At 59.3% G+C, this 57,418-nt stretch carries 52 protein-coding genes, 1 tRNA gene and 5 pseudogenes (1 of these 58 only partly in view); 20 read left to right on the top strand and 38 right to left on the bottom strand.

The window, feature by feature from the left end; translation table 11 throughout:
- The 3 genes and pseudogenes from AC0L2R_RS07320 to AC0L2R_RS07310 form a co-directional block, all read left to right on the top strand.
- Window positions 1-460 carry the 3' portion of a hypothetical protein gene (locus AC0L2R_RS07320; protein WP_473508280.1) on the top strand. Its footprint begins 251 nt before the window's first position, so the window shows 460 of its 711 coding nt (coding positions 252-711); its start codon lies beyond the left edge, outside the window; the stop codon is at window positions 458-460.
- 440 nt (window positions 461-900) lie between these two features.
- Window positions 901-1,263: a VanZ family protein gene (locus AC0L2R_RS07315; protein ID WP_287073215.1), complete on the top strand. Its 363-nt coding sequence runs from the start codon at window positions 901-903 to the stop codon at window positions 1,261-1,263.
- 360 nt (window positions 1,264-1,623) lie between these two features.
- A pseudogene (locus AC0L2R_RS07310) lies at window positions 1,624-1,808 on the top strand (ISAs1 family transposase); the annotation flags it as partial.
- Window positions 1,809-1,923: 115 nt separating this feature from the next.
- On the opposite strand, the pseudogene AC0L2R_RS07305 reads toward AC0L2R_RS07310, so the two are convergent.
- The 15 genes and pseudogenes from AC0L2R_RS07305 to AC0L2R_RS07235 all read right to left on the bottom strand — a co-directional run.
- Window positions 1,924-2,127 (bottom strand): annotated as a pseudogene (locus AC0L2R_RS07305) (transposase); the annotation flags it as partial.
- A gap of 39 nt (window positions 2,128-2,166) precedes the next feature.
- Window positions 2,167-3,306, bottom strand: coding sequence for a glycosyltransferase family protein (locus AC0L2R_RS07300; RefSeq protein ID WP_473508279.1), 1,140 nt, complete (start codon window positions 3,304-3,306; stop codon window positions 2,167-2,169).
- 74 nt (window positions 3,307-3,380) lie between these two features.
- Window positions 3,381-4,793: a hypothetical protein gene (locus AC0L2R_RS07295; RefSeq protein ID WP_473508278.1), complete on the bottom strand. Its 1,413-nt coding sequence runs from the start codon at window positions 4,791-4,793 to the stop codon at window positions 3,381-3,383.
- 138 nt (window positions 4,794-4,931) lie between these two features.
- Window positions 4,932-6,056 (bottom strand): DegT/DnrJ/EryC1/StrS family aminotransferase, encoded by a 1,125-nt coding sequence (locus AC0L2R_RS07290; RefSeq protein ID WP_473508277.1) that lies wholly within the window; start codon window positions 6,054-6,056, stop codon window positions 4,932-4,934.
- A 5-nt stretch (window positions 6,057-6,061) separates the two neighbouring features.
- Window positions 6,062-6,553, bottom strand: a complete 492-nt coding sequence (locus tag AC0L2R_RS07285; RefSeq protein WP_473508276.1) for an acyltransferase — start codon at window positions 6,551-6,553, stop codon at window positions 6,062-6,064.
- Entirely contained in the window at window positions 6,550-7,623 is a 1,074-nt protein-coding gene (locus AC0L2R_RS07280) for a Gfo/Idh/MocA family protein (protein ID WP_473508275.1), read from the bottom strand. Before AC0L2R_RS07280 ends, AC0L2R_RS07285 begins: the two co-directional genes overlap by 4 nt.
- A gap of 67 nt (window positions 7,624-7,690) precedes the next feature.
- Window positions 7,691-8,614, bottom strand: coding sequence for a hypothetical protein (locus AC0L2R_RS07275; RefSeq protein WP_473508274.1), 924 nt, complete (start codon window positions 8,612-8,614; stop codon window positions 7,691-7,693).
- 30 nt (window positions 8,615-8,644) lie between these two features.
- Window positions 8,645-9,376 carry an FkbM family methyltransferase gene (locus AC0L2R_RS07270; protein WP_473508273.1) on the bottom strand — a complete coding sequence of 244 codons (732 nt, stop codon included), beginning with the start codon at window positions 9,374-9,376 and terminating at the stop codon, window positions 8,645-8,647.
- Complete coding sequence (locus AC0L2R_RS07265; RefSeq protein ID WP_473508272.1) at window positions 9,373-10,644, bottom strand: lipopolysaccharide biosynthesis protein; 1,272 nt, start codon at window positions 10,642-10,644, stop codon at window positions 9,373-9,375. Before AC0L2R_RS07265 ends, AC0L2R_RS07270 begins: the two co-directional genes overlap by 4 nt.
- Window positions 10,645-10,735: 91 nt before the next feature.
- A complete protein-coding gene (locus AC0L2R_RS07260; RefSeq protein WP_473508271.1) occupies window positions 10,736-11,431 on the bottom strand; it encodes an FkbM family methyltransferase in 696 nt (231 codons plus the stop codon).
- A 674-nt stretch (window positions 11,432-12,105) separates the two neighbouring features.
- On the bottom strand, window positions 12,106-13,200 hold the full coding sequence (gmd, locus tag AC0L2R_RS07255; RefSeq protein WP_473508270.1) for a GDP-mannose 4,6-dehydratase: 1,095 nt from the start codon (window positions 13,198-13,200) through the stop codon (window positions 12,106-12,108).
- Window positions 13,201-13,632: 432 nt separating this feature from the next.
- The gene (locus tag AC0L2R_RS07250) at window positions 13,633-14,952 is read right to left on the bottom strand and encodes a UDP-glucose dehydrogenase family protein (RefSeq protein ID WP_473508269.1); all 1,320 of its coding nucleotides are present in this window, start codon (window positions 14,950-14,952) and stop codon (window positions 13,633-13,635) included.
- 142 nt (window positions 14,953-15,094) lie between these two features.
- On the bottom strand, window positions 15,095-15,658 hold the full coding sequence (gene nusG / locus AC0L2R_RS07245; protein WP_473508268.1) for a transcription termination/antitermination protein NusG: 564 nt from the start codon (window positions 15,656-15,658) through the stop codon (window positions 15,095-15,097).
- 370 nt (window positions 15,659-16,028) lie between these two features.
- A complete protein-coding gene (locus AC0L2R_RS07240; RefSeq protein ID WP_473508267.1) occupies window positions 16,029-16,472 on the bottom strand; it encodes a hypothetical protein in 444 nt (147 codons plus the stop codon).
- Window positions 16,473-16,576: 104 nt separating this feature from the next.
- Window positions 16,577-18,529 carry a polysaccharide biosynthesis protein gene (locus tag AC0L2R_RS07235; protein ID WP_473508266.1) on the bottom strand — a complete coding sequence of 651 codons (1,953 nt, stop codon included), beginning with the start codon at window positions 18,527-18,529 and terminating at the stop codon, window positions 16,577-16,579.
- Between the two features lie 210 nt (window positions 18,530-18,739).
- On the opposite strand from AC0L2R_RS07235, the gene AC0L2R_RS07230 reads away from it, so the two are divergent.
- Window positions 18,740-19,948, top strand: coding sequence for a sugar transferase (locus AC0L2R_RS07230; protein WP_473508265.1), 1,209 nt, complete (start codon window positions 18,740-18,742; stop codon window positions 19,946-19,948).
- 420 nt (window positions 19,949-20,368) lie between these two features.
- On the opposite strand, the gene AC0L2R_RS07225 is transcribed toward AC0L2R_RS07230, so the two are convergent.
- The 4 genes and pseudogenes from AC0L2R_RS07225 to AC0L2R_RS07210 form a co-directional block, all read right to left on the bottom strand.
- Window positions 20,369-21,115 carry a glycosyltransferase family 2 protein gene (locus tag AC0L2R_RS07225; RefSeq protein WP_473508264.1) on the bottom strand — a complete coding sequence of 249 codons (747 nt, stop codon included), beginning with the start codon at window positions 21,113-21,115 and terminating at the stop codon, window positions 20,369-20,371.
- Between the two features lie 71 nt (window positions 21,116-21,186).
- Window positions 21,187-21,294, bottom strand: a pseudogene (locus AC0L2R_RS07220) (GDP-mannose 4,6-dehydratase); the annotation flags it as partial.
- Between the two features lie 281 nt (window positions 21,295-21,575).
- The gene (nusG, locus tag AC0L2R_RS07215) at window positions 21,576-22,133 is read right to left on the bottom strand and encodes a transcription termination/antitermination protein NusG (RefSeq protein ID WP_473508263.1); all 558 of its coding nucleotides are present in this window, start codon (window positions 22,131-22,133) and stop codon (window positions 21,576-21,578) included.
- Window positions 22,134-22,561: 428 nt separating this feature from the next.
- Window positions 22,562-23,146, bottom strand: coding sequence for a biotin transporter BioY (locus AC0L2R_RS07210; RefSeq protein WP_473508262.1), 585 nt, complete (start codon window positions 23,144-23,146; stop codon window positions 22,562-22,564).
- Window positions 23,147-23,271: 125 nt separating this feature from the next.
- Here AC0L2R_RS07210 and AC0L2R_RS07205 point away from each other — a divergent pair, with 125 nt between their 5' ends.
- Window positions 23,272-24,180, top strand: coding sequence for an MBL fold metallo-hydrolase (locus AC0L2R_RS07205; RefSeq protein WP_473508261.1), 909 nt, complete (start codon window positions 23,272-23,274; stop codon window positions 24,178-24,180).
- A 28-nt stretch (window positions 24,181-24,208) separates the two neighbouring features.
- Here the strand turns inward: AC0L2R_RS07205 and AC0L2R_RS07200 are convergent, their stop codons facing one another.
- The 5 genes from AC0L2R_RS07200 to AC0L2R_RS07180 are packed head-to-tail and all read right to left on the bottom strand — an operon-like array spanning window position 24,209 to window position 28,947.
- Window positions 24,209-25,123 carry a phosphorylase family protein gene (locus tag AC0L2R_RS07200; protein ID WP_473508260.1) on the bottom strand — a complete coding sequence of 305 codons (915 nt, stop codon included), beginning with the start codon at window positions 25,121-25,123 and terminating at the stop codon, window positions 24,209-24,211.
- A gap of 49 nt (window positions 25,124-25,172) precedes the next feature.
- Window positions 25,173-25,964: an ABC transporter permease gene (locus AC0L2R_RS07195; RefSeq protein WP_473508259.1), complete on the bottom strand. Its 792-nt coding sequence runs from the start codon at window positions 25,962-25,964 to the stop codon at window positions 25,173-25,175.
- Complete coding sequence (locus AC0L2R_RS07190; RefSeq protein WP_473508258.1) at window positions 25,957-26,844, bottom strand: ABC transporter permease; 888 nt, start codon at window positions 26,842-26,844, stop codon at window positions 25,957-25,959. Before AC0L2R_RS07190 ends, AC0L2R_RS07195 begins: the two co-directional genes overlap by 8 nt.
- The gene (locus tag AC0L2R_RS07185; protein ID WP_473508257.1) at window positions 26,841-27,878 is read right to left on the bottom strand and encodes an ABC transporter ATP-binding protein; all 1,038 of its coding nucleotides are present in this window, start codon (window positions 27,876-27,878) and stop codon (window positions 26,841-26,843) included. Before AC0L2R_RS07185 ends, AC0L2R_RS07190 begins: the two co-directional genes overlap by 4 nt.
- A 28-nt stretch (window positions 27,879-27,906) precedes the next feature.
- Window positions 27,907-28,947: an ABC transporter substrate-binding protein gene (locus AC0L2R_RS07180; protein WP_473508256.1), complete on the bottom strand. Its 1,041-nt coding sequence runs from the start codon at window positions 28,945-28,947 to the stop codon at window positions 27,907-27,909.
- Between the two features lie 146 nt (window positions 28,948-29,093).
- On the opposite strand from AC0L2R_RS07180, the gene AC0L2R_RS07175 reads away from it, so the two are divergent.
- Window positions 29,094-30,143, top strand: a complete 1,050-nt coding sequence (locus AC0L2R_RS07175; protein WP_473508255.1) for a LacI family DNA-binding transcriptional regulator — start codon at window positions 29,094-29,096, stop codon at window positions 30,141-30,143.
- Window positions 30,144-30,232: 89 nt separating this feature from the next.
- On the opposite strand, the gene AC0L2R_RS07170 is transcribed toward AC0L2R_RS07175, so the two are convergent.
- Entirely contained in the window at window positions 30,233-31,018 is a 786-nt protein-coding gene (locus AC0L2R_RS07170; RefSeq protein ID WP_473508254.1) for a DUF1499 domain-containing protein, read from the bottom strand.
- 75 nt (window positions 31,019-31,093) lie between these two features.
- Window positions 31,094-32,722, bottom strand: coding sequence for a fatty-acid--CoA ligase (locus tag AC0L2R_RS07165; protein ID WP_473508253.1), 1,629 nt, complete (start codon window positions 32,720-32,722; stop codon window positions 31,094-31,096).
- Window positions 32,723-32,918: 196 nt separating this feature from the next.
- Between AC0L2R_RS07165 and AC0L2R_RS07160 the strand changes: the two genes are divergently transcribed.
- The gene (locus tag AC0L2R_RS07160; protein ID WP_023797902.1) at window positions 32,919-33,275 is read left to right on the top strand and encodes a hypothetical protein; all 357 of its coding nucleotides are present in this window, start codon (window positions 32,919-32,921) and stop codon (window positions 33,273-33,275) included.
- A 172-nt stretch (window positions 33,276-33,447) separates the two neighbouring features.
- The gene (locus AC0L2R_RS07155) at window positions 33,448-33,837 is read left to right on the top strand and encodes a DUF427 domain-containing protein (RefSeq protein WP_473508252.1); all 390 of its coding nucleotides are present in this window, start codon (window positions 33,448-33,450) and stop codon (window positions 33,835-33,837) included.
- A gap of 81 nt (window positions 33,838-33,918) precedes the next feature.
- Here the strand turns inward: AC0L2R_RS07155 and ppdK are convergent, their stop codons facing one another.
- Complete coding sequence (gene ppdK / locus AC0L2R_RS07150) at window positions 33,919-36,597, bottom strand: pyruvate, phosphate dikinase (RefSeq protein ID WP_473508251.1); 2,679 nt, start codon at window positions 36,595-36,597, stop codon at window positions 33,919-33,921.
- Window positions 36,598-36,826: 229 nt separating this feature from the next.
- Between ppdK and AC0L2R_RS07145 the strand changes: the two are divergent.
- The 4 genes and pseudogenes from AC0L2R_RS07145 to AC0L2R_RS07130 form a co-directional block, all read left to right on the top strand.
- Window positions 36,827-36,952: pseudogene (locus tag AC0L2R_RS07145) on the top strand (VOC family protein); the annotation flags it as partial.
- A gap of 130 nt (window positions 36,953-37,082) precedes the next feature.
- Window positions 37,083-37,157: transfer RNA gene (locus tag AC0L2R_RS07140), tRNA-Gln, on the top strand.
- 205 nt (window positions 37,158-37,362) lie between these two features.
- Window positions 37,363-38,316: a hypothetical protein gene (locus AC0L2R_RS07135; protein WP_473508250.1), complete on the top strand. Its 954-nt coding sequence runs from the start codon at window positions 37,363-37,365 to the stop codon at window positions 38,314-38,316.
- 262 nt (window positions 38,317-38,578) lie between these two features.
- Window positions 38,579-38,905 (top strand): hypothetical protein, encoded by a 327-nt coding sequence (locus tag AC0L2R_RS07130; RefSeq protein WP_473508249.1) that lies wholly within the window; start codon window positions 38,579-38,581, stop codon window positions 38,903-38,905.
- Between the two features lie 95 nt (window positions 38,906-39,000).
- On the opposite strand, the gene AC0L2R_RS07125 is transcribed toward AC0L2R_RS07130, so the two are convergent.
- From AC0L2R_RS07125 to AC0L2R_RS07110, 4 genes are all read right to left on the bottom strand, one after another.
- A complete protein-coding gene (locus tag AC0L2R_RS07125) occupies window positions 39,001-39,237 on the bottom strand; it encodes a hypothetical protein (RefSeq protein ID WP_473508248.1) in 237 nt (78 codons plus the stop codon).
- An 873-nt stretch (window positions 39,238-40,110) separates the two neighbouring features.
- A complete protein-coding gene (locus AC0L2R_RS07120; protein ID WP_473508247.1) occupies window positions 40,111-40,494 on the bottom strand; it encodes a hypothetical protein in 384 nt (127 codons plus the stop codon).
- A gap of 1,318 nt (window positions 40,495-41,812) precedes the next feature.
- Window positions 41,813-43,585, bottom strand: a complete 1,773-nt coding sequence (locus tag AC0L2R_RS07115) for an SLC13 family permease (RefSeq protein ID WP_473508246.1) — start codon at window positions 43,583-43,585, stop codon at window positions 41,813-41,815.
- A gap of 164 nt (window positions 43,586-43,749) precedes the next feature.
- On the bottom strand, window positions 43,750-43,974 hold the full coding sequence (locus AC0L2R_RS07110; RefSeq protein WP_473508245.1) for a hypothetical protein: 225 nt from the start codon (window positions 43,972-43,974) through the stop codon (window positions 43,750-43,752).
- A 100-nt stretch (window positions 43,975-44,074) separates the two neighbouring features.
- Here AC0L2R_RS07110 and AC0L2R_RS07105 point away from each other — a divergent pair, with 100 nt between their 5' ends.
- A complete protein-coding gene (locus AC0L2R_RS07105) occupies window positions 44,075-44,644 on the top strand; it encodes a peroxidase-related enzyme (protein WP_128174323.1) in 570 nt (189 codons plus the stop codon).
- 2 nt (window positions 44,645-44,646) lie between these two features.
- The gene (locus tag AC0L2R_RS07100) at window positions 44,647-45,036 is read left to right on the top strand and encodes a rhodanese-like domain-containing protein (RefSeq protein ID WP_287219980.1); all 390 of its coding nucleotides are present in this window, start codon (window positions 44,647-44,649) and stop codon (window positions 45,034-45,036) included.
- A gap of 19 nt (window positions 45,037-45,055) precedes the next feature.
- Here AC0L2R_RS07100 and AC0L2R_RS07095 read toward each other — a convergent pair whose 3' ends face one another.
- The 5 genes from AC0L2R_RS07095 to AC0L2R_RS07075 all read right to left on the bottom strand — a co-directional run bounded on the left by AC0L2R_RS07095 (window position 45,056) and on the right by AC0L2R_RS07075 (window position 47,942).
- A complete protein-coding gene (locus tag AC0L2R_RS07095; RefSeq protein ID WP_473508244.1) occupies window positions 45,056-45,343 on the bottom strand; it encodes an RES family NAD+ phosphorylase in 288 nt (95 codons plus the stop codon).
- 2 nt (window positions 45,344-45,345) lie between these two features.
- A complete protein-coding gene (locus AC0L2R_RS07090) occupies window positions 45,346-45,642 on the bottom strand; it encodes an RES domain-containing protein (RefSeq protein ID WP_473508243.1) in 297 nt (98 codons plus the stop codon).
- The gene (locus AC0L2R_RS07085; protein WP_473508242.1) at window positions 45,639-46,328 is read right to left on the bottom strand and encodes a hypothetical protein; all 690 of its coding nucleotides are present in this window, start codon (window positions 46,326-46,328) and stop codon (window positions 45,639-45,641) included. Before AC0L2R_RS07085 ends, AC0L2R_RS07090 begins: the two co-directional genes overlap by 4 nt.
- A 311-nt stretch (window positions 46,329-46,639) precedes the next feature.
- The gene (locus AC0L2R_RS07080; RefSeq protein WP_023797920.1) at window positions 46,640-46,876 is read right to left on the bottom strand and encodes a hypothetical protein; all 237 of its coding nucleotides are present in this window, start codon (window positions 46,874-46,876) and stop codon (window positions 46,640-46,642) included.
- 133 nt (window positions 46,877-47,009) lie between these two features.
- Window positions 47,010-47,942: a complex I NDUFA9 subunit family protein gene (locus AC0L2R_RS07075; RefSeq protein WP_473508241.1), complete on the bottom strand. Its 933-nt coding sequence runs from the start codon at window positions 47,940-47,942 to the stop codon at window positions 47,010-47,012.
- 662 nt (window positions 47,943-48,604) lie between these two features.
- Here AC0L2R_RS07075 and leuA point away from each other — a divergent pair.
- The 4 genes from leuA (at window position 48,605) to AC0L2R_RS07055 (ending at window position 54,178) form a co-directional block, all read left to right on the top strand.
- Window positions 48,605-50,323: a 2-isopropylmalate synthase gene (gene leuA, locus AC0L2R_RS07070; protein ID WP_473508371.1), complete on the top strand. Its 1,719-nt coding sequence runs from the start codon at window positions 48,605-48,607 to the stop codon at window positions 50,321-50,323.
- 425 nt (window positions 50,324-50,748) lie between these two features.
- The gene (locus AC0L2R_RS07065) at window positions 50,749-52,521 is read left to right on the top strand and encodes a hypothetical protein (protein ID WP_473508240.1); all 1,773 of its coding nucleotides are present in this window, start codon (window positions 50,749-50,751) and stop codon (window positions 52,519-52,521) included.
- A 103-nt stretch (window positions 52,522-52,624) separates the two neighbouring features.
- The gene (locus AC0L2R_RS07060; RefSeq protein WP_473508239.1) at window positions 52,625-53,428 is read left to right on the top strand and encodes an alpha/beta fold hydrolase; all 804 of its coding nucleotides are present in this window, start codon (window positions 52,625-52,627) and stop codon (window positions 53,426-53,428) included.
- A 126-nt stretch (window positions 53,429-53,554) separates the two neighbouring features.
- Window positions 53,555-54,178: a hypothetical protein gene (locus AC0L2R_RS07055; RefSeq protein ID WP_473508238.1), complete on the top strand. Its 624-nt coding sequence runs from the start codon at window positions 53,555-53,557 to the stop codon at window positions 54,176-54,178.
- Window positions 54,179-54,288: 110 nt separating this feature from the next.
- On the opposite strand, the gene AC0L2R_RS07050 is transcribed toward AC0L2R_RS07055, so the two are convergent.
- Window positions 54,289-55,203 (bottom strand): metallophosphoesterase family protein, encoded by a 915-nt coding sequence (locus AC0L2R_RS07050; RefSeq protein WP_473508236.1) that lies wholly within the window; start codon window positions 55,201-55,203, stop codon window positions 54,289-54,291.
- Between the two features lie 53 nt (window positions 55,204-55,256).
- Between AC0L2R_RS07050 and AC0L2R_RS07045 the strand changes: the two genes are divergently transcribed.
- Window positions 55,257-55,757, top strand: a complete 501-nt coding sequence (locus AC0L2R_RS07045; RefSeq protein WP_128174317.1) for an NUDIX domain-containing protein — start codon at window positions 55,257-55,259, stop codon at window positions 55,755-55,757.
- Window position 55,758: 1 nt separating this feature from the next.
- On the opposite strand, the gene AC0L2R_RS07040 is transcribed toward AC0L2R_RS07045, so the two are convergent.
- Window positions 55,759-56,748: a glutathione S-transferase family protein gene (locus AC0L2R_RS07040; protein ID WP_473508235.1), complete on the bottom strand. Its 990-nt coding sequence runs from the start codon at window positions 56,746-56,748 to the stop codon at window positions 55,759-55,761.
- A gap of 310 nt (window positions 56,749-57,058) precedes the next feature.
- On the opposite strand from AC0L2R_RS07040, the pseudogene AC0L2R_RS07035 reads away from it, so the two are divergent.
- Window positions 57,059-57,279 (top strand): annotated as a pseudogene (locus tag AC0L2R_RS07035) (GNAT family N-acetyltransferase); the annotation flags it as partial.
- Between the last annotated feature and the right edge of the window lie 139 nt (window positions 57,280-57,418).

The raw sequence follows: 57,418 nt of genomic DNA, 5'->3' as shown, positions 1-57,418 counted from the left end.
CGGCCTGCACGACGCCATGTATGGCCAGGCACGCAACGGTGTCGTCAAGCCCGGCCTGTTCGACAAGATCTTCGACAGCACCGTGCCAAAAATGCCGGAAAGTGAACGCGCTAGGTTCATCAGGCAAAAAGAGGCGATGAGATTGGCCGGGTCGGCGCGCATGGCCGCACAGCAATATGCGCGCCGCCAGGACTATGAGCAGGCCGAATGGTCCAAGGCGCAGGCTGCGGAGCTCAATGCCATCGCACGGAGCGACCCGGACGACACCGCGACGTTCGAGGCGATCAGGCAGAGCGGGTTCGACTTCATCCGCCAAGATGGGCAGCCCGGTCGCCCGGCAGCTCGCAGAAACCGGCTGGCGCAGCAACACGGCAAAGGCGCTCGCCCACGCGATGCTCGCCAAGGACCCGAAGCGCGCTGCCGAAATGCTGGGCGCTGCGCCGGCCGCGCAGGCCGGTGACGGTGAAACCACAGGCGCTGAAGGCACTGATCTGTCGGCGCCCGCTCCGGGCGACGACCGCCTTGCTGATCTGACGCCCGACGACAGGGTTGCGCTCGCCCGGCTGGCCGGCGTCTCGGCGACGCAAAACTGATGTCGGCACCGGCGACCTGGCCAGGTACTTCTCGTTACCTGGCCTGTTGCGTTGCCGTTGGCCCGCCGGCATCTTTAATGGCTTCTTCATGTTAGTGGGCTTTTTTATGGGAACCTAAAGCCCCTCGCAGGCATGGGGTCGTTTCCAGGGCGACAAGAGCGACGGCGGCCTTTCTTACAACACAGACTTGTGGTTCTGGATTTGAAATTCCCAAGCGCTGATGCGATCATTGGCAAATCCACCTCGCCCATCCAGGCTTCTCAGATGAAGGACTGACCCTACCTTGTTGCGCCTAGATTCTTTTCCGATGCTGGCAAGGATCGTTTTTCCGATCACGTTGGCCGGCGTTCTCCTGCTCACGCTTCTGCCGGCGCGGTTCTTGCCGGATCTCGGCACGGCCGTCACGCTTTACGACGACAAGCTGCAGCACGCCATCGCCTTCGCCGTGCTGGCGGCCCTGGGAAGCCTCGGCTGGCCGGAACACAGGACAAGGCTGATTGTTCTCCTCGCCTTTACCGGCGCGGCGATCGAGGTGCTTCAGGGCGCGCAACTGATCGGGCGCGACCTGGATGGATTCGACTGGGTTGCCGACTGCGCCGGCATGGCGTTGGGACTGACAATCGCCGGGACAAGCAGGCGCGTTGGCAAGCGCGTCGGCGGATTGCCGTAGGTCGTCATCCCAAGGCGAAGCAAGGAGCGAAGCGAAGCGGCGCAGACCTTGGGATAACCGAGCTGCGGCGGATCAGAGTAAAAGCGTAGCGATCCTTCGCTCCCCCTCTGTCCTGCCGGACATCTCGCCCACTTGGGGGGCGATGCCGCTCCCGACGATGAGATCTATACGCTCACCCAGGTCGAGAAGGCCCATGGCCACATCGAGACGCGCCGCCACCTCGTCTCCCAGCGCGTCGACTGGATGAGCGGCAAGTGGCGGCGCTATCCCGATGAGCCGCGCTTCAAGGGCCTCAGCACCATCGCCATGGTCGAGACCCGTATCGAGACGGGCGCCGAGGTCAAGGTCGAGCGGCGATGCTACATACATCTCCTCTCGCATCCTCACCGCGAAAGCCTTCGCCGAGGCCGCCAGAGCCCATTGGGGCATCGAGAACGGCCTGCATTGGGTTCTCGATGTCCAATTCAAGGAGGACCAATCGCGCCTGCGCCGCGGCCACGGCACCACAAACATGGCGATGGTCCGCCACCTCGCCCTCAATCTCATCCGCGATATGTCCGGCAAACAATCTCATCAAAGGAAAGCGAAAACTCCCAACCTGGGATACCGACTACCTCACTGCAGCACTTCAAGCCCGTTAACCTGGACTCGTTGCCCTGGCGTCGGCTGGTTGGCCTTGACGGCGAGCAGGTAGTCGGCGCCGGCATCCCTGATGGTGGTAGCAATGGCGGCATTGGTGGCGATGGCGTCGATCGAGACGAGCGTGCCCTTGAGGCCGTCATTTGCCGCCAGGCGCTCGACAAGCACCGGGATCGCGGTCTGATCGGCAGGACCGCCGAGGCGGCGTTTCTGCGAACTAATCATTACTGAATCGAAATTCGCCAACACAGAACGGCCCTTTGCTCAAACAAAAGTAAGAAATTTTTCCATCTGTTTCTCCTTGCTGTATTCGGTCCGGATCATGGAATGGCTTGCCGTCGCAATATTTCGCCAGGAACCGTCGCTAAGGCTTTGCTCAATAAGCCCGACAGCGACTTTGGCGTCTGCATAGACGCTCATGGTTCGACCATCCACCATTCCAGGCGGATAGTTCCCAGCGTCGGTGATAAGTAACGCTCCCGCCCCCATCGCCTCAAAGCAACGCATGTTGCCGCGATCCCCTCCCGCCATGTCGATAGCGGCATTGATAACGATTTTGGCACGGCTGAGTTGTGCATACATCTCTCGTCCAAAGACTGGTGGATTTGCTACGCGCCGTATCGAAGTTGGCCGCCGTACTGCCGCTAGCGGTCCAAACCAACCAAGCGGCGTTTCTGCAAGTCTCGTGTAGCGCGAGTTATCGAGATGAAAGACAACTCGAAAACGGCCGCCAAGCCGTGCCACGGTATCGAGAATCTCTCGACGGCGTTGGTGATGGCGGCTAAACCCACCGAAAAACAAAACATCAATGTCGCGATCGCCCCGGCCGGCATATGCATCCAATTCAGGATCGTGCGCGGGGAAGAACTCTGCGGTACGAATTCCCATGGCCTCGTAGCCAGTACGGATGGACGGGAAGTTCGATACAACGAGATCGTAGCCGGAAAAATTAGATTTGCCGGGTGCAGCACGCCACGCAATTGTTCTCTTCACATGTCCCGGCAATCGTTTCAGGAAGTCGCTGTCAAAGCGAATTGGATCAAGATTGTAGAAGACATCGGTACAATTCGCCTCAATCTGGGCGAGCAGAATACCGGCCAGCGGTGTATCGTCGCGAAGCCCATTTTCACGCGCCCAGGCGCGCTGCAAACGCTCGTCATCTCCATTCGTGAAAAACGCTCCGGGTGCGTTCTCCAACACGGGCTTTAGTAGATGTGAGGCACCATACCGGTCGTGCAAAAAGACCTGCTTCTGCGCTTCGAATCGACCTTCCGCTCGAATGAGCGTGGCAAGCCGGGAATGATAACTCGGCGATATGCTGGAATTCTGAAAAAGGCGCATATGCTTACCCTGGGTGCCGAGGATGACGTCGCTGGACAAGAAATATTTGATAAACGTGCTCAAGCACACACTTCCCGCTTCGCGAATTGCTTGGACGCTAAGTGTTACACAGCCTGCCGAGGCACTGCGCCAAGTGGCTATCTGTGGCGAACCGGGTGATCCGACGTTGAACCCATGCGAAGCATCGGCAACCGCCTGGGGTCTCTGTGGATAGCATCTTGCCTGCGGGGTATTTTTGGCTGCGGCACACCGTAAGCGATCATCAAAGCCATCATCAGACCGCCGCCAGTGATAAGGCTGGTGAAAAGAGAAGCATTTCCCAGCGTCATGATAAACGGGATCGAGACAGTCGCCGCGAACGGGAGGCGATCGGGCGTGACAATCTTGTTTGCAAGGCTGAGCAACAAGCCGAAAACCACTCCCATAATAACAACGCCCATGAATCCATAGGCCGCTAGTCCATCTGTCGCCCAAAAGTTTGCATTGGCGTTGAACCCGTTACCCCCGACAAGCTGGGCGCCAACAACAAATCCAAGAGGCGTCTTGTAGGGATAGGGGACAATTTGGTTGATTATGTTCACATGAGACCAATAGGTTATCGGATTGCGGGCAAACACATCCGCATACACACCAGTCAACGCCCCCTGGATGCCAAGGGTCCGCATATAGATCAACGCAACCGTTTCCATTGCCATCCCGGACGGTTGATAGTCGGTAATTTTGAGAATTGCCAAGGCGGACAGCGTCAGCAAAACAAAGCCGAATGCGATGCGAAGCGTTGATATACGACCTTTATTGAGCACGAAAAGGTAAAAGCCGAACACTACAATCAGGATCACCAACATGATCTTTCCTGCGAAGGCCATGAAAACGATGATCTGCCCAGCAAGCCCAACGGCCAGCGCCCATCGCCGCGCTTGGTCGAACAGCCCAACAGCGATAAGGTACGGGTTCATCGCGTTTGACAACCACCCGGTCAGGTAAAGCGCAAGTGTGGTGGTCTCCATGCCGCCAAACCGAGCGCGCTGATCATAAAGTTCATCCAGCCCGGAGAACGACATCATTCCTCTGTACGTTACAATATAAAACGCTACGGCTGCCAAATAAAACGCAAAAAATATAAAGAAAAACGCATTTACAGAGACTTGACTAATAAGAGAATACGATTTGAATCGGACTATCCGCGGGATGTATAAAATCAGGAAGAATGACGCAGCCATCGAAATAATGAGCCACGTGGCATCGAACGTAAGGTAACCCTGCCGAGGCACAATAAGCAGGCTCGGAATAAAAATCATCATATACAGCATCCAACAGAAGAAATCTGAATATCTTCGTGCTGAAATTGGCAAAAGAAACGCGAATATGGCTATAATAAGATATGACAGCGCCTCGCCTGATGGATTACTCACATTGCTAAATCCCATATAGAAATAATTTACCGACGCCCAATCTATATAGATTTTTACAAAAACAATAGAATATACCGCTACACAAAGCAGGCATAATACCCGCTTGTAACTGATCTCTCCTCCTTTTATGTGTTCCATATACCACCTCGCCGAGCTGAATTGAGTACAGCCCTTTTAAACCGAGAGCGACTGCCGCCGCTAAAACTTGGCATCATGGCTGAACTGCTATCCCATCCGACTTTCTTGGCGTTCGACCTTCCCAACAAGGAGAAGCGGCTAGACTGCAGCTTTCAGTGCGTCGACGACGGCCTCTATCTGGTTTTCCGTCATTTCCGGGAAAATCGGCAAGGACAGGACACGAGACTGCATACGGTGCACTACCGGATAGTCCTCCTGTTTGCTGCCAAGATGAGCATAGCAAGGCAGAAAGGGCAAACCACGCAGATAATTGATTACTGTTTGAATGCCGCGCGACTTGAGGAAAGCCGCCAGTTCGTCGCGCCGATCGTGGCTTATGACATAAAGATGCCAGACCGGATTGCGGTCATTGCCGATGTGGGGAAGATCGACATCCGGGAGACCGGCAAGCCTCCTTTGATATTCCGCCGCAATAGCGCGGCGAGCATCGGTCCAGGCTTCAAGTCGCTTCAGTTTCACGGATAATACCGCGGCCTGCAATCCGTCGAGGCGGCTGTTGATACCTTCGATCTGGTGATCGCCTTTAACAAGGCCGCCATGGCGGGCGAACATTGCCATCCGATCGGCCAGGGATTTGTCCGAGGTGACGATCGCTCCGGCGTCACCCATCGCGCCGAGGTTTTTTCCAGGATAGAAGGAGAAGGTCGCCGCGACCCCGAAGGTGCCAACCTGGCTCCCCTTGAAAGTAGCCAGATGGGCTTGGGCACAATCCTCGATCACCCATAGGCCATGCCTCGCCGCAACCGCCATCACGCCATCCATGTCGGCGGGTTGCCCGTAGAGATGAACCGGGATGATGCCAACCGTGCGAGGCGTGATCTTGTCGGCCAATTTGGCGATATCGATAGTGTATGTGGCGGCATCGACGTCGCAGAAGACGACATTTGCACCTGCCTGTGTCACGGTCTCGCTGGTCGATATCCATGACATCGCAGGCACGATCACCTCGTCACCCGGCTTCAGTCCGAGCGCAACCATCGCGATATACAAAGCATCCGTTCCATTCGCGCACGAGACGCAATGCGGCACACCTATTGCCTCGGCAAACTCACGCTCAAATTGCTCGACGAATGGCCCTCGGATAAAGGCCGACTGAGAAATCACCGCGGCAATCGCTGCATCGATTTCTGGTTTGATAGTGAGGTACTGCGCGTGAAGATCGGCAAACGGCACATTTGTCGTCAACATTCCCACGGTGTCCATGACGTCTAATCCTGTTCAACAGATCTGAGAAATCGAGCCGGATTTCCGGCATATATCCCAGGCATCCCAATGTCTCGCGTGACGACGGCCCCGGCACCAATCACCACACCGGCGCAAACGGTAACCGGCAAGATCGTGGCGTTCGAACCGATCGAAACGTTGTTGCCGATGTTTGTTCTCTTCCACAGTCCCTTCCGCCCTCGCGCAGGCCCACCAATAGAGAACAGATCGTTCACGAACATCACCCCGTGCCCGACGAAACAATCCTCGCCGATTGTCACCAGTTCACAAACGAAGGCATGAGATTGTATCTTTGTGCGGGCTCCAACCAAAACGTTAGCCTGAATTTCCACGAATGGGCCCACGAAAACACCATCGCCGATGGTGCAGCCATAGAGGTTCGCCGGCTGTACGACAGTGACATGCTGGCCGAAGGTGACGTTTACGATACCGACCGACCGCAAATCAGACGGTTCGATGATTTGGGTATAGGTCACGCTGCGCTCTCTGAAGGCCGTCCAAGACGGACGCGCTGAGGACGAAAACGAAGAGACACTTCCTGGCCAGTTTCGACGGATTCATAAATGGCGGAAATGAGTTCCAGGCTTTTGCGTCCCTGCAGGCCGTCGACGAGGTGTTGCTTGCCGGTGTTGATCGTTTCGACAACATGTTCGTAGTAAGCTTGGTGACCGAAGCCGTAGACGTTGGGCGGATTAACCGAAAATCTTGTCGAGACCCCAGCGTCATCGGGTTCAGGCTCCAGGAAACTCCACACCTTCATTTCGTTGACGGCAAAGCCGCCAATCTCCACGGAGCCTTTTTCTCCGAGTATCGAGATTGACCCTTCCAGATCCTTCGGTCTCACGGCAGTGGTGGCTTCGATTATCCCGAGGGCACCGTTGGCAAACCGCAATGCAACCACCGCGGTATCTTCAGCTTCTATATCCACCAAAGCGGTGCGCGTCATGGCAAAAACACTCTCGACGTCGCCCATCATCCATTCGAGCAGATCAACGTGATGGCTCGCTTGGTTGGTAAGTACGCCTCCATCGAGCGCCCAGGTGCCGCGCCAGGCATCCTGATCATAATATGACTGCGTACGGCACCAGCGAACCCTTACCGTACCCATAACAAGCTTGCCGAAGCGACCGGCCGTGAGCGCTTCTCGCAATTTGACGACCGGTACATTGAAACGGTTCTGCTTGACGATGAAAAGCTTGATGCCGGCGACGTCGCATGCACGAATCATCGCGTCTGCATCGGCCAGAGTGAGTGCCATGGGTTTTTCCACGATTAGGTGCTTGCCGTAGCGCGCGAGCGCTATGGTGTCGCGAGCGTGATTACCGCTCTCGGTCAGAATGACGGCGACATCCGGTGATTCGGTTTCCATCATTTCGTGCATGTCGGCGTAAGCTGGCACACCGTATTTTGCGGCCGTAGCTGTCGCCTTCTTGATGTTAACATCACAAACTGCGGCCAGTTTGGTTCCGGATATTACGTTCTCTCCAAGCAATTGCGCGTGGCGAACCGATATTCGCCCACAACCAACCAGTACAAATTTAAGCATGTCTTTCCTGTCCTGTTCCCGCTCTCACTCAATGCGACCCCTTCCCGACAGACCCGCAAGCCACAATCTAAGCTGGCTTGCCTTGCATCCCCTTCTCGCATCTTTCATTGGATAATTTCTTGACGTGCGTTACGAACAAGTCGGGAAGCGGGGCATCGCCGAGGAAAGCCGCTTCTCGAGTTGGATCCTCGTTTACAATGGCAATCGCCTGATTGGGATAAGTAATCCGGGGAACCTGTCCAAAAAAAGCCGCCCACAGGTTGAAGCCGGAGCCAGCTCCAATGATTGCGCTCGCCTGAGCCATTTCAAGCATGTGCGTAACCGATTCCGCATCATTGGCGCGGCGGACATTCGGAAGACGAAGTAAAGGAAGAAGGTCGTCATCGTCTCCGTCGGAAAAGACCCGGACCGGCACATTCGCCCCTACTCCATCGCGAAGGGCGACAAGGCTGTCGCAATACCATTCGATCGGAAGCCGCTGATTGTGCGTCTGCGCCTCGACTCGCGCCTGATCGAAGCGTGAAAAGTCCCCAAGACGCACATGGACGGCCACGAATGGTGCTTCAGGCTTCATCGGCAAGTACCTTTTGCGTGTCATCCGACGAAACGCGCCATGCAGCACCGGACCGCAGCCGCGGACTTCATGGAAATACGTCTCGAAATTCGAGGACACCGCATTCTTGAAGACGACGACCGTCTTCCTGCCGTCAAGTGCGGCGGAAGCGGCTAAATCTGCTGGTATCTTATGTGCCGTTGCAAGAATCAGGGTGCGCCATGGCTCTCCCACATAGCCGTTATTGCTAAAAAGCTTGAAATATTCTCGTCTGTCCCGTTCGCGACGCAGATACGGACCGATACGCGGGCGCAGCCAGCGCGGCCCGAGCATCCGGGCACCGTTCTTTCGGCACCATATCTCGCAGCGAGCCCAAGCGAGCAAGCTGTGGCCGAGACCGAAACGGCCGATATCGGGGTATCCGTAAAGCTGTGCCATCAGTTATCTGTCTCGTCCAAACGCAGGGAATTAATTAGGCAGATAAATTGCATCCGCCCAGGTCAGCTGGCCAAACTGGTTGTGATGCTGGTTGTAGATAGCATGGAGCCGGTAGTCCATCTCCTCGAGATAAGCGGTAACCTCATGAAACAAGCAAGCCCCGTCATATACTCTTATAAAATTTACCTCAGAGTATATGACATTTACTCTTTTATCGCGAAAAATATTTTCAGAACCATTCAAGATATCTAGTTCTGCTCCCTGTGCATCCATCTTTAATAGATCTATCGTTTCTATTTTTTTCATTTCGCAAAATGAATTTAGTGACGTTACGTCAACCTTTATTGTATCAACTTTCAATGTATATTTATCGAACGTTGATCCCGTACTCTGAGGATTAAAAAGGGAGCTCGCATCAGGCAACGCCGTAACATGAAACGATGCAATTCCCACTTTCGAGGACACCGCCATATTGACCGGAACAATTCGAGGCTCATGCTCGGCCACGGCGCGGAGTTTGGCAAAGTTTGCCGGCAAAGGTTCAAAGGCGAAAACGGTAGCCTTCTTGCATCTGTTGGCGTATTCCAGCGTATCTCGCCCGTCCGCGGCCCCCACCTCAACGATCGTGGACACGGCGTCGCCCGCGAGGCGCAATTGCTCTTCAAACGCACTATCTACGCGAACGCCGCGCTCAAGCCTGCTCAAATGATAGCCAAACAGACCGAACATCCGCTGGGCGGCGAACACCAATTTCGTTCTCATGATATTATTTCCTCGGTCGCGCCGGTTCGCAAATTCACCACCCTCGTCGCACGGTCCGCCAGAATAAGTTGGAGCCCATAAGTGACGAAGGTCGCCAGTCCGTACCACATCATCACGGTGACAGGATTGTCGATGTGTGCCCAACCAAGCCAGCCGAAGACCAACAGAGTGAGAACGAACCGACCCACTTCCCACATAAATTGCAGCGATTGGCGCTCGATAATAATAAGGGTCATCGTCAAGGCAGTTGCGACAAAGCGGATATAGGCGATTGGAAACCCAATGGCGCAGAGTTTGCCGGCCATGGCCCAATTGGCGCCAAAGACGAACGGAACCACGCTTGGCGAGAGTGCCGACCCCAGCACCGTCGGAAAAATACCGATGGCAAGAAGTTGAAGGAGCGCCCGTCTGTATGCGCCGTTCAAGCCGACCTTGTCAGTCCGATAGAGTTTCGCGAATTCACCGGTAAAGACCTGCGAGACCGCCACCGAAACGATGCCGACCGGCATGAGGATAAACCGTTCGACCAGGGCATACTGTCCCGCGACTTCGAGATTAAACAGCGCAAGAAAAGCAAATGGCACAATGGCCGCACCAAGCGCGGACAAAAGCGTTCCCGGGAAGGTGAAGAGCCCGAATTTCTTGAAGCGAACCGCGGTGAACCTCATCGCGAAAAATGAGATGGGAGAGATTAGCGTCCGCCAGAGTTTGCCACTTTCAAAAAGGATAGCGATGCCACCGACGATCCTGCCGAAAACATCAGCTAGAACGAGACCGACCCCAATAAAAGGTAGAAAGGCGCATCCAAGGGCGCCAACCGAGAATCCTACCGATTGCACGATCTTGGAACGTGAGCTTAGGCCGTAGTTGCGCTCGCGGATCGGCAAGTATGTAAGCATCTGATAAACTCCCGCGACAAACATCGCCACAGGTAAAAGGTAGATGCTTCCGTGCAATGAGGACTGGATGCGCGGCATCCACAAATCGGCGGCGACGGCTAGCAGAAAAGCTATAGCGCTGGTCATGACACAAAGCCTGAATGTCAATTTCAGCAGATTTTCTAGAATCCTCCCCGGTCGCGCGCTCAGAATTGCGACCTCGTAGCGAAACGCAACGAAAATGGCCGCCACATTCAATATCGAGACGTAAATCTGGTATCGGCCAAACGCTTCGGCGTCATATAGCCGTGTCAGGACAGGAAGAACGGCAACTGCAATGATTTGTGCAATCACCGACCCCGACAAAACCGTCAGGATGCTTCGAAACATTTTTGTCCGCTAGTTATAAGACAATCCAAAGTTCCTACCGGTTGCGCCAACTGTAGAGTTACCGTGGACAAATCGAGGCTGGCCGATCTTGTCATGCCTCATTCCAGAAGATGGTATTCGCGCCCATGCGTTCCTTGTTTCGATAAACATCGCGCAACAGGTTGGTCACGCGGAGATTTGCCTCTTCATCATTCGATTCGATGCACAGACATCGTGGAACCAATCGCTTGTCGAGTTCTGCGATCTGCTTGGCCACGATCCAATCGACACCCTCGATGTCGACACTCGCAAAATCGATCCCTTTTCCCTCGCCATATCTGTTGAGCAGCGTGCCCAGCGTTAATTGAGGAAGCTCAAGGCGCTCAATCAGGCGATAGCCGACCGCAGCCACGCGCTCGTACTGCTCGGGCGACGTGGTTGAGAGCACCGATGGATACATAAAGAAAAACTCCGCCACACCATCCGCTTCCCCCACGAGGCACTGGACGTGGGTATCGCGCGGGCGCCACCGCTGATGGAGACGAAGGAGGCGGCTGATCGGCTCGACGACGATGCCGGACCAACCCCTGCGATGCAGCAAATATGTATTCGAGATCCGAACCGGATGCGAAGCGCCGATGTCGAGATATCGACCAGGGTGCTTTTGGTCCTTGAAGATGACGTTAAGAAGGAAGGTGTCCTCGCCGTGCTGCGAATAACTTTCCCGATGCTGGAAATGCAGGGGAATATCACGCAGCTCTTGTATCAGGCCGGACTTCGCGGCCCAGTACCTCATATCGTTCAACATCCCAGAAGGCTCCATTGTGTCTTTTGCAGCGAGAATGCCAAGCGCATCGAAAAAGACCCGCTGCTGCCTGAGCGACGAATAGAACTGGCCGCTAAGCTAAAGGCTTCAGGACGCATGCTCGATTAACCTCGCCGCGCGAAAACGAACTGTCCAATTTTCCGCACCGGCTTAGCTATGAGCGCATAATCGACCGGACCTGATCCCAGCCACCGGCGCCGTGAACGTAGCGCTTCCAGATTGTGCCCGATGTGTGAGGCAAGGCTTCGCGTGCTGGACCCACCAACCATCATGTCCACCAACACGTGGCCGGTCGCGGCGGTCCGGAATCCGTGGAGTTCAACAGCTCTCAACATCCAATCATAATCCGATGCCACTTTGAGGCTGAGATCGAATGCACCAACCGCGTCCGCAACTTTCCGTCTGACGTAGAACGTTGGATGGGTTGGCATCCAAGATCCGAAAGCCCATGGCGGGTCGGGCCGCAGCACGCCAGCGGCGCACGACCCGCTTGTCCGGATGGTCTTCGACAAAATCCGGGTCACCATGCACGATATCGGTTCCTTGTCGCCATGATGCCGGGCCAGGAAACTACCGATCGTATGCCGGATTGTTGCCGCGGAATTCCAACAGACCGTCAGATCCGAGTTTTTCATATCGACCCGGCCCACCGTCGCTTACTGCGCCGCAACGCGAATGCGATCCTCGTCCAGACGCCGGTGCTCCGATTCCCGCTTTACCGTTTCAAGGTCGGACTGAACCATTTCCTGAACCATCGCGTCGAGCGAGGTTGTTGCCTTCCACCCGAGAACGCGCTCCGCTTTCGAAGGATCGCCGATCAGCAGCTCAACTTCGGTCGGCCTGAAGTAGCGGGGGTCCACCTCGATCAGAACGGTGCCCGAATTTGCGTCGATGCCTTTCTCGTCGATGCCGGAACCAACCCATCGGATCTCGGTCCCGACCTCATTGAATGCAAGCTCGACAAAGCGGCGGACCGAGTTCTTCACCCCGGTTGCGAGGACGTAATCGTCTGGCGTTTCATGCTGAAGAATCCTCCACATGCCTTCGACATAATCGCGGGCATGGCCCCAATCCCGTTCAGCCGACAGATTGCCGAGGTAGAGTTTGTCCTGAAGACCGAGACTGATTGCAGCAGCCGCGCGCGTGATCTTGCGGGTGACGAAGGTCTCGCCGCGCATCGGGCTCTCGTGATTGAACAGGATGCCGTTGGAGGCGTGGATATCGTAGGCTTCGCGGTAATTCACGGTGATCCAGTAGGCATAGATCTTTGCTGCCGCATAGGGCGAGCGAGGATAGAAAGGCGTCGTCTCCCGCTGCGGGATCTCCTGCACTTTGCCATACAGCTCGGAAGTCGATGCCTGATAAAAACGCGTCTTTTTTGTCAGGCCGAGCAGCCGGATGGCTTCGAGGAGACGCAATGTGCCGATCGCGTCCGCATTCGCCGTGTATTCGGCGGTCTCGAAACTCACCTGAACATGCGATTGTGCGGCGAGATTGTAGATCTCGTCAGGCTGCACTTCCTGAACGATGCGGATGAGGTTGGTGGCATCGGTCATATCGCCATAGTGCAGCGACAGCCTTACGTTCTTTTCATGCGGGTCCTGGTAGAGATTATCGATACGCCCCGTATTGAAAGACGACGACCGCCGCTTGATGCCATGGACATTGTAGCCCTTTGCCAAAAGAAGTTCCGCCAGATAGGCGCCATCCTGGCCGGTGATGCCGGTAATGAGTGCGGTTTTTCTGGTCATTGTGCTTCTCCGGGGTCGATACGACGATATTTCTCAACGCTAAATCAGCGCGGCTTTAGACATTACAATGCGCATTTTCTGCGCATTTTCAAAAAGCTGGTGGCTATCTCCACCTTGGGCCGTACGTCAGGGCGAATGTGGGGAAGATGTAGCCAGCCGCCGCGACGCCGGGGAAGTTGCCGATCCGCTTGTAAGCATGTAGCCCGATGTATGAGCGACCAATGCCGCAAAAATGGTCGCCTGCATGTTCGATGACCAGATTACGCGGGGATCGACCGACATCCTGATGAGAGCCGGCAGCAGAATGGCGAATGTCAATCCGCCAAGTAGCTGAAAGCGCGTCCGAAGCAGGAGATGCTTTGGACTGGACAGTTGAATCATGGTGGAGTTCAACTTGCCACTCGCGAACCGGGTCCCACGAAAACCTGACGCTCACTTAATAAGATGCCGCTCTCGGCCAACGCTCGAATAGGCTATGCCTTCCTTCACGACATCCTCACCTCGGTAGACGTTTCGAAGGTCAACCATCACTGGCATCGCCATGAGTGCACGGAGCCGATTGAGATCCAATGACCGAAAGGCATTCCACTCGGTGACGATCACTATCGCATGGGAGCCGTCGGCTACCGCGTAGGCGCTGTCCCCGAATTCAATGCCCTCGATCAACTTGCGCGCCTGCTCCATGCCGACCGGATCATACGCCTTGATCGAAGCGCCCGCATCCTTCAGCGCCTGAATGATGGCTAATGAGGGGGCGTCGCGCATATCGTCGGTGTTTGGCTTGAACGTAAGGCCGAGGACACCAATGGTCTTGCCGCGAACCGAGCCCCCGCAGGCATCGACCACTTTGCGCGCCATCGCCCGTTTACGCTGGTCGTTTATCGAGACCGTCGTTTCAATAAGCCGGATCGGACTTGCCGCGTCCTGCGCTGTCTTGACCAGCGCCAGCGTATCTTTCGGGAAACAGGAGCCGCCGTAGCCCGGCCCCGCGTGAAGAAACTTTGCGCCGATGCGATTGTCCATGCCGATGCCCCGCGCGACGTCCTGCACATCGGCTCCCAACCGCTCGCAGAGATCGGCAATTTCGTTGATGAAGGTGATCTTCATCGCCAGAAATGCATTCCCTGCATATTTGGTAAGCTCCGCCGTACGTCGGCTCGTATAGAAAATCGGCGCGGCATTCAGCGAGAGCGGACGGTAGACCTCGCTCATCACGGCCTTGGCCCCTGTGGCGTCGGTCCCGACAATGATGCGATCAGGTCGCTTGAAGTCCTCGATCGCCGATCCCTCGCGAAGAAATTCCGGATTGGAGACCACGGCAAAATCGGCCGTTGGATTCTGCTCGCGGATAATTCGCTCGACCTCGTCACCAGTACCAACAGGCACCGTCGATTTCGTCACAACGACCGTAAATCCCTTCAGCGCCCGGCCTACTTCGGCCGCCGCGTCATAAACAAAGGATAGATCGGCAAAACCGTCGCCACGTCGCGATGGCGTGCCCACGGCGATGAAGACGACATCCGATTGAGAAACCGCGTCCGCCAGATTGTCATCGAAACGCAAGCGACCTTGCAAAGTGTTGGTCGTGACGAGTTCCTCGAGCCCTGGCTCATAGATTGGTATCTTGCCGCCCTTGAGCATGGCAAGCTTTTCTGGATCGCGATCAATGCAGCAGACCTGATGGCCAAAGTCGGCGAAACAGGCGCCCGAGACAAGTCCAACATAGCCGGCTCCAATCATTGTTATTCGCATGCCGCGTACTCCCAATCAGCGCGGATGAGGCGATCTCGCAGAGACGCAAGTCTTACCAACCGACGGCTACCGCACTCCAGGGTGAATCCCGAGAGCGGATACCACAACAATTTACATCACGGCGCCGCCTTGATGGTGACGGCTATGCAATCGCGACGAGTTCCCTTGAATCCATGTCAACAGGGACCTCGCCACTCATGATGGCAACCAGAACCCGGGCCCTTCCAGCAGGATCGAGCCGGTCAAGACGACCGATCATCTCCGCGAAAGGACCCGAGAGAATCCGCACCGAGGCGCCTGCAGTAAGGCCTCCGCTGAAATCAAGCAAGCCGTCCTTGCCGGTCAGGGCCATGAACCGCTCCACCAGCCCCGAGGGGACCGGCAATGGCCGCTCGCCCTGCATGATGAGGGAGCGCACGCCGAACGTTCCGTTGATCGAGCGCCACCGCTGCAGCGCGACATCGAGAGCGATGAACATGTAACCTGGAAAATAGGCTGCTGGTCGCGTCTCGATGCGCCGGGCATGACGAATGGTCTTCTCGCAGCGAGGCACAAACGGGTGAAACCCCTGCAGCCGCAGATGCCGTTCGGCGACGTCTTCCTTTCCCGGAAAAACGCTTGCGGCATACCAGCGTACTGCGGCGCCGACCGCGGGCCGTTGCAACGATGAAGTCGCCTTAACAGTTGTTTTTTTCGGGCTAATCACGCGTCTCGCTCTCGGCGGTCTTCGGCATGGTCGATGTCAAGGGTTGCGACAGCGCAACGATACCGGCGAGCAGCTATGTCGCGGGAATCAAGGCGGTTCGTCCAAAAAAAACCTGCTATTTGTCCATTAACATTAGCTATGCCTAACAAGTCATCGAGCCGCATTACTTTTTAGCCACCAACCCGCGGTATCGAACGAATGCGCCGATGTGTAGCCGATCGGTTACACTGGCTCGCGACGAATCGCCGGCTGTTGTGGTCACTAGTCCTTAGTCTTGACCATAGTGTGACGGTATCGTTAGCAAAGCGTTGCATAGCAGATGCCGACCGCCCTGCTTTGACGAGTCCGACGAGCCGCCGCTGAAACAGGATCATTCCGCGCCGTGGTTGCCGATCAGTGCTTCGTCTATTTCGACTGAGATCACTTTCTCAAATAGCTGAGACATTCGTTTTGTCGTGACGCCCTTGTAGAACCCAATTTCAACTGCCGTCGTGGCGCCAGTCATGTCTCTGTAGGTTTTCATATTGTGCAATTTCGTTAACGAATGCGGGACAAATTGTCGCTTTCGCAGCTTGGCGACGAGATCCAGGACCGAGCCAGCGGCGCCGTGCCCGCAGCGCTTCCAGATTGTGCCCGATGTGTGGGAGGCAAAGCTTCGCGTGCTGGCGCCGCCGCTATGACAAAACTGACGATCCGCTCGGTCATGGGGTGTCACCTCTGGCATTTTCAAACGAAGCAACGAGCGCCGCCGCATAGTCTCGGTGGCGTATTCGTTGCCGAGACTATGCGGCACGGCGACACTGTCGTGGGCCAAGCGTGAACGCTGCCCGGTTGATCCGCCAATCTAGGGTGTTTTGCGCTGCTTGCACTTGCTCATGGCACATCCAGCGGCTGCACCCCAGCATCTCTATACTAGCGTCATACTAAGTTAGCGCCGCCCCTCATCATCCTGGCAAGTTCCGTTTCCGGTCCCAAGCCGGATGTCATCTCGGTTGAATAGCCCTCGACCAACCGGTGCAACAGCCCGATGGTCGCATCCATGTCGGCGTCCTCGACCGCCGAGCGCAGTTCGAACAGGGCGTCATCGATCTCGCCCCCGCTGTGGGCCAGTGAATCAAGGGATCTCATGATCTTGGGATGTGCCGTGGGAAGTGCTGTGCCATCCACAAGAAGCTCTTCGAAAAGCTTCTCACCGGGCCTCAGGCCGCTGAAGACTATTTCGATATCACCATAGGGATTTGCGTCGTCCTTCACATCCAGTCCTGACAAATGTATCATGCGCTTCGCAAGATCGAGGATCGAAACAGGCGGTCCCATGTCGAGCAGGAAGACGTCACCGCCGTGGGCCATGCTGCCGGCCTGAATCACGAGTTGTGCCGCCTCCGGAATGGTCATGAAGTAGCGTATAACTTCAGGATGGGTGACGGTCACGGGGCCACCCGCCGCGATCTGCTTCTGGAAGAGCGGAATGACGGAACCCGATGAGCCCATGACGTTGCCGAACCGAACCATGCTGAAGACAGTGGTCTTGCATCGCTGTTGGGCCTTCTGAAAGACACGTTCGGCCAGCCGTTTAGAAGCCCCCATGACGTTGGTGGGGCGCACGGCCTTGTCGGTCGAGACGAGAATTGCCCGGCCTACGCCACAGCGCGCGGCAACCCTCGCCACACACTCAGTTCCGAAGGTGTTGTTGCGGATGCCCTCAAAGGGATTAGCCTCTACCAGGGGCACGTGCTTGTATGCGGCCGCATGGAAAATTGTTTCCACACCATGCCGTCTTATCGTTTGCTCAAGTCTTGGCTCATCGCGGACGGATCCTAGAACGGCGTGCAGGTAGACGCCGCGGGGTGCCAATTGGGAAAGTTCGTGCTCGATGGAGTAGAGGCCGAATTCCGACATCTCGTAGAGCACGAGGCACCTAGGGTCGGCAGCAACGATTTGTCGACAAAGTTCGGAGCCGATCGATCCGCCGGCCCCCGTCACCATGACGGTGCGGCCACGGACGGATGTGAACAGATCGAGGTCCGGATCAACAGTATCGCGACCGAGCAGTTCCTCCACACCGACATTACGCAGCTTGTCGATCGACTCGATGCCGGATACGAGTTCCGCCATTGAGGGAATCGTCTGGACCTGCACAGGGCGCTGGGACAGGAATTCCACGATTTCCTTCCGCCTCGCCCTTGATATCGACGGCAGTGCCAGAAGAACGTCGCTGACGCCGAACCGCGCGAGCAGCGCGTCAAGATCTGCCGGAGAATGAACCCGCCGACCTGCAAGGGAGCTGCCGGCCAGGCTAGGCTCATCATCCAGAAAGGCCACGGGCCTGAATTCCTTAGCTGCATCCAGTGCAGAAACCAGTTGCAGGCCACTTTGACCTGCCCCGTAGATCAGCACCGGTCGTCTTTCAGTGCCCCGCTCGTTCAGCCATCGATAGTAGCTCCGGCCGATCATTCGAACCGCGATCAGAGAGCAACCGAGGACGAGCGCGAAAATAATGGGCGTGGAGCGAGGTATGGACAATCGGGTGTCGAAATAGCCAAAAGAGGTTAAAACAAGAGAAAGCAATATGGTTCCCTGCAGGATGCACAATGCGCCATGCCTCCCCATCGATCTCATCACTACCCGATAGAGACCGAGCGAATAGAATATTCCAATCCCTACCAACGGAAGCGCAAGCAAAAGCCACCATCCCGTGTTCCAGACAAATAGGGGCCACACCGATCCGAGCCTTATCGCGACAGACGCCCAGAGGGAGAAGGCGACCAGCAGCGCATCAACGGAAGCCAGAATGAACTTCTTCTGGGAGCGAGTAAGGCCGTTGACCCATGCGTGCGGCCGGTCCAGCATAGTTTCAAGACTTGAAATCATCAAAACTCCAGATAGAAAGGTACGCAAAAAACGTATCCTTGAGGTGCCCTTCCGCAGACCGCAGGGCGCAAGCGGGTAGCTCCGGATTTTCGCCTCACATAGAAAGACGCTTGCGTCAATCGGAAGCTCTTTCGCGAAAAGATCACACAGGAGAACCTTCCAAATGCCGCGGACTAACCAACTGGCCTTCGTTCAGCCAATAGGTGATCAATGCGAGTAGCGATAACAGGAGCCTCTGGCTTCGTAGGCCGGCACCTAGTACCTCTACTTAAAGAACGCGGAGCTGAACTGCTCCTTATTGGAAGAGATCCGGCTCGACTTGAACAAATGTTCCCGGAGGCATCGACCTGCACCTATGATGAACTCCCCGTTCGGGGAATTGGTTACGATACCCTTGTTCATTTGGCCGTGCTGAACAATACAGCATTAGCGAGTAAGGCTGAATTCATAGCGGTCAACGTGGAACTCATGGTCGACACCGTGGCTGCCGCGCGACAAGCCAGCATCCCGCACTTCATAAATGTCTCGTCGGTCCACGCGCTTGATCCATCGAACACGAGCAAGTACGCCTACAGCAAGCGGGTCGGCGTGGAATGTCTGAGGCTCGAGGAAGGGATCACGATTACCACGGTATATTTGCCCTTCGTCTACTCCAAGCAGTGGAGTGGTAGACTCAGTATCATGAATCGTCTGCCCGACAGTCTTGCCCGTATGTTATTCATGCTTCTACAAAGCCTGAAACCTGCCGTTAACGTTGAAACGGTCGCGAAATACATCGTAGGCGTGGCGACAGCCGAGAGGGAATCAGAGATTATTCTGTCCGACACCCAGGAGCAGAACCTCTTCTTCACGGTCTGCAAACGTACGCTGGATCTCTCATTCGCTCTCGGGGTGGGCGTGCTGTTCTGGTGGGTGTTTCTCATTATCAGCGTGTTGATCAGAATCCAGTCGGAAGGCCCGGCAATCTTTGCCCAGGAACGCGTAGGCCTCCATGGGCGCAGTTTCACGTGCTACAAATTCCGGACTATGAAGTTGGGAACGACGCAAGCCGGAACTCATGAAGTTTCTGCCTCATCAATCACCTCACTGGGCGGTGTCCTGCGGAGAACCAAGCTGGATGAATTGCCCCAAATCTGGAACATCATTCGAAACGAGGCCAGCCTGGTCGGCCCACGCCCCTGTTTGCCGGTACAGACCGAACTGATCGAAGCGAGGAAACGTCGAGGGGTTCTTAATATCAAGCCTGGCATTACCGGACTGGCACAGATCAATAACATCGACATGACCGATCCCGAGAAGCTTGCTAGATGGGATCAGCGGTATGTTGCCCTTCAGGCACTGCTGCTCGACCTGCGAATTATCCTCGCAACTGCAATAGGGAAGGGAAGAGGCGATAGGGTGAACACCGAAACCGCCTAAATATCTCGGCATCTACCACTGTGGGCGCAATGACCTTGGAGACCTCAGAACTGCCAAGGGACTGTTCATGATTGTAATCTCGCGACAGCGGCATAGTGAGACCAAGCACCTCCGCAAATCTGATAGGCAACACGCTGCGAGGGCTACGAACGATGAAGTCAAGGGCGTCCGGCAGAGGTTCGAGACGACAAGATCGCCCAGTGTAGCCCAGTTGAAATACACTACGTGCAAATTGACCGACATTGGCACCGATGTCCAGGGATGCAGTCAGGACTCTTCGTGTTGATTAAGTATTTATTCGGAGATCGAATCGCGTGCGCAAGCTTGTCGGTCTTATTTCGATTCCAAGCCGCTGCGCGGCTTTTCGTGGTGAGAGCTGCAAGTGTAACAAGTGTAAAAAGTCATTTTTTTGCCTATTGGTTACCAAGAGAAAAACTGTCCAATCTTGCGCGCGGGCTTCGCGAACAATGCGTAATCAATGCGCGGACTGCCAAGCCATTGCCTTCTTGATCTCAGCGACTCAAATCCGTGTGCGATATGCGACCGCAACCCCGACGTGCTTTTCCCGCCGGGAAGCATGTCGACCATAACGTGATCGATCGTCGCGAGGCGGAATTCGGTTTTCTCCACCGCCCTCAGCATCCAGTCATAGTCGGAAGCGATCGCCAGGGAGAGATCGAACAGTCCGACCGTCTCTGCCACCTCCCGTCGGACATAAAAAGTTGGATGCGCAGGCGCCCACCCGGTCCGGAAACCCCTCGAGGGACGGGAGGCCGCGCGCCAGCGACGGATGACGGCCTTCTCCTCGTGGCTGCGGACAAAATCCAGATGGCCGTGAACCATCTCTGCGCTGTTTAGTGTTCTTGCGATTCGCGTCAAGACTGTTGGATCATGATAGGCATCGTCTGAATTCAGCACACCGAAAGCGTCGCCGCTGTAAAGACGCAACGCCTTATTCAGAGCGTCGTACATGCCCTTGTCCGGCTCGCTGCAAACCACTAAGCGGTCCTGCGGATAGGCTCGGACAATCGAAAGCGTCTCGTCGGTGGATGCACCGTCGATGACGACCATTTCCTTGTCCTCGTGGTCCTGGGCAAAGAAACTGTCAAGCGTATACCGGATCGTCGTGGCAGCGTTCCTACAAACCGTCAGGACTGAAATCCTCACCGCCTCAGCCCTGTCTCACTGTGCGGCGATCCGGTTGTGCTCCTCGTGGAGGCGCCGGTGCTACGCCTCCAGCGGCGCTTTATGCCGTGAACCTCGTAGCCTTTTTCAAGCAGCAATTCCGCCAAGTAGGCGCTGTCCTGTCCGGTGATGCCGGTGACCAATGCTTTTCGTTGTGACAACAGAATTCTCCGTCCGCTTGTGGTCTGCTCGGGTTGTTGAGGAACGCTCGGCTCGGGCTATGTCACCGGGAGCGTGTGTTGCTGAGATCGTCGCCCCTATGAATACGCCAACTCATGAAAGTCGGAGCGTCACTTCGGCTAGGTAGTTATACGTCAGTTCCAAGCCTTCCCGCAACGCGCTGGCGCCGAACCGGTCTAGGCCAACCACAATGGCTACCGCACTCCTGGGTGAACCCGAGAGCCGACTTTGCAGCAGCTTGCATCGCATAACCGAGCGTCAATTATGCGATCGCGACGAGTTCCCTTGAATCCATGTCAACAGGGATCTCGCCATTCATGATGGCAACCAGGACCCGGGCCCTTCCGGCTGGATCGAGCCGGTCAAGGCGACCGATCATCTCCGCGAAAGGACCTGAGAGAATCCGAACCGAGGCGCCTGCAGTAAGGCCTCCACTGAAATCAAGCAAGCCGTCCTTGCCTGTCAGGGCAATGAACCGCTCCACCAGCCCCGACGGGACCGGCAATGGCCGCTCGCCCTGCATGATGAGGGAGCGCACACCGAACGTTCCATTGACCGAGCGCCACCGCTGCAGCGCCACATCGAGGGCGATGAACATGTAACCTGGAAAATAGACCGCCGGTCGCGTCTCGATTCGCCGGGCATGACGAATTGTCTTCTCGCAGCGAGGGATAAACGGGTGAAACCCCTGCAGCCGGAGATGCCGTTCGGCGACGTCTTCTTTTCCCGGAAAAACGCTGGCGGCATACCAGCGCGCTGCGGCGCCGACCGCGGGCCGCTGCGACGCTGCCTTAACAGTTGATTTTTCCGGGGTGATCACAAGTATCCTTCTCGGCACTCCTGGCACGGTCGGGGCAAGCGTTACGACAGTGCGAAGATACCAGCAAGCAACCATGTCGCGAGAATCGATGCGGTTGGTCGAATCCTGTTAATTGTCCACTACTTTAGCTGCGCCTAATAGTCATCGCGCCGCTTTCTTTATTAGCTATCCAGCAGCTGTATCGAGCAATTGCGTCGATATGTAGCTGCCTGGTTACGCTGACTCGCGACCAACCGCCGGCTCTTCTGGTCCTTAATCGGCCGATTTGAACATAGTGTGACGGTATCGTTAGCAAAGCGTTACCGACCGCTTGGCGGCGGCCTGCTTTGACGAGAACTCGCGGCAGGCCGTTCGCTGAAACGGGACCATTCCACGATCTGTGGTTGCGTGGACTCGATCAGTGCCGCGCCCGATCTATCGACCAAGGTTCAGGGGCGCCTGAGCAGCGACCAGACGGCGGGCACAAGGCTCGCCGCCAGGCCGACCTTGATCAGGTCGCCGACGATGAACGGCACGACGCCGAACTGCCATGACTTTTCCGGGCCGATGAGCAGCGCCAGCCAGGCAAAGCCCATCGCCATCATGACGATTTCGGCAACCAGCATCGCGTTGAAGAGCTTGACCGGATGGCGGTCCCAGCCGCGATCGGCGGCCCAGCCAACGATCGCCGCCATGACGACGAAGCCGAAGAGATAGCCGCCGGTCGAGCCGAGCATGTAGGCAATGCCGATGCCCTTTTCCGGCGTGCCCTGGAAAACCGGCAAGCCGATGGCGCCCTCCGCCATGTAGAGAAGCAGCGTGGCGACGCCGAGGCGCATGCCGAACGCAGCTGATATCAGGAACACGGCCAGGGTCTGCATCGAGATGTCGACCGGCCCGAGCAAAACCCTGGTCTTGGCCGACAAGGTCAGCAGCAGCGTTCCAACGATCGCCAGCAAAAGCTGCGTCGCCAGGCGGGCCGCACCCTTTTCAGGCAGAGCGAGAGAAACAAGCGGCGTCGTTGCAATTGCCATGGTCTTCCTCATTGCGGATTGCCGCAGATCGCGGCCTTGCGTTTTCCTATATTGGCTTCCGTGTTATGCGGCAATCGGTTTTGGCGACATCGGTTTTGCCGCCTCTGGAACAGGGCTGAACTGCCATGGCGCTGAAATTCGACACCGACTTCGACCCGGCCTACGGCCAGGGCGTGACCGTTGCGCCCGACGTGCTTCGGATCACCGCGAAAAATCCCGGCCCGTTCACATTCTACGGCACCAACAGCTACATCGTCGGGCGCGAGACGCTGGCGGTGATCGATCCGGGGCCGGATGACGAGGCGCATCTCAAGACATTGCTCGCGGTGATCGCAGACAGGCCGGTCAGCCATATTTTCGTCAGCCACACGCATCGCGACCATTCCCCGCTGGCAGCGCGGCTGAAGCAGCACACCGGTGCGATTGTCCTGGCCGAGGGCCCGCATCGGCCGGCAAGGCGGCTGCGCACAGGCGAAATCAATCCGCTCGACGCCAGCGCCGACACCGCCTTCAATCCGGATGCCGCGCTTGCCGACGATATGGTGGTCGAAGGCGACGGTTGGGCGATCAGAACGGTGCTGACGCCGGGCCATGCCGCCAATCATGCAGCCTTTGCGCTGGAGGGAAGCGGTATCCTGTTCTCGGCCGATCATGTCATGGCCTGGGCGACCTCCATCGTTGCGCCGCCGGACGGCGCCATGGCCGACTATATGGCCTCGCTGGATCGACTGATCGAGCGCGACGACCGCCTGCTGCTGCCCGGCCATGGCGGGTCGGTGACAGCGCCGCGCAGCTTCATGCGCGAGCTGAAGTCGCATCGCAGGATGCGCGAGCAAGCGATCCTGGAGCGGATCAGAAGCGGCGACCGGACGATCAAGGAGATGGTCGCGGCGATCTATCGGGATACCGATCCGCGCCTGCACGGCGCGGCCGGGCTGTCGGTGCTTGCCCATCTCGAGGACCTGGTGGCGCGCGGCCTGGTGAGCACCGACGGCGACCCGGACATCGACGGCATTTTCAGCCTGCCTGGCTAAGCTCCCGCCAGAACTGCCCTCCTCAGGCTCAGAACCGGCTGGAACGCTCTTCAGGTTGAGGCGACTTCAGACCTTGGCAAGAGCATTGCGAATTGGCCGGAAGTCGCGCGGCGGTCTCCAGCGCGACAAGCGAGGCTGTCATGGACAGATTGGGCAGCACGTCCTCCTGCAGCAATTTCTGGCGGTTGCGGTCCATATAGTCGTTAAAACCCGCCGTGACGAACGCACAGGGCACGAAGCAGGCGCCGATCTCGCGCGCCAGGGTCGCCTCAGGGGCGATGGAATGGTTAAGCACGTCCGCCCCCATGCCGCGATAGGCCAAGGCTTCGGCCGGGGTTGTCAGCCGCGGCCCATAACAATGGGCAGCCACCAGTTGCTGTTCGATGCCATGAACGCGGGATGGCCAATGGCGGCGGGCCGTCTCGGCCAGAACCGCCGCGCATCTTGGGCATACGATCTGCTTGCCCGAACAGTCGAAACTCTGGCGGTCCGGAAGCAGTGAAAACGGGGTCTGCGTCAGTTCGATGATATCGGCGGGCACCACCATGTCGCCGGGCTGGATCGCCTTGTTGACGGCGCCAACGGTCGAGCAGGCGAGGACCTGCCGCACCCCCGCTTGCATCAACACCCAGAACGCGCGGCGATGGCAGGAATGGTCGATATGGTCGCGGGGATTGCCATGCGAATACATGCACAACGCCCGCTTTGCTCTGCCTTCGGCTGAAATCGAGGCATCGAACTCGAGCAACTTCCAGTTGTCGGAACGACCGAAAGGCGTTTCAAAACTCATGTCGCGCCGCAGCGTGCGCACGCCCTCGAAGCCGACGTCTTCCGGGAAGGCAAGCCCCCAGTTTGCCGACCCGGTGATGATCGCCAAGCCTAGCTGAGGTATGTCGGTCGATCGGTCCGCCGGAGCACCGGCCGCGTGATGATTTTGGGGCATGCTTCCCATCTTGATCAGGATATTGGCTCGGTGAGGATTTTTGGCTCGGTCAGGATTTTTGGCGAAGGGCGACGATCACGACGACGACCACAACAATGGCGGTCCACAACGTCGAGATCGCCGCAATGGTCGGATCGATCTGATCGCGCAGCGAGATGAACATGAGCTTCGGCATCGTGCTGTTGCGACCACTTGCCACGAAGATCGAAATCACCGACTCGTCGAGCGACGTCAGGAAGGCCATCAATGTCGCCGACAGCAGGCTGAGCCGAAGTTGCGGAACGATTATTCCGCCAATTGCCCTGGCCCAGTCCGCGCCGAGGCTGCGCGCCGCCTGAACCTGGTTCCAGTCGAAGCGAGCCAGGGCGGGCAACAACACGATGCACGCCACCGGAACGGCGAGCACCACATGTCCGACCAGCACACCGAACAGCGTTCCGACCAGGCGTTGCGCCGCCAGCACAAAGAACAGGCCGATCGCCAGCAGGATTCCCGGGGTGACCGAGGGGGTGAGCAGAACGCCCTGGATGGACGCTGCGGTCTTGCCGCCCAGCCGATTCATCGAGATGCAGGCGAGCAGCGCAAAAGGCACCGCGATCAGCGCCGTCAATGTCCCGAGGATCAGGCTCGTCCTGAGTGCTGCCATCCACGTCGCCGAGCCGAAAAAATTCTCGTACCAGCGCAACGAGTAGGCGTGCGGCGGAAACTCGAGGAGATTGGACGCCGAAAACGAAAGCGGCACCACCACGAGCGTCGGCAACATCAGAAATGCCATGACAAGAGCAGCAAAGCTCCACAGGACAATGCGGAAGAGCCGGTTTTGCGGATAGGCCTCAAGCATGGGAGGCTGCCACTGCGTTCTGGGCCAGCAGGCGGCGTGCCGCCAGCAGCATCACACCGACCAGCGCCATGAGAACGAGGAGCAGAATGCCCAGGACGCTCGCCGACCCCCAGTCCTGAAAGGTCGATAGCGCACGCTCGATCCGGGTAGAGAGAGGATTTACCTTGCCGCCGCCAAGCACCGCCGGCGTGATGAAGAAACCGATGGAATAGATGAGCACGATGACCGAACCCGAGAAGATGCCGCCGGCCGAAAGCGGCATGATGACGGTGCGGATGACCTGCCCGAGCGTGGCGCCCATGCTCGCTGCCGCGCGAACGAGGTTTGGGTCGATATCGCGCATCGCGGCATAAACCGGCAGCAGAAAGATCGGCAGCATGTAGTGAACCATGCCGATCAGCGTTCCGGTAAAATTATAGACCAGCGGAAAAGGCTCCGCCGTCAGGCCAGAACCAGTCAAAGCCGCGTTGACCAGGCCATCGCGCCGCAACAGCACGAGCCAGCCATAGGTGCGCACCAGGATAGCGGTCCACAACGGCAGCATGACGAAGGCCATCAGCACATTGGCCACCCTTGGCCTGGCGCTGGCCAAGGCGAGTGCCAGCGGCGTGCCCAGAAGAATGCAGATCGCCAGCGTGCCGAGGGACAGTTCAAGGGTGGTGACGAGCGCCGACCATGTCAGTCCGCTCGAAAGCACTTTGGCGTAGTTGCCGACAGTGTACTCACCGCCTGTGGTCAAAAAAGATTGCCGGATGATCCAAAGGATGGGCAATATCGCCGCCAATCCAACGATGAACAGCGCCGGCAGCGAAAGCGAAAGAAAAAACCGCCGCTCGCGGCGCGCATCCGCCAGCAGCGCAGGATCCACGGTGACGGTCACGCCAGCGCTCCCGGTATGGCGTGAACCTTCGCTGCTGGTGCATAGGCGATCATCCGCTGACCGGCGGCAAGCTCGGCGCAGCCGCCGGCCAGCGCTGCCGGAATGCAGACAAGGACCTCCTGGCCACCGTCGAGCGCCAGCGTCAAAAGCCAGTTCTCGCCGCGGAACGCCTTGGCGCGCAGCGTTCCTTCGAGAGCCACTGCGTCTGCACCGACGAGCTTCGCATCAAGATGGAAGCTTTCGGCGCGAATCATCAGGGTCTCGCGCGCCGCTTCGGCGCCGTCGATCCTGCGCACCGAGCCCGGCGGCACGATGTTGGCCTCGCCCATGAACTCGGCGACGAAGCGGGTCGACGGACGATCATAGATCCGCTGCGGCGTATCGATCTGCTGGATGCGGCCGGAATTCATCACCGCAATCCGGTCGGACATGATCAGCGCTTCGCGCTGGTCGTGGGTCACATAGATTGTGGTGATGCCCAGGTCATCGTGCAGACGCCGGATCTCGTACTGCATGGTTTCGCGCAGATTCTTGTCGAGCGCCGACAGCGGCTCGTCCATCAGCATTACGCGCGGTTCGAAGACGATAGCCCGCGCCAACGCCACCCGCTGACGCTGGCCGCCGGACAGCGCGGCGATATTGCGCTCCGCCAGGCCATCCAGCTTCACGCGGGCCAGGGTGGCAAGCGCCCGCTGACGCGCCTCCGCTCTCGGCGTCTTGCGCAGCGCCAGCGGATACGAGACATTCGCCAGGACATTCATGTGGGGAAACAAGGCGTAATTCTGGAAGACGATGCCGATGTCGCGTTTGTTGGGCGCCAGGCGGGTGATGTCGCGATCGCCCAACAACAGCCTGCCGGCATCCGGCCGGACAAAACCGGCCAGAGCCATGAGCAGCGTGGTCTTGCCCGATCCCGATGGCCCCAGCAGCGTGAGGAACTCGCCAGCTTGAATGTCGAGCGAGACATCATCCAGCGCGACGTAGGACCCGTAAGCCTTGCTGACGCTGTCGATGGTGATCGGGAGCGACTTCATCATCTGCTCCAGCCTTGTCAGCCGAGGCTCAGCGGGCCATCATCTCATCGAAGGCCTGTTGGGCAGCCTCGCCGTTCTTGACCCACCATTGTGAATTTGAAAACACCGAAGTGCCGGCATTTTCAGGCGCGGTCGCAAGCGTCTTCAGACGGTCCTCGGGAATCAGGCCACCCTCATAGGCCGCAGGATTGACCGGGCCATAGGCGATGAAATCGGTCAGCTTCGCAACACGCGCGGGCTGCGTGATCGCTGCGATGAGCTTCATGGCGGCTTCCTTGTTCGGCGCTCCCTTCGGCACCCCGAGGCAGTCCGTGCCGATGACCGAACCCTTGAACGTGTAGTCAGCCGCGCCGCCATCTTTTTTCACGGTCTCTGCCCGTCCGTTCCAGGTAACGACCAGATCCGCCTCACCGTCCTTCAGCAGCTGCGCGGACTGGGCTCCCGAGGTCCACCACACGGCGACATCCGGTTTGATCGCTTCAAGCCGCTTGATGGCGCGCTCCAGCCCTTCCGGCGTGCTGAGCACGGCATAGACGTCCGCCGGCGCCACGCCATCGGAGAGAAGCGCGATCTCGATCGAGTCCTGCGCATTGGCGCGCAACGCGCGGCGGCCCGGGAATTTGGCCACGTCCCAGAACTCGGCCCAGGTCTTCGGCGGGTTGTCGCCATAGGTCTTGGTGTTCCACGACAGGACGGTGCCATAGGAATCGAACGGATAGCAGTAGTCGGATGCGGCACCCTCCGGCACGGATTTGGCATCGATGATCTTGTAGTCGAGGGGCTCGAGCAGCGATTGAGCGGCGGCCTGGGCGCCTTCCGGCGAGCCGAGGTGGATAATGTCGGTCGCAATTGCCCCCGAGGTGACCTGCATCTTCAAGGCGGCCAGGCCGTCGCTCAGGGTCTCCTCGCGGACATCATAGCCAAGCTCTTTTGCAGCAGGGCCCCACATGGCCTCTTTCATGGCGTTGCCATAATCGCCGCCTGCGGTCGTGATGGTGAGTGTTTGCGCATGGACGGGCACGGCAGCCGAGATCGCGAATGCTGTTAAGGAAATGCGCAGCCAGGACATAGGTTCTCCTCCCGAACGTCATCAAATATTGCCTGAAATGGCCATTTATTCGTAATCGTAACGTTACGATTGCATCAGAACACGCAGGAGTCAAGCTGCTTGCGACGGGCGTTCGGATTGACCGGGATGTCGAATCCGGTAACGTTATGGCGGTCAGCAAGTCAGCCGGCGCTTTCGCAAATGAAGTCGGGCGAACAATGGCCAATCTAAAGCAGATCGCGGCGGAACTTTCCCTCTCGGTGACCACGGTGTCCCGCGCTCTGAAGGATGGGCCGGAAGTGCAGCCCTCGACCATTGCCCGCGTCAAGGAGGCGGCCAAGCGGGTCGGCTATATGCCAAATCATCATGGTCGTGCGCTCAAGACCGGTCGAACGCTGACGCTGACGGCAGTACTGCCGATGGAGACCCGAGATCATCTGTCCGATCTGTTGAAGCTGCCTTTGATCGAAGGCATGACGCTGGCGGCGCGAAAAGCCGGTTATAGTCTGTCCATCTATTCCACCACGCCCGACGACGATCCCGTCGAGAGCGTGCAGCGGCAGCTTCAGGCGCGCAGCACGGACGGACTGATCATCACACGCCTGGTGTCGGGTGATCCGCGCGTAAAACTGCTGCTGGATCAACGCATGCCATTCGTCGCGTTTGGAAGAACCGACCTGGATACCGCGTATCCTTATGTCGATGTCGACAATGAACAGATTGCCTACGAGGCAACGCGACGGCTCATGGACAAGGGCTGTCGACGCATTGCATTGCAACTTCTGGTTCCTGAGGATCACGGAAGTGCCATGCGTCTTTCCGGCTATGCAAGGGCAATGGCCGAGGCCGGTATTCCGATCGACCAATCGCTGATCGGTCATGGCATGTTCACCATGGAATCGAGCGCAGCCTGGTTCGATCGCTTGCTGGCTTGCTCAGATCCGCCGACAGGCTTGGCATGCGCCAACGAACTGGGCCTGCTGGGGGCGCTGCACGCTCTTGGCAAAAGAGGTCTTGCGCCGGGCAGCGACGTCCACATCGTCACGCGTGACAGCACACGGCTGGCACGCTTCCTGCCGGCAAAGATCGAAGTTCATTCCGTCGATATGGCGGCTGTCGGACGCAAGCTTGTCGAAGTCCTGGAGAGCCGGATCATCAATCCGCTTGGGCCGGTAGAGACAATTTTGCTCAAGGGTGAATTCGAGCCGGCCGAATAGCCTGTTCGCATACTCAACCACTGATTGTATCGGCCGCATTTCTGTGGCGTCAAAGCGATTCCGCTTTGGCTGTAAAAATGCTCTGGACGTCACTCGGCCGGGGCCGTACCGACCTGGCCGGCGACTTCCTGATCCAGCTCGGCCAGGAAATCCACGATGCGGGCCGAATTGTCGCCAAGGTCGTAGCGGCCGTAACGCGAGGCCGAACGCATGTCGACGAGGACCGCATCGCCATCGTCGGTCACACGGATGGCAACGTCGGCGGGAAGGCTGAGGATGAAGCTCCTGGCCAGGGCGTTGATCGTCACCTCGCTTTGCCCGATCGCACGCGGAAACGGCGCCGTTAGCTGCCAGTCCCGCCGATCGAGCACGGTTGCGACGGCTTCCAGGGCCCGATCGAAAGGCAGTTGATAGCTGCGACTGGTGACAAGCGGATAGGTCTCGGCCTGCAGGCGCCGCTCGCCCGGGGTCGGCGGCGACAGCGCGTTCATATCCGCGGTCCGGGTGCTGGCGTCGAGCACCGGCGGATCGTCGAAATCCGTCGAGATGTCCCTGAGCGGTGGAGAAGTCGCTGCCCAATAGGCGGCAATGCCAAAAGGAACAAGCACCAGCAATGCCAGCACCGCGCCGACGCTGAGATCGCGACCGCCACGGTCGCCGAAATTCCAAATTCTCGAAAAGGCAAGGCCGGCGAACAACAGCGCCAAGGCGGCAAGCAGCGCGACAATGCCGAGCACCCAAAGGAAAGCCGGCGTTTCAACAAGCCGATAGCGGTGGCCGACAAGAACGGTCAGCAGCAGGACCGCCGAAAAAGCGCCTGTCCGCCGCGACCAGCCGGCCGCCCTCGACGTCTGTCGCTCGGGAGTTTTCATCATTTTCAGCACTGCTTCACCCCGGACCGGCGCTTAAGCCGTTCAGCGGCGGCTTGTAGGCAAAGGACGTCATGTCAGTCAGTCCGTCGGCAGGCGATAGTCCCTGAACTGCCGGCGCAAGGTTGTCTTCTGGATCTTGCCGGTAGCGGTGTGGGGAATCTCGCCGACGAAGGCGACGTCATCCGGCATCCACCACTTCGCCACCTTGCCGTCCATGAAGGCGAGGATATCCGTCTTGGTCGGCTCGCGGCCAGGCTTGCGGACCACGACAAGCAACGGCCGTTCGCCCCATTTCGAATGTTGGATGCCGATGGCGGCCGCCTCCGCCACATCAGGATGACCGATCGCGAGATTCTCGAGCTCGATGGTCGAGATCCATTCGCCGCCCGACTTGATGACGTCCTTGGCGCGATCGGTGATCTGCATGTAGCCGCCAGGGTCGATATGGGCGACATCACCGGTATCGAACCAGCCTTCTTCATCGAACTGTTCGGATCCGATGCCGCCATAATAGGCACGCGCGACGGCCGGTCCGCGGACTTTCAGGCGCCCGAATGTCCTGCCGTCCCAAGGCAGTTCCTTGTTGTCGTCGTCGGTGACCTTCATTTCGACGCCGAAAGGCGGAAAACCCTGCTTGCCCTGGACGTCGAGCCGGGCTTCGCCCTCAAGCCCGGCATAGCCCGGCTTCATGGTGCACAGCGTGCCGAGCGGCGACATTTCGGTCATGCCCCATGCATGGATGACCTCGACATCGTAGTTGCCCTGGAACTTTGCCGTGATCGCACGCGGGCAGGATGAGCCGCCGATAACGACCTTGTTCAGATAGGGAAGTTTCTTGCCGGTCTCCTCCAGGTACTGCAGCAGCATCAACCACACTGTCGGCACGGCGGCGCTGAACGTCACCTTTTCGGTGTCGAGCAACTCGTAGATCGAGGCGCCGTCCATCTTGCAGCCAGGCATGACCAGCTTGGCGCCGATCATCGGGCCGCTCTGGCCGAGGCCCCAGGCGTTGGCGTGGAACATCGGCACAACCGGCAGTATGGTGTCGCGCGAGGAGAGGCCCATCGCATCGGGCATCGCCGCAATCATGGCGTGCAGCACGTTCGAGCGATGGCTGTAGAGGACGCCTTTCGGATCGCCTGTCGTGCCCGAGGTGTAGCACATGCCGGCGGCGGTGTTTTCATCGAACGTCTTCCAGGTGAAGGCGCCGTCGGCTTCGTCAAGCCATTCCTCATAGGCAACAGCATTCGGCGGCGCCGTCTGCGGCATGTGCGCCTTGTCGGTCAGCACGATCACCTTTCTGAGCGATTTGACCGCGCCGGCGATCTTTTCAAGCAGCGGCATGAATGTCAGATCGACGAAGATCGCCTTGTCCTCGGCATTGTTCATGATCCAGGCGATCTGCTCGGGAAACAGGCGCGGATTAAGCGTGTGATAGATCGCGCCGACACCCATGATGCCGTACCAGGCTTCGATGTGGCGCGCCGTGTTCCAGGCCAATGTGGCGATGCGGTCGCCAAGCCCAAAGCCATCACGCTCGAGCCGCTCAGCGACCCGCAAGGCACGGCGATGAATTTCGACGTAAGTGGTCCGGACGATCGGGCCCTCGATCGAGCGCGATACAATCTCGCGTTCGCCGTGCTGCCTGGCTGCGTTGTCGATGAGCTTGTGGCAAAGCAGCGGCCATTCCTGCATCAGTCCGAGCATTCTTCTCCTCCCATTGGTTTTCGTTCCCCCACTGGTTTTCGCTCCATTGTGGGACGAACAAGCGGATTGTCCAGCCATGACCGGGCAGAAGCAGCCCATTGTTCGAAAAGGCAGGGAAAACCGCCACAATCCGGCCATTGTCGACATTAACTTTGATTAATGGTAGGGGTGTGATTGGCGAATGAAAGAGGTTCGCATGGACGCGCAGCTCGACGACAAAGCTCTCGAAGATTCGCTTGCCGAAAGCCTGGCCGATTTGGTGCCGGACGCCAAAACCGTTTCCGAGGACGAATTCGTCGAAGTCGTCGGCGGCGCCCTTGAGGCGGTCGGCGGCACGCTGCTGTTCAAGATGTGCGTTCAGAACGAAGGCGAAAGCCAGCACGTCGCCGCGGCTTGCGTCGGCGATGGCGGCAACCGCCAGTTCCTGCTTCTTACCTTGCCGACCGGCGGTGGTGCGCTCAAGGTCGAAACCGCGTCGCGAAGCACCAATCCTGTCGCCGGTATCGCCGCCGCCTATGCCGGGCTGATGGACGCCTTTCAGGCTGCCGCCTGATCGGTCATCAGCCCTGATCGGTCATCGGCCCCTGATCGGTCATCGGCCCCTGATCGGTCATCGTTTGACGAGAGATCCGGACAACGCCAAAAGGCGATGGAGCCGGCATTCGACAGCGGCCTTGCACAGCGGGCACGCCCTACACATTTTAGGTCGTGCAAGGAGAACCGTCATGGACCAGATCGCCAATCCGTCACCCGGCTTTCAACGCAACCCGGATAAAGTCATTACCATCGAGCCGTACAGCGGAACTGTGACCGTACGCGTCGGCGACGCGGTCATTGCCTCGTCCAGGAGGGCCAAGCTGTTGACCGAACCTCCCTACCCCGGGATCCTCTACATTCCATTCGAAGACATCGATTTCGACCAGCTTCGCAAGACGGACTCGTCGACTCATTGCCCGTTCAAGGGCGATGCGAGCTATTGGAGCGTGCTGCCTGCCGCGGAAGCAGGCAAGGATGCGATGTGGGCCTATGAGCGGCCTTTCGACGAGATGATCGAAATCCGCGATCACGGCGCGTTCTATCCCAACAAGGTGACGGTCGAAGCCAAACCAGCCTGAACCGGGCCAGCCTGAGCAGGGACGGCTCGTGGCCTGTCCCGCCGATCAAACGCTTGCACGGCCATGGCCGACGTCGGCGCCTTACCCGCGACCGTTCTTAGCAGCCTGCACCGCCGCCTGCGCGGCAGCCAGCCTGGCGATCGGCACGCGGTAGGGCGAGCACGACACGTAGTCGAGGCCGATTTCCTCGCAGAAATGGATCGACGCCGGATCGCCGCCATGTTCGCCGCAAATGCCGAGCTTGATGTCCGGCCGCGTTGCCCTGCCTTTTTCGGCCGCCATCCGCACCAGTTCGCCGACGCCCTCGATGTCGAGCGACACGAACGGATCCTGCTCGATGATGCCCTTCTGGCGATAGGTCTCCAGGAACGAGGCCGCATCGTCGCGTGAGATGCCAAAAGTGGTCTGGGTCAGATCGTTGGTGCCGAAAGAGAAGAATTCGGCCGCCTCGGCGATGACCTGGGCGCGGATCGCGGCGCGCGGCAGTTCGATCATCGTGCCGGTAAGATAGGTGATCTTGACGCCGGTTTCCTCCATCACGCTCCTGGCGACGGCATCGATCCGCAGCTTGACGTAGTCGAGCTCCTTCACCAGACCGACCAGCGGCACCATGATTTCCGGGACCACCAGCGCGCCGGCCTTCCTGCCGGCTTCGACGGCGGCCTCGAAAATGGCGCGCGCCTGCATCTCGGCGATTTCGGGATAGGAAACCGCAAGCCGGCAGCCGCGATGGCCAAGCATCGGGTTGAATTCGTGCAGGGCTTCGGTGCGCTGCCTGAGCTTGTCGGGCGACACGTTCATGGCGGCGGCGACTTCGGCCACCTCTTCCTCGGTCTTGGGCAGGAATTCGTGCAGCGGCGGATCGAGCAAGCGGATCGTCACCGGCAGGCCGGCCATGATCTCGAACAATTCGAGGAAATCCGAGCGCTGCATGGGCAAGAGTTTTGCGAGCGCCGTCCGCCGGCCCTTTTCCGTGTCGGCCAGGATCATCTCGCGCATGGCAACGATGCGGTCGCCCTCGAAGAACATGTGCTCGGTGCGGCAAAGCCCGATGCCTTCGGCGCCGAAGGAACGCGCCATGCGCGCGTCGAGCGGCGTCTCGGCGTTGGTGCGCACCTTCATGCGGCGCACGGCATCGGCCCATTCCATGATGGCGGCGAAATCGCCCGAGAGCTCCGGCTGCAGCATTGGCACGGCGCCTTTCAGCACCTGGCCGTTGCCGCCGTCGATGGTGATGATATCACCCTTGCGGAACGTCGATCCCATCGCCATCAGGGTGCCGGCCCTGTAGTCGACGCGCAGCGAGCCGGCGCCCGACACACAGGGCTTGCCCATGCCGCGCGCCACCACCGCCGCGTGGCTGGTCATGCCGCCACGCGTGGTCAGGATGCCTTCCGCCGCATGCATGCCGTGGATGTCCTCGGGACTGGTCTCGATGCGCACGAGGATCGCCTTGCGGCCTTGCGTCTTGAGCTCCTCGGCATCGTTGGAGGAAAAGACGATCTCGCCGGTGGCTGCACCCGGAGATGCGGGCAGACCGATGCCGATGACATCGCGTGCCGCCTTCGGATCGATGGTCGGATGCAGCAACTGGTCGAGCGAGGCCGGATCGATGCGGGCGACGGCCTCCTCCTTTGAAATGAGCTTGTCGCGCGCCATTTCGACGGCGATTTTGAGCGCCGCCTTGGCGGTGCGCTTGCCGGACCTCGTCTGCAGCATCCACAATTTGCCGCGCTCGATGGTGAATTCGAGATCCTGCATGTCGCGGTAGTGCTTTTCCAGACGGTCGGAGATGGTGACAAAAGACTGGAACGCTTCCGGCATCAGCTTCTGCAGCGACGGCTTGTCGGAGCCGGCAGCAATGCGCGCCGCCTCGGTGATGTTTTGCGGCGTGCGGATGCCGGCGACGACATCCTCGCCCTGCGCATTCACCAGGAACTCGCCATAGAGCATCTTTTCGCCGGTCGACGGATTGCGGGTGAAGGCGACGCCGGTGGCCGAGGTCTCGCCCATATTGCCGAAGACCATGGCCTGGACGTTGACCGCGGTGCCCCAGCTTTCGGGAATGTCGTGCAGGCGCCGGTAGGTGATGGCGCGGTTGTTCATCCAGCTCGAAAACACGGCGCCGATCGCACCCCAGAGCTGCTCGTTCGGATCTTGCGGAAACGGTTTGCCGAGTTCCTCCTCGACCTTGGCCTTGTAGAGCGCGATCACGCCCTGCCATTCGATGGCGCTCAGTTCGGTATCGAGTTCATGGCCGAGCCCGCCCTTCTGGTCTTCGAGGATTTCCTCGAACACCTCATGGTCGAGGCCCATGACGACATCGGAATACATCTGGATGAAACGCCGGTAGCTGTCATAGGCAAAGCGGGCGTCGCCTGAATCGGCGGCCAGTGCCTCGACCGTCTCGTCGTTCAGGCCGAGATTGAGCACGGTGTCCATCATGCCGGGCATCGAAGCGCGGGCACCGGAACGCACCGACACCAAAAGCAGTTTTGAGGGATCGCCGAAACGGCGCCCGGTCAGCCGGCCGATGTGGTCAAGCGCAACCGCGACGTCCGCCTCTAGCGAGGCCGGGTAGGTGCGGCCGTTGGCGTAGTAGGCGTTACAGACCTCGGTGGTGATGGTGAACCCCGGCGGCACCGGCAGGCCCAGGCTGCACATTTCGGCCAGATTGGCGCCTTTGCCGCCCAGCAGGTTCCTGTCGCCGGCACGGCCTTCTGCAGCGCCGTCGCCAAAGGTGTAGACCCATTTGGTCATGCTTGCTCTCCGGTTGCAGGAGATTGAAAAGATTGACGAAGCCGAAGTTCCGCCGTGTCCCTGCACGAGCGATATGATGCTGCAGTGCGAAAGGCAAGCCGTCGGCAAGCCAGCCGGCTTCTACAATCGATTAAGACAGAGCGATGACAAAAAGACTTGCGGCTTGGCGGCCAATTGAAGAGAGCAAAACAGGAACATGGGTAACGCCATATGACTGACCGGAGAACTCAAAACGCTGGGCGCCGTCGAAAATGCCGGCGGCACGATCGTCAAGCCGATCTTCTCATTCCCCGGCGGCAGGCGGTTCCATTTCGTCGATCCGGCCGGCAACGAAATCGCCGTTTGCGGTGAATAGATGCCATCGCCCGACAGCAGACGACGATATGCGAACCGGTGGATCAGTTCCTCGCACTTGCCATTCTCGGCATTGAGCTTTCCGTCGGCTCGTCCTATAAGGCCGCGCGCAGCGAGCATGTTGCAACTGTTGGGGCGTAGCCAAGTGGTAAGGCATCGGTTTTTGGTACCGACAATCCCAGGTTCGAATCCTGGCGCCCCAGCCAGAGACCTTTTGTGTAATTAAAACAGACCCATAGCCGACTCCGGATTTCTGCAAGTGTTACAACCGCGTGGATGATACACGGGTTATCGGGGACGCTTTTTTAAAACCGTGTCCGCGGGTGATCATCTAAACAAAGTCGACAGCTGTTCGAAATTGCTATGTTGCGCATGTCCCCTTAAAAGAGAGAGATCGGGGGGGATCAGACTATGGCAACATTAATTAGCCCGGTTCTATTTTCTACGCATTTTCAAGTCGCACCGGCTGCGTTGCAAAGCAGCGGCTTGTTCGATCCCCTGTTAAACTGTGACAGCAAGCTGTTCATTGACCCATTACTTATCGCCGGCAGCAAAAATGATATCATAAGAACGACTGGACACACCCTTCTACGAGATCATCTTTCGAAAGTAGTTAGGCTTGTGACCGTAAGTAGAACCTGTAATGACGTTGCGTGGCGAGCGGCCTCTGGATTGCTTAGCTTACGCGAGCGCTCCGAAACATCTTTAGGATATGGCGGAGCCGGATTTAGTGGAAGCTCAAGACCGCAAGAGATCATCGATCAGATATTGTCCACTACCAAAGAGATCGTGTTACTTGGAGAAGACGATCCCGAAATTATATCGCTTATGGGAACGTTTGAAGAGGGAGTCGGCCCCGACACGATCAGTGACCTAGCGACGCATGCGATTTTACCGAGTCTGTGCGAAATAACCGAAGGATTTTGCCAAGCCAATGGCATAAAGAGCAGCATATTCGGAGATTACGAGGGAAGATCCCTTCCCGAGCGGCCGTCAAATCGATCCATGCCGATTGTCTTAGTGCCACGGGATATATTGCGCGATCTGCCACTTGCCGCCGATTGGTCAGATGTCTCCCGAGTAGTCTTAGAGAATGAACGCATCAGAAAAGCATTCAATGGCTTTATGGGCGATATTACCCGCGCAACCGTGACGGAGAAGAAGCACGCTCTACGGAGTGCTGCCCTGCAGTCCATTCAGAATTTCCGCGCTGTCTTCGAGGCAATGCTGGGAGCCAGCGATTCATACGATCCAGATGCCGACCCATTAAACCTGTATCGATTCAGAGAATTGATGGCGGGCAACCTTGAGGCTTTCAAGGCGCCTGGGTTCATAGCCAAGTTGCCCAGCCCCGAGGAATTGTGATCAGGGCCCATCAGGCGGTAGAGGTCGCTGCGGGGAGGAAAACTCCAGACATAGTTTTGGTCGAAGGCCGACGACGCAAGTCGGCCAGCACACGCGAAACCATTGACGCCATCATCGAAGGTGACACTTCGTCGGATGATGAAGAAGGTGAGGACGAAGGCGCTGAGGACTAAGATGGTCGCTCGGCCGCTGTAACGGATAGAACGTGCCAGCCTGATGGCGTGTAAACTACAGTTTAAAGCATATTAACAGGGAGAGAATAATGTTAGCCAAAGACGCGTTAATAGTCTGGACTCCAAATAACGAACTTTACGAGGGACAGGCCAACAAAGGAAAAGTCGTCGTTACAACAATGCCGCAGAATCCGGCTTTAGCTGTCCACCCAATGTCAGCCGGTTGCTCTGATCACGATTGGAACGAGGCAGATAATGCCGGCCGCTATGATTTGTTGCAGGACTATTTCAGCACGATGATTCATGATGACGGCATCGATGAGCAAGTTGCGAGAAAAGCGCTTTCTGCCATAGAGGATATCAATACAGCAGGGCTCTCGTCCGAAATCCTCCCCGATCATGCAGACGACGACTAAGTGATGGTGCGACCTAAAAGGGGCGCGGCGTGATCCGCGCCCTTCTCATGGGTTGTTCGGCCGTATGCGTAGGTCTTACCGCGCAGCGATCTGACTTACTCGATGACCGACAGCTTAAGCCAGGCACCGAATTCAGCGCACTCGTTGCCGGTGCACTTCGCGAGGCTCTTCCCATTCGGCATCAAGGTTCCCAAGAGGTCTCCCCTCTCGCTTGCCTCATCAATCCTCTGGACGAGATCATAAGCTTTGACGATACCGGCGCTGCTCACCTGTGCTGTCACCGTGCGTCGCGACGGCGCTTTCACGCGGACCCGTGGCTTTTCGGCGCTCATGCTGCGCCACGAATCCGCGCCTCGTCCTCCTTCGTCATGGTGACGAAGTCGGGTTCGGGATCGATGATGACAGCCGTCGGCGCGGTCGTCGCCCGCTCAAACCAGCAATGAACGCGGTAAGCTCGATGAGCGCCGCCTCAAGATTGATGTGCACGACGTCCAGGTAAGAGGCGTCGTCGCTGTCACCCTTCATCAGTTCGACAAGGCTTGTGCACCCTGCTTCTTCGAACGCCTGTTCAACGCTCGCTAAGAGCTTCCTGCCGTCGTCGGAACCGACTTAGGCAGCGAAATCTTTGGGCAATTTTGCGTTGGAGGGATGCTTCATGTAGCTTCTCCTCTGGCCTTAAGGCCTTTCAACGGCCGGATCATTCCTCCCGTCGTCTACATCGCCGGTGCGAGCTTCGATCTGACCCGATCTCGCGCCGGCGAATCTCTTCAAAAAATGCAGCCCTAAGCCTGACAGCGGTGTGAGCGCTGGCTTGCCGAGCCGGTATAGTGGTGCGGGGACTACCTATCAGTCACATGTGATTATGGATCACAAGTGAATTAAAGCGGTTTTTTATGAACTTGAATTAGATCAACGGCTTAGCGTTTTCCGCCTGGACGCTCGCCGGCCAAATCTCGGCAGCCATAAGCGCGTCGACCATCTGGTAAGGCTCCCGCTTGCCGGTGAAGGGGCAAGGCTCGATCGCGGCGAGTGCCTGGGTGAGCCAGGCGTATGTGTCATTGTCGACGTAAGTGTTCAGGCGCGTTCTCCATTGGTTGGTTTGCCCGCAAGGTATGAGTCATATTGCGAAGGTGCGCAAGAGAAATAATGTAGTGTTTTCAAATAGTTAGTAAGTCACCGATGACTTATCTTCGAGGTGCGCGCGTCTAGACCATCCCATAATTGGGCAACGCCGCGACGGCACCGGCCGCTGCCGCTTTCTTCTTAGCGCGATCACGCCGTTTCTTTTCGCACCTCTTAGTTCTTTTATGGTCGGCGCGCTCTGCGTCGGGTATGGCGTCCAGACGGGCGTAAGGCCGAACCGTGCTTCCCGTCGCTTCCACCATGGCTTCATAGTCAGCGCGACCGCGCGCCTTCCACACCGCCCGCATGGCATCGCCCTGCTCGTCAAATCGTCTTTGGTTGCCGGCGGCATTCTTATCGCGCCAATCACGGGCGGCCCGTTGCCACCTTGGCTGCTCGGGTGCTGGATCTGCGCCCGCCGGCTGGGCTGGCACGTCTGGTGTTCCCTCGAGAGCGAACAGGATCATGCGCTGCTCGTCGGTGAGGGATGCCGGTTGTCCGGCGTCGATATTAGGTGGCATAGGGGTGTAACTTTCAATGACTGGGTTGCGGCTTGGCGGGGCCGGCGATCGATCTGACGATGGGCGAATGTGGGCGGCACCAGTTAAAGCGCCGCCCGATTCCGCCAAGAACCACAACCATTCGAGTGCAATTACATTATATAGCAGGCTTTGCACCGGGATGCAGAAAAGGTGGAAAATATTCCTACGCGGTAGTTTAGCAGGAGTGTCTACCATTTTCTCTAACTAGGTCGCTTTCCGACTTGTAATACCTTCCCTTCGCAATCATCCTAATCACAAAGGCAACTTGCACCGGTGGAGTTCGGATGATGCGAGGTTTGATTCTTCTTGCATGGATTGTCGTCGGAGCGTGGACTAGTTCGGCATTAGCTCAAGATGCCACCGAGAAAACCTTTCCCCACGACATCACGCTTAGCGATGTAGCTCCCTTGAAGCTTGCAATCCGGAAGCACCTTGCCATCTCGACGGAACCAATAGTGTGAATCGCGATGGCTCGCATAGGAGAAAGTGGGGGTGTCTACCTTTGTGGGCTTACGAATGGTGGCAGCGTGTCGACCTCCATTCTCTTCTTTGCGCATAAGACAGATGGGGCTGCCGAAGTCGAAGAAATTGATAGTGACTCCAAAATCGATGGCAGGGCCAAAAAGCTTTGCGATACTCACGGCTTCCGCACCCCTATCCCCGGCTGAACCTCCGCAACCTTTAAGGACAGCTTCCCATTTCACCCATCTTGGTCATCCCGCGTTTATGAGTTCACGGCCTAGTAAGTGTCTACCAATTTCCCTGCCATTTCCCCAAACGAAACGGCCTTCGGCAAACCCGGCGCGGTTCATCCCGCTAAATTCGAACGAGCTGTCCGCGTGTTTAATGGCGCTTACCGTAAGGCTCTTCTGAGTAAAGTTAGTTGCAAGGCCGGGAAGGCCAAGGACCCAGATAGTTACCGGTAGATGTCCGCCTTGGGGCCAATCCATATCGCGGGAATTATTATGGCCGCAGGGCAGCGAAGCGTGCCGGTGGTTGGCTGCCCGGCTTTCAAGAAATTCGGTAGCGGACTCCAATTTTCAGGTGCCCATTGTGGCAAGCTCTTCGTCGACTGCTGCTTGATACTTCGTCAGAGCCCCTCCGGCGTCTCGTTTTGCCAAAATCCTTGGCCTCGATAGGCGCAAAGCCTTTGTCACGAGCGATGCATATTGCTTGACCGGTAGCGGCCTACGTACTGCCATGGGGCTCCGAGTTCCGCCAGGATTGATCCGTCCGCCGCATATCAGTTCATTGGCCAAACGATCATAAGCATCGGCACGGCAACAATGACGACGAGGAACGATAGCGGCAGTCCCAGGCGTGGATAGTCGCTGAAGCGGTAGCCGCCAGGCCCCATGACGAGCGTGTTGCACTGATGGCCTATCGGGGTGAGAAAATCGCAGCCGGCGCCAATGGCGACTGCCATCAGAAATGCTTCCGGCCTGTAGCCGAGATCGCCGGCAAACGCGGCGGCGATGGGCGCCATGACCAGAACGGTGGCGGCATTGTTGAGGAATGGCGTAACGGCCATCGCTGCGACAAGGATGAGCGTCAGTGCGCCGGTCGCCGGCAGAACGGTCCCTAGTCTGGCAAGCTCGCCGGCGATGACCCCTGTCGCCCCGGTGCTGCGCAGCGAATCGCTGACTGGAATGAGAACGGCGAGCATGACGAGGATTGGACCATCCAGCGATTGGTAGACGTCGCGGACCGGGATGACCTTGAAAAGCACCATCGCGACCGCGGCCGCAAAGAAAGCAACGGAGACCGGGAGCAGCCCGAACGCAGTCGCCAGCATGGCGAGAGCAAGGATGATTACCGGCACGATACCCTTGCGGACGCTGCCAAGCAGGATAGCCCTTTCTGCCAGCGGCAGGCAGCCGAGCTCACGCAGTACATCGGGTATCGTCGCTGCATTGCCCTGCAGCACGACGACGTCGCCCAGCCTCAGCTGGACTTCGGCCAGCCTGCGGTCGAGGCGCTCGCCGTGACGGCTGACGGCCAGGAGGTTGACATTGAAGCGGTGATAGAGGGCAAGGCGCTGGGCCGTCCAGCCGATCAAAGGCGAGCTTTCACCGATGACGGCTTCGATGGCGACCATCTCGCTGGCCGTGACGTCACCGCCGACCCTGTTGCCGGTAACGCTGAGCTTGCCCTGGGAGACAAGGCGATCCAGCGCCCCTGGGTCGCCCTCGAGCAGCAGAATGTCGTTCAGTTTGAGGACGACGTCGGGCAGTGGCGTCATCCGCATGGTCCGGTTGCGCAGGATCGACGTCACGATGGCATCGCCGCCGGAAAGCTTCATGAGGTCTGCGACGGTTTTGCCGAGCACAGTGGAATCGCGGACAATTTTGGCCTCTGTCAGGTAATTCTTGATGTCGATGGCTTCATTCACCGACCCGCCGAGCTTTTCGCGCACCGGCAGCAGCCAATAGAAAAGCACCAGGAAGATCGTTCCGGCGGCGGCCAGGGCAGCTCCAACAGGCGTGAAGTCGAACATTGTGAAGGCGGCGCCGGTCAGTTCCTCCCGCACACGGGACACGACGACATTGGGAGATGTCCCCACCTGCGTCATGAGTCCACCGAGCAGCGACCCGAACGCCATAGGCATCAGGAATATCGACGGTGAAACGCTCGACCGGCGCGCGAACTGGAAGGCTATCGGGATCATGATCGCGAGCGCACCGATATTCTTTACAAAGGCAGACAGGATCGTGACCACGATGACCAGCAGCGCCAGTTGCGAGCGAACGCCCGACAGGTTCGGAGCGAAACGCCTGATGGCGACTTCCATGATGCCCGAGCGTGCTATGCCGGCGCTCACCAGCAGGGCACTGCCGACAATGACCACGATATCGTCGCTGAACCCGCTGAAGGCTTCGTCAAAAGGCACGATGCCGATCGCGAGGGCTAGCAACAGTGCCGCGGCTGCAACCAGATCATATCGATACCGACCCCACACGAGCGCCGCCATCATTATGAAGATAACGGCGAACGACAGGATTTGCGGCGTAGTCATGTCTTCGGATGCCCCGCCGCTTATGCGGCTGATCAGAACGGCCAAACCGCCGTTTTGTTGCTTTTGCTGGTCACGGTTTTGCTAGCACGGTTCCGTGCTTGCCAATAAGCCCGTGTCGATCAATGTTCCCGACTTTCGCAGCCACGGTCCTGGGCTGGCGCCTTTCAACCTGGCCGGCGCCTGGCCGTTCCGACTTTATAGCGATAGCCGTCATTCTCGCTAATGCGCGCTGCGCCATGTTCGGCCGCGATCGACCCGCCGCTCTCCGCAACCATGCGATACACCGCCTCCACCCCGCCTACGATGTGATCGCGCGTGCGCACATAGTCGACGCAGGAGTCCCGCATCGTCCACAGCGATTGGAACTCGCGCGGCGACTGCGAGACCACCGCATCCTCGGCACTTCCAGCCCTTCCATGAGGCTCGCCGAAAAGCGTTCGATGGCCTAAAGCTGGTCGAATTGACGGCCGTATAAGGGAGAGAACACACATGACCGCGCCCGCCATAAGCCGCTTCCCCGTTCCCGAGATCGCCGGCCTTCCCGACGATATCCGCGAACGGATACTCGCCGTGCAGGAGAAGTCGGGCTTCGTGCCCAACGTCTTCCTCGTGCTTGCGCATCGGCCGGACGAGTTCCGCGCCTTCTTCGCCTATCACGACGCGCTGATGGACAAGCCCGGCCCGATCACCAAGGCCGAGCGGGAGATGATCGTCGTGGCCACGAGCAATGCCAATCAGTGCCAGTACTGCGTGGTCGCCCATGGCGCGATCCTGCGCATTCGCGCAAAGAACCCGCTGATCGCCGATCAGGTGGCCACCAACTACCGCAAGGCCGACATCACCCCGCGCCAGATGGCGATGCTCGATTTCGCCATGAAGGTTTCCGCGCGCGCCTACGAGGTCGGCGACGCGGACATCGCCGACCTCAAGATGCATGGCTTCACCGACGAGGACGCCTGGGACATCGCGGCCATCGCCGCCTTCTTCGCCATGTCAAACCGGCTGGCCAACGTCACCAGCATGAGGCCGAACGACGAGTTCTACGCGATGGGGCGCTGACCATGCCGAAGGGATACAAGGATCTGCTGGCCGACGCCGATGCGGTCGTCCGCTCGGTCGAGGCAGCGGACATGGCGACCATTCCCGACGGCGTTGTCATGGTCGACATCCGGGATCCGCGGGAACTGGAGCGCGAGGGCATGATCCCCGGCGCGTTCCATGCGCCGCGCGGCATGCTCGAATTCTGGATCGACCCGGAAAGCCCCTACCACAAGCCGATATTCGCCGAGCCCAGGACCTTTGTGTTTTACTGCGCGTCCGGCTGGCGCTCGCTGCTCGCCGCCAAGGTCGCGCAGGAGATGGGACTTGACGCGCGCAGCCTGCGCGGCGGCTTCTCGGAGTGGAAGAAGCGCGGCAATATCGTCGCCGAGAGACCGAGGAAGGACAGCTAAGCTCGACGACCGGCTCGCCCTATGGAGCCAGGCCGACACGGTAGCGTTCGGCGACCCGCCAGAACCAATCCTGGTCGAGGTCGATCTCGCGTGCCGCCTCCGCGATTGCATCTGCCGATCGCTCGAACAGCGCGTAGCAGACTTCGGCGTCGTCATGCCTGGCATGGTAGGCAATTCCATCAGCGCCAATTGGATGACCCGACAATGCGGTCGACCAAACCTGCGGCACGTCGTAGGGCAGTCCGCCATGGGCGACTTCTGCGGTCGCCCCAAGGCGGGCGAGACCGGGCCCGGCAAGCCGGATCAATTTCAGGTCTCTTGGACGATGAGGCGAACGTACGCCTTCCGCTGCAGCAGATCCGCGTCGATGAGCGTGTGCCCAGGAGTTCGCAGAAACGTCTCGGCGAACGCGCCGTTGATCTCCTTTGCGGCGTAGAGAACCCCATAGGAGGCGTCGGGAGCATTGAACCGCCCTTCGGTCGACCTGTCGAAGAAGATCGGCTCCCACTTGGCCGTGTAGAAGCGGTGAACCTCCTGCCCTGCCGGTAGCTTCACCAGTTCGGGCAGGCGCCTGTCCAGGTCTGCGGGAGGGAGTGGCCCGCTCACGCCCCCTGCTCACCGTGCCGCCTCGCGGCTTCAAGCACGAGCTCGATCTGGCCGGTTTTGAGAAGCTGGATGGGCTTACGATTGCCCAGCCTTGCATCCGGCTGGGAAAGGAAGTTGAGCACCGCCCAGGAATTGCTGGTCTGCAAAGCCTCACGAACGGCTTTTAGCCCGGGTACAACTGTGCCGTCGCGGTTGAACTGCAGCGTCGGATAGCTGCGACGGTTGCTGGGGCCGGGAACGGCAAGCAAGGAGCCGTCCTGCACTCGCTTGTCGATCGCCTGCCGGGAGACGCCGTGCAACAGGGTGCGGACCTGATCGAGGTCATAGGCACCGCCTGCGTCGCGCAGATCCTGCTGTGCAATACGGACACCTTCAAGCATCGCGCGGCTGCGCGCGTCAGGCTCGAATGCGGACCTGTCCATTAACGGCTTGCGCTCGACCTGAGTATGCTGCGGGGCTCGCTCGACAACCTCGGTGATGCGAACCACACGACCGCGCACCGACTTCCTGATCGCATTGACGGACTCCGGTTTTCCGGACACGATCGCCACATGTGCGCCGGCCGGCAGCTTGAACCCGGACAGCGCCTTGATCGGGTCACCCTTCATCGTGAACATTGTCAGCACGCCCGGGCCCCGTGTCTTCGCGGTGACGGCCGGTGCCTCGGCTCGCGTTTTGTCTGCCATGGGTTTTACCTCCTGACGAGACAATATGGCGCTGCGAGCAACTTTGTCAACCTTGACAACCTTGACAACCTTGACAAGTTTCAATCTTGCCAAGCTTTGCACCTTCCGTTCCGCCAGGGCGAGGTTGTATCAATCTGGAATAGCCGCTCGCTGCCGGGAAAATTGCACCATCTCGAGCCGCATGTGGCCCTGCACAGGCTGGCGTGCTCCACTGCCGCTGAGCGCGTCACCCATCACCATCAACGCGATCGCACCCGGCTATCTCGCGTGGACCCAGCATGGTGGAACTTGACGAAGCGGGGCCAAAAGCATCAAGGCGCGCGATCGGTCAGCGCGCTTGCACCTTCCTCCGCGGCGCAATGTGCGCAGCAGTAGATGATGTCATCTTGTTCGACACCATGTCCGATGATCCGGCACCCGCAATGCGGGCAGAGCGGCGCAAGTTTCTGGATCGCGCATTCGAAGCTGTCGAACGTATAGCTTTCCTCAGCCAGCGTCACTTCGAAAGCCTTGTCGTAGTCATTCCCGCATTGATCGCATCTGGCCATGGTTCTTTTCCTTCTTCCTCATTGGTTCAAACTCGACCAACCCGCCGCATGGCGATAGGTTCCCGGCAGGATCGTAGAGTCCTGCCAAGCAGGAGAGTCTTGCTAAATAAACAGGAGACCGGCCCGAGCAGCCTCACGCGCGCCGTTCGATCAAGCGGATCACCTCCTCGATGTCGCGCGGCGCGATGTCGAGTTCCTTCAGGCCCGGCGCGCCGATAGCGGCCACATTGTCGTGCCGCATAAGATCGACCTGGTTGCGCGTGATCGGCGCTCCCGGAAGGAGTTCCGCGACGCCGGCCAAGGCGTCCCACGCCGCAAACGGCACCGGCATCAGCCTGATGTGGGTATCGAGCTGTCGGGCGATCTCGCGCAGCAGTTCCTTATAGGTGTAGATGCGCGGGCCGCCGAATTCGAATATCGATGAGCCCTTGTGGTTTCGCCCGCCGATCAGCCGGCTAACTGCGTCTGCGACGTCTTCCACATAGACCGGCTGAAGCCGTGTGCCGCCATCGCCGAACAGCGGATAAACCGGCAGGAGACGTATCAGCCTGACAATCGTCGTGAGGAAAACGTCGTCAGGTCCCGTCATGACGGCGGGACGCACAATGATGGCGCCGGGAAATGCGCTCGCCACCGCCTCTTCTCCGCGCCCACGTGCCCTGATGTAGTTCGAATCCGATTGAGGATCGGAGCCGATCCCCGAAATCTGGACGAACCGGTCGACCTCGCCAGCGCGCGACGCGGCGGCAAGTTCAGCTGCGGCTTCCACATGCACGCGCTCAAACGTCTGGGCGCCCTGCTCGACGTAGAGACTGACGGCGTTCACGATCGCTTGTGATCCGGCAATGGCCGAGCCGATCGAGGACGCATCCAATATGTCCGCCTCGACGGCTTCGGGCGGCCTTGCCGTCGAGGAAAAAACCTGGCCCACACGAGCCGGGTGGCGGGATGCGGCGCGGACCGTGAAACCCCTTTCCAGGAGCCGCTTCACGATCCGGCGCCCGAGAAAGCCTGTCCCGCCGAACACAGTGACGATCCGTTCTGTGTTGAGATCGTCAGGATCCATTTGCCTCGCTTTTCCCTTGGCTTTGCGTGCCCGCCGAGCGCCTGCCGCAAGGATCGCCTCTGGCCGGCGTATAACCCAGCTCCTTCGAACATCGGGACGGTTGGAGAACAACGCAGGAACGTTTTTTGTTCCAGTCGGCGCCAGGTTCGATCGAGAGACGGCCGATGTTGCTGTGGACGGCGAGTGTTCGACGCCGGGTTGCCATGCTGTCCGTTTCATCCCAGCCTCCATTGGCTGGCGATAAAATCGGACAACTCCTGTGCTACCTAATCCGGACAACTCATCTGCTTACGACACTGTCGTTCGGCCCCACTTGCCTCGCTTTGGCTGCTCCTGTATGAAAACCGCCATGACCAACCGCGCCACCTCCGTCGCTTCCCGTCAGACCGGCTTTGCTGGCGAGACCGTGCGCGCGCTTGCTTCCGCTCTGCTGCTGCTCGGCCTTATCGGCGATCGCCGGGTTCGCTGAAGGAGCGCCCGGCGGTCGAACCGCCGCTCACGCGCATGCTCCTTGGCCAGTCTCAAAATTGGCAAGTCAACATCAAATGAACATCTGGTAAAGGCGCCGCTCGGCACCAAATCCGCCTGAAGGCGGATCCCGCGAGCCGCCGGGAGAGACGACAATGAACGCACGAGAAGAGATCCGCTCAGACAGCGGGGAGATGGGCCAGGATGCCCGGGCCATGCCGGGGGCAGCCCGGGGCATGCCGGAGGCAGCCCGCAAATACCAACCCTACCCGACCGTCGGTCTCACCGACCGCGTGTGGCCTTCGAAAGTCATCGACAAGGCCCCGATCTGGTGCTCGGTCGACCTGCGCGACGGCAACCAGGCGCTGATCGATCCGATGGGCCACGAGCGCAAGGCGCGCATGTTCGCCCTGCTCCTCGACATGGGCTTCAAGGAGATCGAGATCGGTTTCCCGTCGGCCTCGCAGACCGACTTCGATTTCGCCCGCTGGTGCATCGAAGAGGGCAATGTATCAGACGATGTCTCGCTGCAGGTGCTGGTGCAGTGCCGGCCGGAACTGATCACCCGCACTTTCGAGGCGCTGCAGGGCGCCACCAACCCGATCGTGCATTTCTACAATTCGACCAGCGAACTGCAGCGCCGCGTCGTCTTCGAGAAGGACGTCGCCGGCATCAGGCGGATCGCCACCGATGCGGCCAAGATGATCACCGACATGGCAGCGAAGGCCGGCGGCTTCTATCGTTTCGAATATTCGCCGGAGAGCTTTACCGGCACCGAGCTCGAAGTGGCGCTGGAAATCTGCAACGCCGTTACCGAAATCATGAAGCCGACGCCGGAAAACAAGCTGATCATCAACCTGCCGTCCACGGTCGAGATGTCGACACCCAACATCTATGCCGATCGCATCGAATGGATGTGCCGCAATCTCGACAGCCGCGAGAACCTGCTCATCTCGCTGCATCCGCACAATGACCGCGGCACCGGGATCGCCACCACCGAACTCGGCCTGATGGCGGGCGCGGACCGCGTCGAAGGCACGCTGTTCGGCAATGGCGAGCGCACCGGCAATGTCGACATCGTCACGCTGGCGCTCAACATGTATACGCAAGGCGTCGATCCCGAGCTCGATTGCTCCGACATCAACCGGATGAAGGACGTCTACGAATATTCGAACCAGTTGAAGATCCCCGAGCGCCATCCCTATGTCGGCGAGCTCGTCTACACCGCCTTTTCCGGCTCGCACCAGGATGCCATCAACAAGGGCATGAAGGCGTTGCGCAAGGCCAACACGCCGTACTGGGAAGTGCCCTATCTGCCGATCGACCCGGCCGATGTCGGGCGCAACTACGAGGCGATCATCCGCATCAACTCGCAGTCCGGCAAGGGCGGCATCGCCTATGTGCTGCAGGCGGACTACGGCCTCAATCTGCCGCGCAACCTGCAGATCGAGTTCAGTCAAGCGATCCAGGCGATCACCGACGCCGAAGGCAAGGAGGTGCCGGCCAAGCGCATCTACGAGCGCTTTCTCGAGACCTACGTCGATCAGCCCGGCGCGCGGCTGAAATTCCTCGACCACCACACTTATCCCGACATCGAGATCAAGGGGCGGCGCGCGGTGGAGGCGATCATCCTCGACAGCGGCAAGGAGGTGACGATATCAGGCTCCGGAACCGGCCCGATCGACGGCTTTGTCGACGCGCTGTCGCGCCATGTCGGCGTGCCGATGTCGGTGCTCGACTATTCGGAGCACTCCATGCAGCGCGGCTCGAATGCCTCGGCCATCTCCTATGTCGAGATGGAGCATCCCGGCGGCAAGCTGTTCGGCGCCGGTATCAACACCAATATCGTCGCCGCTTCGCTGGAAGCCGTGGTTTCCGCCGCCAATCGCATCGTCGGCGGAAAGGTCGACTAGAGCAATTCCAGGGAAAGTGCGTAGCGGTTCTCCGTCCGGAATTGCGTAAAACAAATGCTTGATGCATGTCGCGCAAAAGCATGCCCTCGGGCTTGAACCGAGGGTGTGCAGCGGTTTTGCGATAACGACATGCATAAAACAACAACCTAAAAGCGCGTCGCGTGAGGCCGGTCAAATGCGACGCGCTTTAGAGCGGTTCGGCGGTTCTATCAAAAAGCTGAACCGCTCCAGACCAGATGTCGAAAGCTATGAGCTGGAGCAAGATGAGCCCGGATCGTATCATCCTGCTCCAGTCTTTCGCACCATTAACCACCGGAAAATTATCCGGTGTGGTACGCGATCGCATAATGGATGCATGCTTGTAAGGCAGTGCAGGCGCTATATGATTGCGTCTTAACCTGTGCCGACTTCGAGAGGATCGACACTTGCAGCATGCCACGCCTGCCGCCCCCGCAGTGCGCGAGACGCTGGAGCGATTGCTAGCCAGCGAAACGTTCGGGAGATCCGAACGAGCGCGTAAGCTGCTTCGCTATCTGGTCGAGCGCGAGCAGGCAGGCGAAGCCGACAAGCTCAAGGGCTTTTCCATCGCGATGGATGTTTTCGGCAAGGACGGCGATTTCGATCCGTCGACCGACGCCGTGGTGCGGGTGCAGGCGGGCAGGCTGCGCGAGCTTCTGCAGCATTACTTTGCCAATGAGGGTGTTGCCGAGCCGATCCGCATTGCCATTCCGCGTGGCGGCTATGTTCCATCCTATGAACTCAACGCGATCCGCCTGCCGGTCGAGCCGGCGTCGGCGGAACACGTCGAAGCGGCGGCCACCTTGCCGGAATCGCCCGAAGAACCCGGCATGGCCGCACCTGCCGCATCGTCCCCCGTCGTTCGCCAGCCGGCACCCTCGCTGCTGCGCCATCTCCAGTTCTTCTGGCTGGCGATCGCTCTGGTCATCGCCATGCTGGGCGTGCTGATCCTTCGTCAGGGAGGCAGCGCATTGCTGGCCGGAAGCGATGCCGCGCCGACGATTGAAAATGCGGTGGCAACCGGCAGCATTGCGCCATGGGCTCCGGCTGAAAGCCTTCCGCTCGTCTACATTGCGCTGAAAACCAACAGTGCCGAGGCTGCCCGCGTCGCCGCATCGCTGCGCGCCGGCCTCAGCCGCTTCGACACGGTCAGCTTCATCGGTCGCGATGCTGACGGCCAGCCCGATCCGGTCGCCGATGCGATCAGCTTCGTATTCGATGTCTTGCCGGGGCCAACGGCAGGCGATGTCACGCTGGAGCTTCAAAGCGTGGCGACCGGGCGGGTCCTGCTGTCACGCAACTTGACTGCCGCCGACAGCACACCCTCCACCGTCGAGGATAGTGTCGCCGGCATTTTGAGTTCGGCCGTTCCCGCCTCGGGCGCGATCTACAACTATATCGAACAGAGCGGCCTTCAGACCGGCCTGACGGAATGTCTGCTGCTCAACGACAAATACTATCTCGACCAGGGCGCCAAAACCCATGAGGCTGCCTATCGCTGCCTCGAAATCTTGGTCGATCGGGATGCGAAATCGTCGCTCGTCTTTTCGGAGCTGGCGACCCTGCATCTCGAGGCGGGTACAGATCACTACGCCTATCCAGCCGGCGCAACGATCGAACAGGCGATGTCGCTGGCGCGTCGCGCCGTGCAGATGGGGCCGACCAGCCCCTATGCCCACCGTGCCTATGGCTATCTCAATTCCCGCCTCGGCAATTCGGAGGAATCGATCCGCTGGATGCGCAAGGCCTACGAACTCAACCCTTACGACCTCAGCATGGCGGCAGCTTATGCCTACGGGCTGATTTTCGCCGGCAGGTACAGGGAGGGAACACCGATCCTTGCTCACGCCGCCGAAACCTCCAGCGCCCATCCGACCTGGTGGGATTACGGGCTTTTCGTCGGCCAGTTCATGGCTGGCGACATGGACAAGGCCTCGCTTGCCAGCGATGCGCTGCAGGCGACGCCGACGAAATCGCACTATCTGGCTGCGCGGCTGATCACTGCCAAGGCCGCCGGTCGCGATCAACTGGCGCACGAACTTCTGGACGAGTTGACTGTCAAGTTCCCGAAATTCGCCGCCGATCCGCGCGCGGCTTTTGTCGAGCGGAGATACCCCGCAGATCTGACCGAGCGGCTGGTCGAGGCTTTGCGTGCCGCCGGGCTCAGCAATGCCAGCTAGTCCTTGCGACCAGAACGGCCGATCGCGAAAATTTACTGGCCATCGAACCTGGTACAAGACGCAATCCCGCCACATCCGAATTCGCGTAAAACCATAGAATTTCATGATTTCATCGCTTTACGCTGCCGAACGGGGCGCCGGCCCGAATACGGTTGTATTTCTGCATGGCTTCGGCGGTTGCCACGGCGACTGGCACGAGGTGATTTCGACACTGGCACCTGATTCACGGACGCTGGCTTATGATCTTCCGGGCCATGGGCTGTCCCTCGATTTCCCGGGTGGCGGTCCGGCCAAGGCGGCCGCCCGGGCTGTTCTGGCAGACCTCGCCGCACGCAGAATCAGGAGGGTGCATCTCGTCGGCCATTCGATGGGCGGGGCGGCGGCTGTGCTGATGGCACTGGCCGGACCCGCAAAGATAGCCTCGCTGACGCTTCTGGCGCCGGGCGGGTTTGGCACTGAGATCAATGGCCCGCTGTTGCGCCGTTACGCCGCAGCAGCCGGCAAAAGTGAAATTCGCGCCTGCCTCGCCGCCATGTCCGGACTGCAAAGCCCGCCCTCGGAGCGCATCGTGGATGTGCTTGGCGACATGCGTGCCCGTCCCGGCCAGTTGCACAAACTTGTCGAGATCGCGGCCGCCATGACCAGGGATGATCGGCAGGGCGTCATCCCGCGCGAACGGCTCGAAACCCTGGCTATGCCGGTGATTGTGGTCTGGGGGACCGATGACGCGGTGCTGCCCTGCAGCCAGGCCGATGGTCTGCCGGCGCATTTCCACCTGCACCACGTGTCGGAGGCCGGCCATATGCTGGTCGAGGAAGCGCCCGGCCTGATCGCCGAGATCGTCCGCCGCAACATGAAACGCCGCAGCAGGCCGCTTCGTCCAAACGCCGCTCCCGCAGCGGGCTGATCCCTGTCAAAGCGCGGCTTCGGGCCGGATTTTGCAAGCCGCCTATCGATCTCACAAGTGCATTTTGCTGCATTTTGCCAGCGACTGTGTTAATTCGGTGTTAACCAAACCCGCGAGGCAACGCCGATGAAGGATGCAGCCGAGACCATAAGCCAGGCCGATCAGTCGCGAAACTTGTCCGACGCCATCCGCGACGTGAAAAACGCCTTCGCCGACCGCGACGACGTCGTGGTCGACATGCGCGAGGCGCATCGCATGCGGCTGGAATTGCTTGCCGCCGAACTCGCGCCGATCTTCGCCGACGTGCCCGCCGACATGGACAATTTCGACTTCGCCGTCTCGTCCGGGCTGCAGCCGCGGCTCTGGATCGACGCCGTCAGCCATGTCGCCATGGGGCGCGACCGCCGCACCTATCGCTTCCTCAAGGACACGCGCATCGGCCGCGTGGTGCTCGCCGAATCGACCGAGATGAAACCGGTTGCCGATCAGGTGACGCGCTACGTCGCGGAGCGCGTCATCGAACGCCAGAGAATGCTGGAAGGCGGGGTCGAGCAGGCTGTCGCCGGCCTGAAACGTGCCTTGGTCCCGGAAGCCGAGCCGCCGCTGCGATCCATCAAGCGCCGCAAGCGTTGGTCAGCCTTTCTCTCCGGTCTCGGCCTGATCGCTGCCGGCGCCCTGGTCGGGCTGGCGGTATCGATCGTGTTGTTCTGGGACCGCCTCGTTGCGATGGGACTGAGTTTTGGACCATGATCCTGAACCGAAGGTCCGCGTAACGAAAAGTGGAAACCGGTTTTCGGAAAAGATCATGGTCAAGCAAAAAGATAGAGCCCCATCCCGATTCCATCGGGATGGAACAGGCTCTAGGCCATAGCGTCCGCGCCAAGCTCCACAACCTCGAGATCGGCAGGCGGGATGGCCGGCCCGGTCAGGCCACGTCGCGTCAGCCTGAGCCGCCAGTTGCCTATTTCACCATCGATCTCCAGCAGATTATATTGCGCCGCTGGACGCCTGCCGCCTGGCGCCTGGCCTGCGGCAGCGACGCCGACCACTGGAATTTTGGCGCCGCGCCCATTGATCGAGAACAGCGTCGGCTCGTGCGAATGGCCGTGCAGCACAAGCTCGGCCCCGTGCCGCTGAACGACCTTTTGGAAGCGGGCAATGCCGAACAGCCGCTTGGGTTGCGAAACGGCGCCGCGCACTGGCGGATGGTGGATCATGATCACCCGGAACAGCCCCCGTTTGGCCGTGGCATCGAGCATGTCGCGCAGCCTTTCCGCCTGGTCTTCCAGAAAAAAGCCGTTGGCCATGAACGGAGCCGTCGCCCGCGCCGTCGTGACACCGATCAGCGCGACGTTGCTACGCACGCGCAGATAGGGAAAGGCTTCGCGGTCGACCGGCGTATTGACGCCGTCGCCGGTCATCCACGCCGTCCACGACCGGCAGGACTTGTCGAAAGCACCGGGCACATAGGCGTCGTGGTTTCCCGGAACGACCGACACATCGTCGGGGGAGCCCAGCGTCTCCAGCCAGTGCTTGCCCATCTCGATCTCGCCATCGAGCGCCAGATTGACCAGATCGCCGGTGACGGCAAGGTGATCGGGTGCGCTCGCCTTGATATCGGCGACGATCGTGTCGATGACGGCGTCGCGCATGTGGCGGCGGCGATTGCGCTGCCAGTTGACGTAACCGACCACCCGCTTGGAGGCGAGATCGCGATAGGTTACACCGGGAAGCGGTCCCAAGTGGATATCGGAAATATGCGCGAGCCTGAACATCCCTCCTTCATAAGCGACGCGCGCGCTGCTTTCCACCCACGGTTTCGTGGGTGATGATGCGGCCCGATCCGGAGCAAGCTTTCCGCCAGACCGGCTGGCCGGGTCTCAGGGCAAGGCTGTTTCATCTGTACTTCGTGCTGCGGCGGCCGATGACGCTTGGGGTGCGTGGTTTGATCCACGATCGCAGGTCCAATTCCGTCTTCCTCATTCGCCATACCTATGTACCGGGCTGGCAGCTTCCCGGCGGAGGCGTCGAGCTGGGCGAGACGATGATCGAGGCGTTGGCGCGCGAGCTCTCCGAGGAGGGCAATATTGCATTGACCGCGCCGCCGGTGCTGAAATCGATGCATTTCAACCGTCGGGCCAGCCGCCGCGACCATGTCGGCCTATATTTGGTCGAGCAGTTCAACCAGACGGCGCCGAAGCTGCCGGACCGCGAGATCGCCGCAGCCGGCTTCTTTCCGCTCGACCGCCTGCCGGAAGCAACCACGCCGGCCACGTTGCGGCGGGTTGCCGAGAATTTCAGCGGCGCCGCGGCATCGCCCTACTGGTAGATCACGCTGCCTTCCTGAACCGCGCCCGATCATGCGGCGCCGCGTAGTCCAGTTCCGGCCCGACCGGCACGATGTGCGTCGGGTTGATCGTTGCGTGGCTGCCGTAATAGTGCGCCTTGATGTGGTGCAGGCTCACCGTGCCGGCGACGCCCGGGACCTGATAGAGGTCGCGCAGATAGTTCGACAGGTTCGGATAGTCGGCGATGCGGCGCAGGTTGCACTTGAAATGGCCGACATAGACCGGGTCGAAGCGGACCAGCGTGGTGAACAGCCGCCAATCGGCCTCGGTGATGCGGTCACCGACGAGATAACGCTGGCGAGATAGGCGATCCTCGAGCTGGTCGAGCGCCGAGAACAGTTCGCCAAACGCTTTCTCATAGGCCGCTTGCGTGGCGGCGAAGCCGGCGCGATAGACGCCGTTGTTGACCGAGGGATAGACCAGAGCGTTGACCGCGTCGATTTCGCCGCGCAGTGCTTTCGGATAGAAATCGAGGCCGGCATCGCCCCATTCGTCGAAGGCTGAATTGAGCATCCGAATGATCTCGGAGGACTCGTTGCAGACGATCGTCTGTTCTCGCCTGTCCCACAGAACCGGCACCGTCACGCGGCCGGAATAGGCGGGATCGGCCTTGGTGTAGATTTGATGCAGGAAGTCGAGGCCGTAGAGCGTATCGCCGGTGGCGCCGTCCTCGGCCAGGAAGGTCCAGCCGTTGGCGCCCATGAAATGATGGACGACCGAGACGGAAATCACGTCCTCGAGCTTTTTCAGTGCCCGAAAGATCAGCGTCCGGTGTGCCCAGGGACAGGCAAGCGAGACATAGAGATGGTAGCGCCCCGGCTCGGCCTTGAAGCCGCGCGTGCGGCCTTCGGCCGGCCTGCCGTCAACCGTGACCCAGTCGCGCCATTGCGACTGCGCCCGCACGAATTCGCCGTCGCTCGCCCTGGTGTCGTACCCGCTGTCCTGCCATTTGCCGTCGACCAGCAATCCCATGTGGTGTCCTTTCGTCTTCGTAGGGATTTAGGCACAAACCGACGATGCGGAAATCGCCAGGCGTTGAACAGTTCGTCAATCGCCCGGTGCGGCAGACGAATGGCGGCAAACGAAGGCGGCAAACGAATGGCGGCAGCAAACGGCCGATTGCGGTGGCTGAAGATTGATGCTAGCGGAAAATCCGCATGTTTGACTTTGCTTTGATCCGGTTCGACCGACGACGAAAGGGCGCCCGCGCTTGATGAAGCGCTGACTGGCGAACGCTGCCGTTTGCAGCAAACCTTTCTCCGTCTACCGGAACGCAAAGACCATGAGCCTTGCCGACGTGAAATACCTGCCGGAAACTCCGGCGCATGACCCCGAAATCGAAGCCATCAACGACGAAGCCTTCGGGCCGGGCCGTTTCGTGCTGGGCGCCTACAAGATCCGTGAGGGCGGCCCGCATGAACGCGCTCTGTCCTTCGTGGCCGTCGATGGCGATATCGTTGTCGCCTCTGTGCGCATGACGCGCATCGCGGCCGGGGGGGGGGGCCGGGGGGGGGGGGGGGGCCGCGGGGGGGGGGGGGGGGGGGGGAAAAAAAGGAGGGGGGGGGGGGGCGGGGGGGGGGGGGGGGGGTGGTGGGTGTGGGGGGGGGGGGGGGGGGGGGCGCCGCGGGGGCCGGGGGGGGGG

Source organism: Mesorhizobium sp. WSM4820 (assembly GCF_055811075.1).
This window is presented reverse-complemented; position numbering and strand designations above follow the sequence as displayed.

Coding starts and splice junctions, on each gene's coding strand:
- gmd (WP_473508270.1), bottom strand. CDS start 13,200: ATGACCAGAAAAACCGCACTCATTACCGGCATCACCGGCCAGGATGGC.
- AC0L2R_RS07170 (WP_473508254.1), bottom strand. CDS start 31,018: ATGATGAAAACTCCCGAGCGACAGACGTCGAGGGCGGCCGGCTGGTCG.
- AC0L2R_RS07280 (WP_473508275.1), bottom strand. CDS start 7,623: ATGCTTAAATTTGTACTGGTTGGTTGTGGGCGAATATCGGTTCGCCAC.
- AC0L2R_RS07085 (WP_473508242.1), bottom strand. CDS start 46,328: ATGGCAGACAAAACGCGAGCCGAGGCACCGGCCGTCACCGCGAAGACA.
- AC0L2R_RS07175 (WP_473508255.1), top strand. CDS start 29,094: ATGGCGGTCAGCAAGTCAGCCGGCGCTTTCGCAAATGAAGTCGGGCGA.
- AC0L2R_RS07270 (WP_473508273.1), bottom strand. CDS start 9,376: ATGAGAACGAAATTGGTGTTCGCCGCCCAGCGGATGTTCGGTCTGTTT.
- AC0L2R_RS07205 (WP_473508261.1), top strand. CDS start 23,272: ATGGCGCTGAAATTCGACACCGACTTCGACCCGGCCTACGGCCAGGGC.
- AC0L2R_RS07100 (WP_287219980.1), top strand. CDS start 44,647: ATGCCGAAGGGATACAAGGATCTGCTGGCCGACGCCGATGCGGTCGTC.
- AC0L2R_RS07135 (WP_473508250.1), top strand. CDS start 37,363: ATGGCAACATTAATTAGCCCGGTTCTATTTTCTACGCATTTTCAAGTC.
- AC0L2R_RS07195 (WP_473508259.1), bottom strand. CDS start 25,964: ATGCTTGAGGCCTATCCGCAAAACCGGCTCTTCCGCATTGTCCTGTGG.
- AC0L2R_RS07235 (WP_473508266.1), bottom strand. CDS start 18,529: ATGATTTCAAGTCTTGAAACTATGCTGGACCGGCCGCACGCATGGGTC.
- AC0L2R_RS07160 (WP_023797902.1), top strand. CDS start 32,919: ATGGACGCGCAGCTCGACGACAAAGCTCTCGAAGATTCGCTTGCCGAA.
- AC0L2R_RS07250 (WP_473508269.1), bottom strand. CDS start 14,952: ATGCGAATAACAATGATTGGAGCCGGCTATGTTGGACTTGTCTCGGGC.
- AC0L2R_RS07200 (WP_473508260.1), bottom strand. CDS start 25,123: ATGCCCCAAAATCATCACGCGGCCGGTGCTCCGGCGGACCGATCGACC.
- AC0L2R_RS07115 (WP_473508246.1), bottom strand. CDS start 43,585: ATGACTACGCCGCAAATCCTGTCGTTCGCCGTTATCTTCATAATGATG.
- AC0L2R_RS07040 (WP_473508235.1), bottom strand. CDS start 56,748: ATGGGATTGCTGGTCGACGGCAAATGGCAGGACAGCGGGTACGACACC.
- AC0L2R_RS07275 (WP_473508274.1), bottom strand. CDS start 8,614: ATGGCACAGCTTTACGGATACCCCGATATCGGCCGTTTCGGTCTCGGC.
- AC0L2R_RS07050 (WP_473508236.1), bottom strand. CDS start 55,203: ATGTTCAGGCTCGCGCATATTTCCGATATCCACTTGGGACCGCTTCCC.
- AC0L2R_RS07165 (WP_473508253.1), bottom strand. CDS start 32,722: ATGCTCGGACTGATGCAGGAATGGCCGCTGCTTTGCCACAAGCTCATC.
- AC0L2R_RS07230 (WP_473508265.1), top strand. CDS start 18,740: ATGCGAGTAGCGATAACAGGAGCCTCTGGCTTCGTAGGCCGGCACCTA.
- leuA (WP_473508371.1), top strand. CDS start 48,605: ATGGGCCAGGATGCCCGGGCCATGCCGGGGGCAGCCCGGGGCATGCCG.
- AC0L2R_RS07080 (WP_023797920.1), bottom strand. CDS start 46,876: ATGGCCAGATGCGATCAATGCGGGAATGACTACGACAAGGCTTTCGAA.
- AC0L2R_RS07295 (WP_473508278.1), bottom strand. CDS start 4,793: ATGGAACACATAAAAGGAGGAGAGATCAGTTACAAGCGGGTATTATGC.
- AC0L2R_RS07045 (WP_128174317.1), top strand. CDS start 55,257: ATGATGCGGCCCGATCCGGAGCAAGCTTTCCGCCAGACCGGCTGGCCG.
- AC0L2R_RS07130 (WP_473508249.1), top strand. CDS start 38,579: ATGTTAGCCAAAGACGCGTTAATAGTCTGGACTCCAAATAACGAACTT.
- AC0L2R_RS07125 (WP_473508248.1), bottom strand. CDS start 39,237: ATGAGCGCCGAAAAGCCACGGGTCCGCGTGAAAGCGCCGTCGCGACGC.
- AC0L2R_RS07120 (WP_473508247.1), bottom strand. CDS start 40,494: ATGATCCTGTTCGCTCTCGAGGGAACACCAGACGTGCCAGCCCAGCCG.
- AC0L2R_RS07055 (WP_473508238.1), top strand. CDS start 53,555: ATGAAGGATGCAGCCGAGACCATAAGCCAGGCCGATCAGTCGCGAAAC.
- AC0L2R_RS07315 (WP_287073215.1), top strand. CDS start 901: ATGCTGGCAAGGATCGTTTTTCCGATCACGTTGGCCGGCGTTCTCCTG.
- AC0L2R_RS07180 (WP_473508256.1), bottom strand. CDS start 28,947: ATGTCCTGGCTGCGCATTTCCTTAACAGCATTCGCGATCTCGGCTGCC.
- AC0L2R_RS07075 (WP_473508241.1), bottom strand. CDS start 47,942: ATGGATCCTGACGATCTCAACACAGAACGGATCGTCACTGTGTTCGGC.
- AC0L2R_RS07265 (WP_473508272.1), bottom strand. CDS start 10,644: ATGTTTCGAAGCATCCTGACGGTTTTGTCGGGGTCGGTGATTGCACAA.
- AC0L2R_RS07210 (WP_473508262.1), bottom strand. CDS start 23,146: ATGGCAATTGCAACGACGCCGCTTGTTTCTCTCGCTCTGCCTGAAAAG.
- AC0L2R_RS07260 (WP_473508271.1), bottom strand. CDS start 11,431: ATGTTGAACGATATGAGGTACTGGGCCGCGAAGTCCGGCCTGATACAA.
- AC0L2R_RS07155 (WP_473508252.1), top strand. CDS start 33,448: ATGGACCAGATCGCCAATCCGTCACCCGGCTTTCAACGCAACCCGGAT.
- ppdK (WP_473508251.1), bottom strand. CDS start 36,597: ATGACCAAATGGGTCTACACCTTTGGCGACGGCGCTGCAGAAGGCCGT.
- AC0L2R_RS07105 (WP_128174323.1), top strand. CDS start 44,075: ATGACCGCGCCCGCCATAAGCCGCTTCCCCGTTCCCGAGATCGCCGGC.
- AC0L2R_RS07060 (WP_473508239.1), top strand. CDS start 52,625: ATGATTTCATCGCTTTACGCTGCCGAACGGGGCGCCGGCCCGAATACG.
- AC0L2R_RS07290 (WP_473508277.1), bottom strand. CDS start 6,056: ATGGACACCGTGGGAATGTTGACGACAAATGTGCCGTTTGCCGATCTT.
- AC0L2R_RS07185 (WP_473508257.1), bottom strand. CDS start 27,878: ATGAAGTCGCTCCCGATCACCATCGACAGCGTCAGCAAGGCTTACGGG.